This is a genomic window from Streptomyces sp. NPDC002446, from assembly GCF_053595675.1.
In genome coordinates this window covers 1-56757 of the sequence record NZ_JBSFYC010000048.1, presented here as the reverse complement: position 1 = coordinate 56757, position 56757 = coordinate 1, and the positions used below count along the sequence as shown (strand labels likewise).

Annotated in this window: 52 protein-coding genes, 1 pseudogene and 2 riboswitches (1 of these 55 only partly in view); of the genes and pseudogenes, 20 read left to right on the top strand and 33 right to left on the bottom strand. The window is 70.9% G+C overall.

Annotation, left to right across the window (positions count from 1 at the left end):
* A protein-coding gene (locus ACWD6P_RS24930; RefSeq protein WP_451446380.1) for an RICIN domain-containing protein crosses the window boundary here: on the top strand, positions 1 to 27 show its 3' end. Its footprint begins 1068 nt before the window's first position; 27 of the gene's 1095 nt are visible here — the last part of the coding sequence; its start codon lies off the left edge, out of view; the stop codon is at positions 25 to 27.
* 66 nt (positions 28 to 93) lie between these two features.
* Here the strand turns inward: ACWD6P_RS24930 and ACWD6P_RS24925 are convergent, their stop codons facing one another.
* The 5 genes from ACWD6P_RS24925 to ACWD6P_RS24905 all read right to left on the bottom strand — a co-directional run bounded on the left by ACWD6P_RS24925 (position 94) and on the right by ACWD6P_RS24905 (position 5217).
* On the bottom strand, positions 94 to 2184 hold the full coding sequence (locus ACWD6P_RS24925; RefSeq protein WP_451446379.1) for an ATP-binding protein: 2091 nt from the start codon (positions 2182 to 2184) through the stop codon (positions 94 to 96).
* An 11-nt stretch (positions 2185 to 2195) separates the two neighbouring features.
* A complete protein-coding gene (locus tag ACWD6P_RS24920; RefSeq protein ID WP_451446378.1) occupies positions 2196 to 2855 on the bottom strand; it encodes a DUF4255 domain-containing protein in 660 nt (219 codons plus the stop codon).
* Between the two features lie 49 nt (positions 2856 to 2904).
* Positions 2905 to 3603 carry a helix-turn-helix transcriptional regulator gene (locus ACWD6P_RS24915; RefSeq protein ID WP_451446377.1) on the bottom strand — a complete coding sequence of 233 codons (699 nt, stop codon included), beginning with the start codon at positions 3601 to 3603 and terminating at the stop codon, positions 2905 to 2907.
* A 286-nt stretch (positions 3604 to 3889) separates the two neighbouring features.
* Positions 3890 to 4507 carry a TOPRIM nucleotidyl transferase/hydrolase domain-containing protein gene (locus tag ACWD6P_RS24910; protein WP_451446376.1) on the bottom strand — a complete coding sequence of 206 codons (618 nt, stop codon included), beginning with the start codon at positions 4505 to 4507 and terminating at the stop codon, positions 3890 to 3892.
* A gap of 83 nt (positions 4508 to 4590) precedes the next feature.
* Positions 4591 to 5217: a hypothetical protein gene (locus tag ACWD6P_RS24905; RefSeq protein WP_451446375.1), complete on the bottom strand. Its 627-nt coding sequence runs from the start codon at positions 5215 to 5217 to the stop codon at positions 4591 to 4593.
* A 149-nt stretch (positions 5218 to 5366) separates the two neighbouring features.
* On the opposite strand from ACWD6P_RS24905, the gene ACWD6P_RS24900 reads away from it, so the two are divergent.
* The 3 genes from ACWD6P_RS24900 to ACWD6P_RS24890 all read left to right on the top strand — a co-directional run bounded on the left by ACWD6P_RS24900 (position 5367) and on the right by ACWD6P_RS24890 (position 8230).
* Positions 5367 to 6299 (top strand): alpha/beta hydrolase, encoded by a 933-nt coding sequence (locus ACWD6P_RS24900; protein ID WP_451446374.1) that lies wholly within the window; start codon positions 5367 to 5369, stop codon positions 6297 to 6299.
* 16 nt (positions 6300 to 6315) lie between these two features.
* The gene (locus tag ACWD6P_RS24895; RefSeq protein ID WP_451446373.1) at positions 6316 to 7053 is read left to right on the top strand and encodes a helix-turn-helix transcriptional regulator; all 738 of its coding nucleotides are present in this window, start codon (positions 6316 to 6318) and stop codon (positions 7051 to 7053) included.
* 190 nt (positions 7054 to 7243) lie between these two features.
* Positions 7244 to 8230, top strand: a complete 987-nt coding sequence (locus tag ACWD6P_RS24890; RefSeq protein ID WP_451446372.1) for a ferric reductase-like transmembrane domain-containing protein — start codon at positions 7244 to 7246, stop codon at positions 8228 to 8230.
* On the opposite strand, the gene ACWD6P_RS24885 is transcribed toward ACWD6P_RS24890, so the two are convergent.
* The 15 genes and pseudogenes from ACWD6P_RS24885 to ACWD6P_RS24815 all read right to left on the bottom strand — a co-directional run bounded on the left by ACWD6P_RS24885 (position 8215) and on the right by ACWD6P_RS24815 (position 24665).
* Positions 8215 to 9033, bottom strand: coding sequence for an ABC transporter ATP-binding protein (locus tag ACWD6P_RS24885; protein WP_451446371.1), 819 nt, complete (start codon positions 9031 to 9033; stop codon positions 8215 to 8217). The genes ACWD6P_RS24890 and ACWD6P_RS24885 overlap by 16 nt on opposite strands.
* Entirely contained in the window at positions 9030 to 10145 is a 1116-nt protein-coding gene (locus ACWD6P_RS24880) for a FecCD family ABC transporter permease (protein ID WP_451446370.1), read from the bottom strand. The genes ACWD6P_RS24885 and ACWD6P_RS24880 overlap by 4 nt, the downstream gene beginning before the upstream one ends.
* Positions 10142 to 11176, bottom strand: coding sequence for an ABC transporter substrate-binding protein (locus ACWD6P_RS24875; protein WP_451446369.1), 1035 nt, complete (start codon positions 11174 to 11176; stop codon positions 10142 to 10144). The genes ACWD6P_RS24880 and ACWD6P_RS24875 overlap by 4 nt, the downstream gene beginning before the upstream one ends.
* Before the next feature lie 29 nt (positions 11177 to 11205).
* A riboswitch (cobalamin riboswitch) is annotated at positions 11206 to 11373 on the bottom strand.
* 84 nt (positions 11374 to 11457) lie between these two features.
* Entirely contained in the window at positions 11458 to 12207 is a 750-nt protein-coding gene (locus tag ACWD6P_RS24870; protein WP_451446368.1) for a class I SAM-dependent methyltransferase, read from the bottom strand.
* Positions 12176 to 13441, bottom strand: a complete 1266-nt coding sequence (locus ACWD6P_RS24865) for an MFS transporter (protein ID WP_451446367.1) — start codon at positions 13439 to 13441, stop codon at positions 12176 to 12178. Before ACWD6P_RS24865 ends, ACWD6P_RS24870 begins: the two co-directional genes overlap by 32 nt.
* Positions 13434 to 14687 (bottom strand): ATP-grasp domain-containing protein, encoded by a 1254-nt coding sequence (locus tag ACWD6P_RS24860; RefSeq protein ID WP_451446366.1) that lies wholly within the window; start codon positions 14685 to 14687, stop codon positions 13434 to 13436. Before ACWD6P_RS24860 ends, ACWD6P_RS24865 begins: the two co-directional genes overlap by 8 nt.
* Positions 14684 to 15706, bottom strand: coding sequence for a cysteine synthase family protein (locus ACWD6P_RS24855; RefSeq protein WP_451446365.1), 1023 nt, complete (start codon positions 15704 to 15706; stop codon positions 14684 to 14686). The genes ACWD6P_RS24860 and ACWD6P_RS24855 overlap by 4 nt, the downstream gene beginning before the upstream one ends.
* A complete protein-coding gene (locus tag ACWD6P_RS24850) occupies positions 15703 to 16587 on the bottom strand; it encodes a GHMP family kinase ATP-binding protein (RefSeq protein ID WP_451446364.1) in 885 nt (294 codons plus the stop codon). The genes ACWD6P_RS24855 and ACWD6P_RS24850 overlap by 4 nt, the downstream gene beginning before the upstream one ends.
* Before the next feature lie 198 nt (positions 16588 to 16785).
* A riboswitch (cobalamin riboswitch) is annotated at positions 16786 to 17008 on the bottom strand.
* A gap of 101 nt (positions 17009 to 17109) precedes the next feature.
* Positions 17110 to 17745: pseudogene (locus tag ACWD6P_RS24845) on the bottom strand (sigma-70 family RNA polymerase sigma factor); the annotation flags it as partial.
* A 142-nt stretch (positions 17746 to 17887) separates the two neighbouring features.
* A complete protein-coding gene (locus ACWD6P_RS24840; protein WP_451446363.1) occupies positions 17888 to 18508 on the bottom strand; it encodes a hypothetical protein in 621 nt (206 codons plus the stop codon).
* Between the two features lie 203 nt (positions 18509 to 18711).
* Complete coding sequence (locus tag ACWD6P_RS24835; RefSeq protein WP_451446362.1) at positions 18712 to 19572, bottom strand: 3-hydroxybutyryl-CoA dehydrogenase; 861 nt, start codon at positions 19570 to 19572, stop codon at positions 18712 to 18714.
* Complete coding sequence (aceB, locus tag ACWD6P_RS24830) at positions 19569 to 21170, bottom strand: malate synthase A (RefSeq protein WP_451446361.1); 1602 nt, start codon at positions 21168 to 21170, stop codon at positions 19569 to 19571. Before aceB ends, ACWD6P_RS24835 begins: the two co-directional genes overlap by 4 nt.
* Before the next feature lie 87 nt (positions 21171 to 21257).
* A complete protein-coding gene (gene aceA / locus ACWD6P_RS24825) occupies positions 21258 to 22544 on the bottom strand; it encodes an isocitrate lyase (RefSeq protein WP_451446360.1) in 1287 nt (428 codons plus the stop codon).
* A gap of 402 nt (positions 22545 to 22946) precedes the next feature.
* Positions 22947 to 23621: an LPXTG cell wall anchor domain-containing protein gene (locus ACWD6P_RS24820; protein ID WP_451446359.1), complete on the bottom strand. Its 675-nt coding sequence runs from the start codon at positions 23619 to 23621 to the stop codon at positions 22947 to 22949.
* A gap of 270 nt (positions 23622 to 23891) precedes the next feature.
* Positions 23892 to 24665, bottom strand: a complete 774-nt coding sequence (locus ACWD6P_RS24815; RefSeq protein ID WP_451446358.1) for a TioE family transcriptional regulator — start codon at positions 24663 to 24665, stop codon at positions 23892 to 23894.
* Between the two features lie 58 nt (positions 24666 to 24723).
* Here ACWD6P_RS24815 and ACWD6P_RS24810 point away from each other — a divergent pair, with 58 nt between their 5' ends.
* Positions 24724 to 25956 carry an erythromycin esterase family protein gene (locus ACWD6P_RS24810; RefSeq protein ID WP_451446357.1) on the top strand — a complete coding sequence of 411 codons (1233 nt, stop codon included), beginning with the start codon at positions 24724 to 24726 and terminating at the stop codon, positions 25954 to 25956.
* On the opposite strand, the gene ACWD6P_RS24805 is transcribed toward ACWD6P_RS24810, so the two are convergent.
* Both ACWD6P_RS24805 and ACWD6P_RS24800 read right to left on the bottom strand, forming a co-directional pair.
* Positions 25950 to 26489: a hypothetical protein gene (locus tag ACWD6P_RS24805; RefSeq protein WP_451446356.1), complete on the bottom strand. Its 540-nt coding sequence runs from the start codon at positions 26487 to 26489 to the stop codon at positions 25950 to 25952. The genes ACWD6P_RS24810 and ACWD6P_RS24805 overlap by 7 nt on opposite strands.
* Before the next feature lie 193 nt (positions 26490 to 26682).
* Positions 26683 to 27051, bottom strand: coding sequence for a peptidoglycan-binding domain-containing protein (locus tag ACWD6P_RS24800; RefSeq protein ID WP_451446355.1), 369 nt, complete (start codon positions 27049 to 27051; stop codon positions 26683 to 26685).
* A 237-nt stretch (positions 27052 to 27288) separates the two neighbouring features.
* Between ACWD6P_RS24800 and ACWD6P_RS24795 the strand changes: the two genes are divergently transcribed.
* A complete protein-coding gene (locus ACWD6P_RS24795; RefSeq protein ID WP_451446354.1) occupies positions 27289 to 31047 on the top strand; it encodes an nSTAND1 domain-containing NTPase in 3759 nt (1252 codons plus the stop codon).
* 151 nt (positions 31048 to 31198) lie between these two features.
* Here ACWD6P_RS24795 and ACWD6P_RS24790 read toward each other — a convergent pair whose 3' ends face one another.
* The 3 genes from ACWD6P_RS24790 to ACWD6P_RS24780 form a co-directional block, all read right to left on the bottom strand.
* Positions 31199 to 32374 (bottom strand): macrolide family glycosyltransferase, encoded by a 1176-nt coding sequence (locus ACWD6P_RS24790; protein WP_451446353.1) that lies wholly within the window; start codon positions 32372 to 32374, stop codon positions 31199 to 31201.
* 355 nt (positions 32375 to 32729) lie between these two features.
* Positions 32730 to 33380, bottom strand: coding sequence for a CatB-related O-acetyltransferase (locus tag ACWD6P_RS24785; protein WP_451446383.1), 651 nt, complete (start codon positions 33378 to 33380; stop codon positions 32730 to 32732).
* A gap of 225 nt (positions 33381 to 33605) precedes the next feature.
* On the bottom strand, positions 33606 to 34427 hold the full coding sequence (locus ACWD6P_RS24780) for a Rieske 2Fe-2S domain-containing protein (protein WP_451446382.1): 822 nt from the start codon (positions 34425 to 34427) through the stop codon (positions 33606 to 33608).
* Positions 34428 to 34918: 491 nt separating this feature from the next.
* On the opposite strand from ACWD6P_RS24780, the gene ACWD6P_RS24775 reads away from it, so the two are divergent.
* The gene (locus ACWD6P_RS24775; protein WP_451446381.1) at positions 34919 to 35467 is read left to right on the top strand and encodes a type 1 glutamine amidotransferase domain-containing protein; all 549 of its coding nucleotides are present in this window, start codon (positions 34919 to 34921) and stop codon (positions 35465 to 35467) included.
* An 80-nt stretch (positions 35468 to 35547) separates the two neighbouring features.
* Here the strand turns inward: ACWD6P_RS24775 and ACWD6P_RS24770 are convergent, their stop codons facing one another.
* Complete coding sequence (locus tag ACWD6P_RS24770; protein ID WP_451446352.1) at positions 35548 to 35775, bottom strand: DUF6458 family protein; 228 nt, start codon at positions 35773 to 35775, stop codon at positions 35548 to 35550.
* A 258-nt stretch (positions 35776 to 36033) separates the two neighbouring features.
* Here ACWD6P_RS24770 and ACWD6P_RS24765 point away from each other — a divergent pair, with 258 nt between their 5' ends.
* Complete coding sequence (locus tag ACWD6P_RS24765) at positions 36034 to 36378, top strand: plasmid stabilization protein (RefSeq protein WP_451446351.1); 345 nt, start codon at positions 36034 to 36036, stop codon at positions 36376 to 36378.
* A 193-nt stretch (positions 36379 to 36571) separates the two neighbouring features.
* A complete protein-coding gene (ku, locus tag ACWD6P_RS24760; protein ID WP_451446350.1) occupies positions 36572 to 37375 on the top strand; it encodes a non-homologous end joining protein Ku in 804 nt (267 codons plus the stop codon).
* 351 nt (positions 37376 to 37726) lie between these two features.
* Here the strand turns inward: ku and ACWD6P_RS24755 are convergent, their stop codons facing one another.
* Positions 37727 to 38170, bottom strand: a complete 444-nt coding sequence (locus ACWD6P_RS24755; RefSeq protein WP_451446349.1) for a hypothetical protein — start codon at positions 38168 to 38170, stop codon at positions 37727 to 37729.
* Between the two features lie 202 nt (positions 38171 to 38372).
* Here ACWD6P_RS24755 and ACWD6P_RS24750 point away from each other — a divergent pair, with 202 nt between their 5' ends.
* From ACWD6P_RS24750 to ACWD6P_RS24735, 4 genes are all read left to right on the top strand, one after another.
* Positions 38373 to 39470, top strand: a complete 1098-nt coding sequence (locus ACWD6P_RS24750; RefSeq protein WP_451446348.1) for an amidinotransferase — start codon at positions 38373 to 38375, stop codon at positions 39468 to 39470.
* A 63-nt stretch (positions 39471 to 39533) separates the two neighbouring features.
* Complete coding sequence (ligD, locus tag ACWD6P_RS24745; protein WP_451446347.1) at positions 39534 to 40460, top strand: non-homologous end-joining DNA ligase; 927 nt, start codon at positions 39534 to 39536, stop codon at positions 40458 to 40460.
* A gap of 273 nt (positions 40461 to 40733) precedes the next feature.
* Positions 40734 to 41750: an ATP-binding cassette domain-containing protein gene (locus ACWD6P_RS24740; RefSeq protein WP_451446346.1), complete on the top strand. Its 1017-nt coding sequence runs from the start codon at positions 40734 to 40736 to the stop codon at positions 41748 to 41750.
* Positions 41747 to 42565: an ABC transporter permease gene (locus ACWD6P_RS24735; protein ID WP_451446345.1), complete on the top strand. Its 819-nt coding sequence runs from the start codon at positions 41747 to 41749 to the stop codon at positions 42563 to 42565. Before ACWD6P_RS24740 ends, ACWD6P_RS24735 begins: the two co-directional genes overlap by 4 nt.
* Positions 42566 to 42622: 57 nt before the next feature.
* Here the strand turns inward: ACWD6P_RS24735 and ACWD6P_RS24730 are convergent, their stop codons facing one another.
* Positions 42623 to 43270: an endonuclease gene (locus ACWD6P_RS24730; RefSeq protein ID WP_451446344.1), complete on the bottom strand. Its 648-nt coding sequence runs from the start codon at positions 43268 to 43270 to the stop codon at positions 42623 to 42625.
* Positions 43271 to 43574: 304 nt separating this feature from the next.
* On the opposite strand from ACWD6P_RS24730, the gene ACWD6P_RS24725 reads away from it, so the two are divergent.
* On the top strand, positions 43575 to 44183 hold the full coding sequence (locus ACWD6P_RS24725; RefSeq protein WP_451446343.1) for a GDSL-type esterase/lipase family protein: 609 nt from the start codon (positions 43575 to 43577) through the stop codon (positions 44181 to 44183).
* Between the two features lie 140 nt (positions 44184 to 44323).
* Entirely contained in the window at positions 44324 to 44650 is a 327-nt protein-coding gene (locus ACWD6P_RS24720) for a plasmid stabilization protein (RefSeq protein ID WP_451446342.1), read from the top strand.
* Positions 44651 to 44792: 142 nt separating this feature from the next.
* Here the strand turns inward: ACWD6P_RS24720 and ACWD6P_RS24715 are convergent, their stop codons facing one another.
* From ACWD6P_RS24715 to ACWD6P_RS24705, 3 genes are all read right to left on the bottom strand, one after another.
* Positions 44793 to 45569: a GNAT family N-acetyltransferase gene (locus ACWD6P_RS24715; RefSeq protein WP_451446341.1), complete on the bottom strand. Its 777-nt coding sequence runs from the start codon at positions 45567 to 45569 to the stop codon at positions 44793 to 44795.
* A 338-nt stretch (positions 45570 to 45907) separates the two neighbouring features.
* Positions 45908 to 46729 (bottom strand): class I SAM-dependent methyltransferase, encoded by an 822-nt coding sequence (locus ACWD6P_RS24710; RefSeq protein WP_451446340.1) that lies wholly within the window; start codon positions 46727 to 46729, stop codon positions 45908 to 45910.
* Positions 46730 to 46813: 84 nt separating this feature from the next.
* Positions 46814 to 48277 (bottom strand): DUF4334 domain-containing protein, encoded by a 1464-nt coding sequence (locus tag ACWD6P_RS24705; protein ID WP_451446339.1) that lies wholly within the window; start codon positions 48275 to 48277, stop codon positions 46814 to 46816.
* 166 nt (positions 48278 to 48443) lie between these two features.
* Between ACWD6P_RS24705 and ACWD6P_RS24700 the strand changes: the two genes are divergently transcribed.
* The 5 genes from ACWD6P_RS24700 (at position 48444) to ACWD6P_RS24680 (ending at position 55335) form a co-directional block, all read left to right on the top strand.
* On the top strand, positions 48444 to 50063 hold the full coding sequence (locus ACWD6P_RS24700; protein WP_451446338.1) for a prenyltransferase/squalene oxidase repeat-containing protein: 1620 nt from the start codon (positions 48444 to 48446) through the stop codon (positions 50061 to 50063).
* Position 50064: 1 nt separating this feature from the next.
* On the top strand, positions 50065 to 51438 hold the full coding sequence (locus ACWD6P_RS24695; RefSeq protein ID WP_451446337.1) for a cytochrome P450: 1374 nt from the start codon (positions 50065 to 50067) through the stop codon (positions 51436 to 51438).
* A gap of 39 nt (positions 51439 to 51477) precedes the next feature.
* Entirely contained in the window at positions 51478 to 52275 is a 798-nt protein-coding gene (locus tag ACWD6P_RS24690) for an SDR family NAD(P)-dependent oxidoreductase (protein WP_451446336.1), read from the top strand.
* Positions 52276 to 52627: 352 nt separating this feature from the next.
* A complete protein-coding gene (locus ACWD6P_RS24685) occupies positions 52628 to 54490 on the top strand; it encodes an ABC transporter ATP-binding protein (protein WP_451446335.1) in 1863 nt (620 codons plus the stop codon).
* On the top strand, positions 54487 to 55335 hold the full coding sequence (locus ACWD6P_RS24680) for a serine/threonine-protein kinase (protein ID WP_451446334.1): 849 nt from the start codon (positions 54487 to 54489) through the stop codon (positions 55333 to 55335). Before ACWD6P_RS24685 ends, ACWD6P_RS24680 begins: the two co-directional genes overlap by 4 nt.
* Before the next feature lie 36 nt (positions 55336 to 55371).
* Here ACWD6P_RS24680 and ACWD6P_RS24675 read toward each other — a convergent pair whose 3' ends face one another.
* Positions 55372 to 56118 (bottom strand): hypothetical protein, encoded by a 747-nt coding sequence (locus tag ACWD6P_RS24675; protein ID WP_451446333.1) that lies wholly within the window; start codon positions 56116 to 56118, stop codon positions 55372 to 55374.
* Entirely contained in the window at positions 56111 to 56650 is a 540-nt protein-coding gene (locus tag ACWD6P_RS24670) for an RNA polymerase sigma factor (protein WP_451446332.1), read from the bottom strand. The genes ACWD6P_RS24675 and ACWD6P_RS24670 overlap by 8 nt, the downstream gene beginning before the upstream one ends.
* Between the last annotated feature and the right edge of the window lie 107 nt (positions 56651 to 56757).

Below are 56757 nucleotides of genomic sequence, written 5' to 3'. Positions count from 1 at the left end.
GACTGGAAGATCGCCGAAGGCCCGTGACGCCGCACGGGGCCGGACGGTACCTCGCCCGGCCCCGGCCGCATCCGTAGGCTCGGCCCCGGAGTCTCAGTCCCACAGCGGCGAGGCGTCCGGCACCAGCCGCCCCATCTTGCGGTACTCGCGGCGCGCCCCGGCCCGTACGTCCGCCGCCGTCACCGGCCCGCCGCGCGCCGCCGCGAGATAGCCCGCGGTCACCGCGGCCGACCGGATCGCTCCGCCGGACAGCTCGAACTCCTTGGCGCAGACGTCGAGTCCGAGGTCCTGCGCGCACGGGGTGGCCGCCAGGCAGGAACGCCACAAGGCGGTCCGCTGCTCGGCGTCGGGGAACGGGAAGTCGACCACCAGATCCAGCCGCCGGGTGAACGCATCATCGATGTTGGCCCGCAGATTGGTGGTCAGCACGGCGATCCCGTCGAACGCCTCCAGCCGCTGCAGCAGATACGCGCTCTCCAGGTTCGCGTACCGGTCGTGCGAGCTCTTGACCTCCGAGCGTCTGCCGAAGACGGCGTCGGCCTCGTCGAAGAGCAGCACGGCATCCGTACGGTCGGCCTCGGAGAAGATCCGCTCCAGGTTCTTCTCCGTCTCCCCGATGTACTTGTCCACCACCGCCGACAGCTCCACCACATAGAGATCCAGCCCCAGTTCGCCGGCCACGACCTCGGCGGAGAGCGTCTTCCCGGTGCCGGACTCCCCGGCGAACAGGGCCACCACGCCCCTGCCGCGCCCACCGCCGGTGCGCAGCCGCCACTGGCCCAGCACCTGCTCCCGATGCCGCGCCCGCTGCACCAGTTCGTGCAGCAGAGCCAGCGGTTCGGGCGGCAGCACCAGCCCGTCGAAGCCGACGGCGGGCCGTACGCGCCGGGCGTGCCGGTCCAGCAGCGGTGCGGACTGCTGCCGTGCGCTGTGCTGGATGTGGACGGCGGTCACCGGCGTCCCGTCGAAGGCGGCGAGGGTCGTGGCCGCGCGGGCCGCCCGTCGGATCTGGGCGGCGCCCAGCCGGTACGGCGCAACGGCCGCGGCGAGGTCGAAGCCACCGTCCACGGAGCCGAGTTCGGCGCGCCAGAGCTCACCCGCCGCCACCTCGACGTCCGGCGCGTCCAGCGCGAACAGCCCCGAATCCGGGGCCCAGCCCGGGTCGTAGGGCTCGCTTCCGAAGAAGACCACCGGCACGTCCCCGCCCGCCAGCGCCCTGACCAGGGCGCCGGGCCGCTCCGGCAGCGGCCCCACGACGACCGCGGCCCGCCGCAGCCGGGCCTCCCGCAGTAGCGCACCCGCGAGGCCCGCACCATCACCGCGGTGACCATCGGGCCGGTACCGCAGCACGGGCAGACCAGCGCGCCGCAGTCCGTCGGTCACCGGTTCGGCGGCGGTACCGGGCCGGCGCTCCCGCAGATGCACGGCGAGCGGCCGCTCACCCGCAAGCACGGCGAGCCGCTCGCCCAACGCCTCGCCTTCGGCGCGAGCCCCGCCTCCCGTACGGGCGGCGGCGCGCTGCTCCACCGAGCACCACTCCACCTCACCGCCGCTGAGTTCAGGATCAAGACCGTCGTCCCCCAGCAGATGGGCCACGACCCGTTCCGGCACCCGCAGCGCGCGTCCCGGCAGTGGCCGGTCCTCGTCCTCGATGACGAGCAGCCCACCGGAGCGCAGCGGCGCGGCGGGATGGAAGCGGGCACGGGCCGCCGGCTCGTACGGGCCGGTGCCCGCGAGGTCCAGCGCCAGCGCGACCGTGGCTCGGCGGCGCCCGACATCGTCGTTGAGATAGCCGTACAGCGGCTCGAAGCCCCGGTCCACATCGGGCGCGAGCGCGGCCAGCAGGATGTCCATGTCCAACGCCGACAGCCCGAACCGCCCGGCGAGTACGACCACCCGATCCGAGGACCCCCACGGACCCGACGCCTCGCCCGCATACGCCTGGCCCGCCGCCTCACCCGCACACCTTTCGTGCGCGTACGCCTCGCCCGTGCTCTCCGCAGGCGACCGCGTGGCGAGCCGTCTGGCCGTCTCCGGGGTCACATACAGCCCGCGCAACGGGTCCGAAGCCGTCGGATCGTCGGCGCTGCGCCGCTCGACCAGCCCGGCCACCCGCTCGCGCAGCCCCGCCAGCCGGCCCCGCAGCGCTCCGCCGGCGCTCTCGCTCACGGTGGTGCCACTCACCGCCGTGCCACTCACTGTTCCCCCTCGCTGTCCCTTGCGGACGGCGAGGCACCCGGAACGGACCGGAGCATCCGGGGCCGGGAGTCGCCGGGGACGCCGTCGAGTCCGCGGACGACCGTGACCGCGCCCTCCGTGACCGGTGGCGCCACCTCGTACGAGGGCGAGACCGGGAAGGGCACGGTGATCACCACGTCCAGCGACGGCTTGAGTTCGCCGCCGAGCGCGGACCAGAGGTCGGCGATCGAACGGGACTCGGGCGGCGGCACCGCAACCGTGAGCGGGATGCCCACCTCCAGCGCGCGGAGCGCGTTCGGCAACGCGGCCGTCGGCAGGACCTCGTGCGAGAGCAGGCACCCCAGCGCGGCGGACAGCAGCCGGTGCTCGTCCTCGGGCCGTGTGGTCCACGCCGTGACCAGGTACGACAGCCGGAACCAGCGCGGCGGCTGCCGCCTGCGCACGACCACGCCCTCGGCGTCCCGCTCCGGGACCGCCCCGCGCTCGCGGCGGGCGACCTCCTCGCGTATGTCGTACAGATACGCATTGAGCGTGGGTGCGTTGCGCCGCGCCGCCCAGTCGCGGGTGGGCGCCTCGAACGCGACGTCCCCGGCGCCGTCCGGCAGCACCCCACCGCGCAGCACAAACCGCATCGCCTCATCGACTTCGTGAATCACGCCCGTTCCCCCGCCCGGTGACCTGCCTGCGCCCGAACTTCCTCTGCCATCAGATGTATCCCTCCCGCAGCGCGTAAGCGACGGCGTGCGCGCGGTTGTGCAACTGCTGCCGCGTCATCAGGGCATGCAGGATGTTCTTGACGGTGCGTTCGGAGTAGGCGAGCTTCTCGGAGATCTGCCGGGTGTCCAGCCCCTCCGCGACCAGCCGCAGCACATCGACCTCGCGCGGCGCCATACCGAGCGTCGGTACGTACCCCACGGACGCGGAGGCCGTCACCGACCGCCGCAGCCGCCCCACCTGCGAGAGCAGCCGGCTGATCAGGTCCGGCGGTAGGTCTCCCTCGTCGCGCGCCGCGCTCTGCACCGCCCGTAACAGCCGCTGCGGGGTGGCCTCATGGCGCCAGAGTATGGCTCGTACGCCGCACTCCACGATCGTCATCAGCTCCGGCTCGCGCAGATCCCGGGCGATCAGCACCACGCGCTGCTCTCCACCCCGTACGAGCCGTCGCAGCGCGGCCGCGGCGACATCGTCGAACCGGTCGATGGGCATGATCGCCACGGCCCCGACCGCCTCCCCACCTCCGTGCTTCTCTCTCCCCCGCTCCGTCTGCTCCGTCCGCCTGGCCGCCGTGCCGCCCTGGTACGGGACGATCTCGACGCTGGGCTGGTGCTGTAAGTGACTGACGACTCCAGCCCGACTGAGCGGGTCGGAGGCGTGCACCGACACCGTGACACGTGTATCCAGCACTTATCTACCTCGTCTCGCCCCCGTTTACCGACTGCCGCAGAGTGCGCGAAGGCAATCAACAAACGCTTACCGGGTCATCAACGTCAGAAGTGAACGTTGTTGATCAGGGTGGACGGGTTGCCGTCCTGGACCCGGACGCCCGCGCCCATTTCTGATCGTCGTAGCCCGTAGCCCGTAGCCCGTAGCCCGTAGCCCGTAGCCCGTAGCCCGTAGCCCGTAGCCCGTAGCCCGTAGCCCGTAGCCCGTAGCCCGTGGCGCGGGCGCGCCCTGTCTTGCGTCCGAGCCGTCAGAGGCTGGTGAGCAGACCGTCGAGTGGGGCGGGCACTCGGCCGGGGGCGAGGGCCTCGACGAGGACGCGGCCGTAGCGGATCTTGCGCCCCTTTTTCGTGCCGAGGAAGCGTCGCAACTGCTGCTGTGAGGTGCGGTCCCGCTGCGCGGGCTGCCGCAGAAAGGTCTGCAGGGCGCGCAGATCGCCCTCCGCCCGGACGAGCTCCGCCACCCGTGTCACGCCCAGCGCGCGGATGAGCTCGTCTTCCAGATCCGCCGCACAGACGAAGAACCCCTGCTGGGGGGCGTCGGCCCCCGCCAAGGCGCGGGCGTAGTAGGGACGCTCCGCCTCGTCGCACAGTCCCGTGAGGCGGAGGCCCAGGCCGGGCGGCCCGAGGAGGCGGGCGAAGCGCCCGACGTTCATCGCGCCGCCCATCGGCAGGACGCAGACCCCTTCGGCCTCCAGGTCCCGGTTGCGACGCGCGGCCAGCGCGCTGACCGCTGCGGCGTCGCTCCGCCCTTCGAGCAGGACGACCGCTCGTACGGGCAGCCGCGCGGCCAGCTCGCGCGCGGGGTCGCCTGGACCACCGGCCGCCCACGCGGCGACCGCCTCCCGGAACGACCCCATATCAGCCATGGGACAAGTCTCCGCCCTGTCCGGCCACGAGGGTAGGGAATTTCCGCCCGCTGCCCTCCCGCTGGAGCGCGACCGATGTCGCGTCAGTGGGCGAAGGGTGGTTCGAAGCAGCCGGTTTCCATGTACGGGCCGTTGACCTGGACTTGGTAGTTGGTCTTCTGCACGAATGCGGTGACGCAGGCGTCCTTGCGCACATGGAGCCCGATCTGGGCGCCCTCGGGCGTGACGTAGTGGTCGCCTTGGAAGCGGCGGTCCATGCCGCGCACTTCGAGCTTCCCGCCGAGCTGCTCACCCTTGGGCCCGGTCCGCAGTTCCTCGTAGCCGAGCGCGACCATCGCGGAGCGGACGCTCTTCGGGTCCCACTTCCCCTGCTTCCAGAGGCGTTTGAGTACCGGTTCGATCCGGTCGGCTTCCCGCTGGGCGTCCTTCTGGCTGGCGGGGGACATCTCGCGGGGCTGGCGGCCGGCGTTGTTCTCGTTGTAGTGCGGGGCACCGTCGTGGGCCCCGGGTTCGACGTAGGGGGACGCGCCGGGTCCGGAAGGGCTGGGGCTGGTGCTGGTGCTGGGAGCGGAACTGCGCGTGGTGCCGGGAGATGCACCTGGTGTGCTCGCTGCGACACGCTGCTCACCGCAGGCCGTCAGGGGTATGGCGGCGCTCAGGAGGAGTGCGGCGGCGAGGTGTCTTCGACGTCGAAGCGTGGAGATGGTCATGTCGATCACTCTGCCATGACAGGAGCCCTCCGGGGGCTGCTGCGCCGTCGACCGGATCGTTGGTGGTCGCGGGCATGGGGGGATCATGACCCAGATCACAAAGAAAGGGTGACAGGGTGTTGTCGCGGGCAGCTGCGACCGTCGGCGGCATGACGATCACAGATGAGGACTGCCTCCCCGAGACCCTGGCGTTCAACGAGCAGTTTGCGGCTGCCGCCGCGAGCCGTCCCGCTCGCGGGCAGGCGCCGAGCGCGGCCACGCTGGCGCTCCTGCGGCGCAACCGGCTCGGTGGCGACACGCCACCGGTGAGACTGCCGCACGGCCAAGACCGCGCCGTCGAGGGCGGAGTGAAGGTACGGGTCTTCGTGCCGGACCACGTCGACGGCGTGTACCTGCACATCCACGGAGGCGGCTGGGCGTTCGGTTCCGCGGACGGGCAGGACGAGCGGCTCTGGCGGCTCGCCGAGCAGGCACGGCTGGCCGTGGTGAGCGTGGACTACCGCCTGGCGCCGGAGCACCCGTTCCCCGCCGGGCCCGACGACTGCGAAGCGGCCGCCCGATGGCTGGTGAAGCACGCCGCGGCCGAATTCGGTACCGAACGGCTGCTGATCGGCGGTGAATCGGCCGGTGCCCACCTCAGCGTCGTCACGCTGCTGCGCCTTCGCGACCGGCACGGCATCACCGGCGCGTTCCGGGCCGCCCACCTGCTCTTCGGCCCCTACGACCTGTCGATGACACCGAGCCAGCGGAGGTTCGGCCCCCGGCGGCTGCTGAGCAACACCGACTCGCTGCGGGGCAGCTATGAGCTGTTCACGCCAGGGATGTCAGAGGAGCAGCGCCGGGGCCCGGAGGTCTCGCCGCTGTTCGCGGACCTGGCCGGGCTGCCGCCCGCCCGGATCGTCGTGGGCACCGAGGATCCGCTGCTGGACGACTCGCTGTTCCTGGCCGCACGGTGGCGGGCGGCCGGTGCGCCTGCGCAACTCGGCGTCGTCGCCGGTGCGATGCACGGCTTCACCCTGTTCCCCCTGACCGTCACCGAGCGGGAACTACGGCGAGAGCGGGACTTCCTGGCCTCCGCGTGACGGTAGCGTCGGCGACATGAACCGCACTGCCCGGCTGTACGCGCTGGTGGAAGAGCTGCGCGCGGCGGCGCCGCGGCCGCTGACGGTCGCGGCGCTCGCCACGCGCTTCGAGGTCAGCACACGCACCGTACAGCGCGATCTTCAGACACTGATGCAGAGCGGTGTCCCGGTGCGTGCCCTGCCCGGGCGAGGCGGCGGCTGGTCGATCGACCCGGAGATGACCCTGCCCCCGATCCACCTCACCGCCGAGGAAGCCTCGGCGCTGACCGCCGCGCTCGCCGCGGCCGACGCCGCCACCCCCTACGCCGGCGCGGCCCGCACGGCGGCTCAGAAACTCGTGGCCGCGATGGCCGGCCCCGCCTCGACGGCGGCCCGGGAACTCGCCGCACGGATCGTCACCCTGCCGACGCACGGCGACCCCGCGATCCGCACCGCGGTGGAGCAGGCCCTCGCCCACAACACGGTGCTGCGGCTGTCCTACACCGACGCGGCAGGACACGAGAGCAACCGCGTCGTGGAACCGGCCGGACTGCTCACCGCCGACGGCCGCTGGTACCTCATCGCCTGGTGCCGTACGCGCCGCGCCGGCCGGGGCTTCCGGCTGGACCGGATCGCGGCAGCGGCTCCAACGGGTGAGCAGGCACAGCCCCATGACCTGACCGAACTCCTCCTCGGCTCGGCCGCCGCCGGCGCGGTACAACCCACCGCACTGGCCCCGCTCACCTCCTCACCGCGCAGGGGGCCCGACGAGTGACCGCTCCCAGCACGCCGATCCGCTCCGGCACCACAGGGTGGGCAGTTGCTCTGCCATCGGCTCTGCCATCGGCCTCATGGCTGACCCTTCTGGCCTTCTGGCCGGATCAGCCCTCGGCAAGTCTCTTTGGCCCGGCCATGCTGGTGCGACACGCTTCCACATGTAGTGACCACTGCCCGAAAGGCCAGGAATGCAGCCGGAAGTGACGGGCAGCCGCGGCGGCACGGTTCCCCCGCCCGCCAGGGATCAGCGGACCGCCGGCCGCGTTCCCCTGCGTGCCGATCTGAGGGCTGCGCTTCCTGATGCCGGGGCTGCGGTGGTCGTCACCGTGGCCGTGTTCGTGTTCCTCTACGCACGGATGCGTTCCGGTGCGTCGGCGACGGTCGCGGTCATGCCCTTCATGGACGATCCCGGTACGTACTGGATGTATCTGCTCAGTCAGGCGTTCGGCTGGTCGGGCCTGCTGTGGGCGTGGGGGACGGTCATGCTCGGGCTGCTGCTGTCAGGCCCCCGGCCGGGCCGGTTGCCGGTCTCCCGAAGCGGGCTGGAGCGCTGGCACCGCACCACGAGTCTGACCACGATGGCGCTGATGCTCGCGCACGCGGTGATGTTCGCGGCTGAATTGGTGCGCTACGAGGCCGGGTTGGCCTGGGCGGCGCGGCTGTGGGCGGCGTTCGCGGACACCTTCGTCCCCGGCTGGTACGACTCCGGGACGGGAAAGCTCGCCATCCCGATCGGTCAGGGCGCCCTGTATCTCGCCGTCCCGCTGGGCCTGCTGTTCTACGTCCGGCACCGCATCAGCCCCGCCACCTGGCGCCGGCTGCACCGGTTCGTCATCGTCGTGTACGTGCTCAGTGTGTGGCACACGCTGCTGTACGGCACCAACGTCTGGTACGACGAGTGGCCGCGCACCGTGCTGTGGCTGCTGCAGGTGCCGGTCGCCGTGCTGTTCCTGCTGCGACTTCTCCGGCCTGCCAGGCGGGCCGAGCGGTTGGGCGCGCCCGGCCGGCGGGAGGGGACCTCCTCGCTGGGCTGGACGGCTCGGGCCGCTGGCAGGGTGGCTGCCGGTGCCGTTGTCGTGGGGATCGTCGCCGTGGTGGTGTCCGGCCATGACGGCGGGCGGTCCCGCCCGGTCGAGCCGGTCCCGACGGCGCCGCACGATCACGAACCGGAGTGATCGGAGCCGGCCATGGCGGGCCGCGCCGGCTCCCCGGGCAGGAAGGTCACCTGCGGAGCTCCCGTGCGCGGGTGCACGGTGACCTCGGCTGCCACGCCGTACACCTCGGCCAGCAGCTCGGGGGTCAGCACCGTGGCGGGCGGTCCCGAGGCGGTCACCTCTCCGTCGCGCAGGACGTAGAGACGGTCGCAGTAGTACGCGGCGAGGTTCAGGTCGTGCAGGGCCACCAGGACCGTGGCGGGCAACTCCCGCAGGATGCCGAGCACTTCCAACTGGTGCCGGATGTCCAGGTGGTTGGTCGGTTCGTCGAGTACGAGCAGGGACGGTTGCTGGGCCAGGGCGCGGGCGATCAGCACGCGCTGGCGTTCGCCTCCGGAGAGGCGGTCGAAGGGGCGGTCCGCCAGGCCGTGTGCGTCCACCGACACCAGGGCCGATTCGACGAGCCGGGTGTCCTCGGCGGTGTCGCCGTCGAGCAGCCGCTTGTGCGGGGTACGGCCCATGGCGACGACCTCGTGCACGGTCAGGTCGAAGTCCGCACCCGATTCCTGGACCACGGCGGCCAGGGTGCGGGCCAGCCGTCGCACCGGAAGTTCCCAGGCGTCGGCGCCGTCCACGCGTACACACCCGGCGTCGGGGCGCAGCACACGGTAGACGGCGCGCAGGAGACTGGACTTGCCGCTGCCGTTGGGGCCGACCAGACCGACCACCTCACCGGGCCGCGCGGTCAGGGAAACGTCCCGCACCAGGTGGCGTGCGCCGGCGGTGAGCGTGACGCTCTCGACGGCGAGTTCGGTCGCGGTCATCCCACTCCTCGGTCGGTGTTCCGCCGGGCGTCCCGGCGCATCAGCCACAGGAAGAACGGCCCGCCGCACAGGGCCGTCAGTACGCCGACGGGGATCTCCATCGGCGCGGCGACCGTCCGTGCCGCGACGTCGGCCCAGATCAGGAACGCCGCCCCGGCCAGCGCGGCCGTCGGCAGCACGCGGCGGTGGTCGCCGCCCACGCACAGACGCACGACGTGCGGCAGCATCAGCCCGACGAAGCCGATCGGCCCGGCCGCCGCCACCAGAACCCCGGTGACGAGGGAGAGCAGAACGAACATCCGGGCCCGGAACCGGGCCACGTCCAGTCCCATCGTCGTGGCCGCCTCCTCACCCGCCAGCAGCAGGTTCAGCGACCTGGACTGGACGAGCAGGACGGCGATGCCCAGCAGCAGGGCCGCGCCCGGCAGCCACAGCGTGCCCCACTGCGCGCCGCCCAGACCCCCCAGGGTCCAGGCGAGGACCGCTCGCGCCTCGTTGCCCCGGTCGCCGGTCAGCAGCAACAGGTCCATCACCGCGGTGAGTACGGCCGCGACCGCCACTCCCGAAAGCACCAGCCGCACGGACGTGATCCGCCCGCCCGCGCGGGCGGTCGCGTACACGAGGAAGAGCGTCAGCAGAGCCCCGGCGAACGCGGCGGCCGACAGCGACACCGGCCCGAACAGGCTCACCCCGAACACGATCACCGTCACGGCACCCAGGGACGCACCCGACGAGACCCCCAGCAGATACGGCTCCGCCAGCGGGTTGCGCACCAGCGCCTGCATGGCGGTACCCACCACGGCGAGGCCCGCACCCGTCACCGCCCCCAGCAGCACGCGCGGTGCCCGTACCTCCAGCACGATCGTCTCGCGTGCGCGCGACCAGACCGGCTCCGACCAGTCGGCGCCCAGCGCATGCGTCACGATGGCCCACACCTCGCCGGGCGGCACCTGCACCGATCCGATGGCCAACCCCGCCGTGACGGACACCAGCAGGAGAACGCCGAGGGCACCGACTGCGACGGCGAAGGACCAACGGCGTGGCCGGCCTTGATGCCGACTGCCGGGTATGGCTGGGGTGGTGGGGGGAGCGGACTGTGCCGGGGCCGTCACCGGAACCTCTCCGGATGCAGCCCCCGGGCCAGGTCCCCGACCGCGTACGGCGCTCGGACACCGACCAGTGTGGCGGTCAGCGGCAGCACGACGAACCGCTTGTTCTTCACGGCGGGGACGTCGGCGAGGGCGGGCTGGGAGAGCAGGAACTTCTTCTTCTGCTCGACACTTCCGGCTCCCGCGTAGTCGTAGATCGCGATCACCTCGGGCTTGCGGGCGACGACCTGCTCCCAGGAGGCGTCACCGAAGACGTCGTTCAGGTCGGCGAAGACGTTCCGTCCGCCGGCGAGCCTGATGATGTCCGTTCCGAGGCTCTTGCCGCCGGGGGTGTACGCCGCCTTGTCACCGCTGTCGTACACGAACACGGGCACGGCAGCTGCGCCCTTGATCGCCTTCCGCGTCTTGGCGATGCGCCCCTGAAGGTCGGCGACCAGCTTGTCGGCCCGCTCCGGCACGCCGAAGATCGTGCCGATGGTGCGGATCTCGTCGTAGGCGTCCTTCATGGACACCTGCTTCTTGCCGCAGTACTCGCGGTTGAGGTAGGTGTCGATGCCGGCGTCGGTGAACACCTTGCGGGAGCGGCCCTCGTTCTCGGCGAACGCGCTGCCGTAGCCGCCGTAGACGAAGTCCGGCTCGTTCTCCAGGACCGTCTCGAACGACGGTTCCTTCTTCGCCAGCTCCGGAAGGGCGTCGAAGTCCTTCTTGAGCCGGGGCAGGACGGCCGAGTCGGGGAACGAGGTGGCGACCATCCGGTCCTTGAGTCCGAGAGAGAGCATCAGCTCGGCGGGGTGCTGATGGATGGTGATCGCCCGTGCGGGCGGCTTCTCGTAGGTCGTGCGGGTACCGCAGTTGTCGATGGTGACGGGGAACCCCTTCGCCGACGAGGCAGCGGGCTTCCCGTCGCCGGGTGCGTCCGCGGTCGTGCCGCAGCCGGCCAGCAGGGCGACGGCCGCAGCGGCGGCGCGCAGGGCGCGGCGGCGCAGGGCGGGCGGGGAGGAAGAGAACGAAGGACGGGGCATGACGTCGTGCACGTAGGCCTCCTGGGGAGTCCGCGCTCCTCGGAACGGGCCCGCGACAGGCCAGTTTCCTGACTCCCGGATCGACGTTCCCCCTCGCCTTCCCGCGCTGCGCGCAGTGGCCTTCTCGAAGGGTTCCACTCCCCGGTCACAGTGGCGGGACCGTGCCGGAATCGCACCGGCTTCCTGTCGCCCGTCGCGGTGATGACCGGGTGATATTACGATTCGTTGAGCTAGGGGCAAAAGGGCGTACGGCGGACTGCCGCGCGCCCCCGCGCCTTCTCCTCCGCCGGGCGTCAGCCGTGTCGGACGGCCCGGAGGATCAACCGCTCGGCGTCCTGGTCGTACGGCCGGCCGTCGAAGCCGCCGAAGACCTCCACCTCCTCGAAGCCCGCCTCCCGCAGCATCGCCCGCAGTTCCACGGCGCTGTAGACGAACCACACCAGGCTCGTCCGCAGCACCCGGTCCCCCCGGACCAGCACCCAGTCGCTGCGCAGCCGGGCCCAGTCGTCCAGCGCCGTGTCCGTCTGCACCAGCAGGTCCTCGCCGCGCTGGACGACCTTGGGCGGCACGACCTTGCGGGCCAGCTGTTCCTTGCCGGCCAGGTCGAGCACGAGCGTTCCGCCGGGCGCCAGGCAGGTGTGCATGGTGCGCAGTGCGCGCGCGTTGTCGGCAGGGTCCTCGAAGTAGCCGAAGGAGGTGAACATGTTGAGGACGACGTCGAAGGCCCCGGGCTTCGCGTACTCCCGCATGTCGGCCTGCACATATCTGACCGCCCGGCCCGCCTCGGCGGACAGCTTCCGCGCACGGTCCAGCAGGATCGGGCTGCGGTCGACACCGGTCACCTCGTAGCCCCGGCGGGCGAGCGGCACGGTGAACACCCCCGGCCCGCAGCACAGGTCCAGCACCCGCGCCCCCTGCGGGAAGGCCAGCAGGGGGGAGGTGTCGAGCAACTCCTCCGCTTGGGAGAAGCGCTGCTCGGAGAAGAGGAAGTCGTAGAACTCGGTCCAGAAGTCATCGTCCTGGAATCCGCCCGTGCGCGTCATCGCGGCTCGTTGTTCCTTCCGTGTCGTCGGGGTGGGCGGCAGGCACTGCGGTCCTGCCGCGCAGGGTGAGGAGGAGCGGTGGCAGCAGCAGGCACTGGGCGGCGGCCACGAGCCAGAACCAGCCCGTGTCGCCGGTGCGCTCACCGAGTCCGTACAGCTGCCCGCCCAGCACGCCGCTGGCGCAGGCGCCCAGACCCGCGGCGAGCCGCTGCTGTCCGAAGACCACCGCGTCGGAGCGCGGGCTGCGGCGCAGCGCCTCCAGGTCGTTCTTGAGGAACAGCACGATGTCGCCCAGCGTGATCAGCACTCCGCCCACCAGGAGGGCCGTCCTGGTGCCGGCCGCCAGGACCGCCGTACCGGCGGCCAGCCCCGCGAAGCCCGCCGCCAGGGCGAGCGGGTAGCTCATCCGCCGGATCGCGCCGGAAGCCAGCGGCTGGACGACGATGACCAGGACGAAGCACGTCAGGAGCACAAGGCTGTAGAACTCGCTGGAGGCCCGCTCCACGGCGTACACCGCCAGGTAGTGCTGGAAGTAGAAGTAGAGGTAGAACGCCAGGCCGTTGGCGGCGAAGGGCAGGACGGCGACTCCGGTCAGCAGCCCCTGCCCGGAGGCATGCGCGTCACCGGATCGTTCCCGGCCGGTCGCGGGCAGCCGGGCATGGCCCAGTGTGACCGCGGCGAACAGCGCCGTGACGGCGAGGAACAGCGGCCCTGGCGATGACAGCACGAACGGCCCGGCGATCAGCGGGCCCACCGCCATGCCCGCGTTCAGCGCCGCATTGCCCGCCGACAGGAACGCGGGCCGGCGCTCCTCGTCCACGCCGTGCACCAAGTACGCCTTGTTGGCCGGCAGGTACAGCGCTGCGCCGCAGCAGGTGAGGATCAGCGCCGCGACGGCCATCGGCGGCCACCGCAGGGCCAGCAGGAACCCCACGAACCCGGCCGTGCGCACGGCCAGCGCCCACACCATGGTGCGTCGCAGCCCGACACGTTCGGCCAGCGCGCCGCCGAAGACACCGCCCGAGAACTGCACCAGGGACGCCAACGCGAGGACGACCCCGACCGCACCGAGCCCCATCCCGAGCCGTTCGTGCAGGAACACCGACATGAACGGCAGCACCATGAAGCTGCCGAGCGGAATGAGGAAGGAGCTGACGAGCAGGAAGCGCAAGGGACCGCTCAGTGTGGACAGCGCGGTCCGCAGGGCGCGAGGGCCCGCGGGGCGCCTACCCATGGGAGGTCCGGTGGGCCACCGTCCGCCGGAAGGGTTCCGTGAGCACCCGTACGGCGTTGGCGGCCGCCACGGCGTGATGCGTGGCCAGCTCGGCCGTCTCGGCCTCCGCGTAGACGATGCCCGCATAGCCGCGGCTGTCGTCCAGGTGCTCGATGGCGTCGCCGGTCCGCTTGATCGGGTACCAGGCCGGGGAGCCGGGCATGTCCGGCAGCCGGTCGAGCCCGGTGACGCCGGTGAACACCCCCGGTTGCCGCGGATAACCCAGGACGAAGGCGACGGCCGGCCCACCGGGCAGCTCCGCGTCCATCAGCCCGGGACGGCGGCCCAGCGAGGCCTCCACCATCGCCTCGTACACATTGACGCCGAGCGCCCGGCACAGCCCCTCGCCGACCAGCGCACCCCCGATCCGCGGGTTGATCTCCACCACCTCCGGACCCGCCGTGGTCAGGGCGAACTCGATGTGGGCGAAACGGTCGGTGTACCCGATGGCCGCGAGCACGTCGCCGAGCCACCGCTCCAGCGCCACCTGGCGCTCCTGCGGGAAGGCGACGGGGAACGCGGTGACCTCCTCCCGGAAGCGCGGCTCCGGCGACATCAGCCGGCTGGAGACGCCCAGCAGCCGGGTCCGTCCCGCCCAGGTGAGGGTCTCGGCGCTGTACACGGGACCCGAGAAGTACGGCTCGGCGAACAGCCGGCCCTTCAACTGCCGCCCGGCGGCCGCACGCAGCGCCGCGTCCAGCTCCCGCTCGTCCCGGACCAGCCAGACGTTCTGGCTGCCCGTGCCCGCGCTGTCCTTGAGGATCGAGGGCAGGCCCACTTCCTTCACCAGCAGCGCGGCGGCGCCGCTGTCCCGCGCATCGGCCTCGGCCGCGCGGGCACGCGTCAGCCCGGCCCCGAACAGGCGGTCGCGGACGGCGGCCTTGTCGCGGGTCAGCCGCAGCACCGCCGGATCGAGGCCGGGCAGGCCGAAGCGGGCGGTCAGTTCCGCGCCGACCGGCATCCAGGTGTCGGTGGAGCTGATCAGACCCCGCAGATCCGGGGTCCGGCCGAGCAGCTCCGCCACCCGCTCCGTGTCGAAGGTCTCGGTCTCCACCACCTCGACGGCGTCCGGGGGGAGACGCGCCAACTCGTAGGCGTAGTAGGACGGGTCGCGGGTCAGCAGCCGCAGCCGTTCGCCCAGCAGGTAGGCGGCGCGCACGAGGCGGCCCAGCCCGAAGGTGAGTGATTCCAGACAGACCACCGTCATGCGGCCGCCTCCTTCGGGTGCGACGGCCAGGGCGCGCGGTCCCACGCCATCGTGGACCAGGGCATGGACATCTCCTCGGGGCTGCCGACCTCGACCGGTTTGAGCGCGGTGGGGTCCGCGGCCTCCCGGTGCCGGGCGTAGACACGTTCCACATAGCGGTGTCCGGTGTCGGCGCCGATCACGAGATGGAGCTGGTCGGGGTGGTGGCGCGCTTCGTAGGCGGCGGTCAGGTACGCGGCGCCGGTGGACAGTCCGGCGAAGACGGCGTGCTCGCGCAGCAGGGCGATCGTGCCGGACATGGCGTGGGCGAAGTCCATCCAGTGCACGGCGTCGTAGAGGTGATGGCGGACGTTGTCGAAGACGATGGAGGAGCCGATGCCGGCGATGATCGCCTCCGGGTCGTGGTGGTCCTGACTGCCGAAGGTGACGCTGCCGAACGGCTGCACCCCCACCAGCCGGACGGAGGGGGCGCGGCGGCGCAGGTGCTCCACGAGCCCGCCGGTTGAGGCCCCGGACCCGACTCCGCCGACGACGGTCAGCGGGCGGTCGGGCACCGTCGCGGCCACGAGGTCCGCGACGTCCCGGTAGCCCAGATAGTGCACGTCGTCGTGGTACTGGCGCATCCAGTGGACGCCGGGCCGCTCGGCGAGGATCTCCCGCACCCTGTGCACCCGTAACTCCTGGTCGAGTCGGAGGTTCTGCGAGGGTTCGACCTGCTCGACCGTGGCGCCGAAGATCTCCAGCTGGGCCAGCGTCGTGGCGTCCACCGTGGTGGAGGCCACGATGTGACACCGCAGGTCGTAACGGTGGCAGGCCAGCGCCAGGGCATAGGCGTAGATGCCGCTGGAACTGTCGATCAGGGTCTGTCCGGGACGGATCGTGCCCCGGTCCAGCAGATGCCGGACGGCGGCGAGCGCCGAGTAGATCTTCATCGACTCGAACCGGAGCAGGACCATGCCGTCCGTCAGCCGGACGAGGGCGGGTAGTTTCAGGGCGTCGGCGATGTGGGCGTGTATCACCCGTAGCCTCCTTGGGCGAAAGAGCACTGGTGGCCGAGCGAGTGGAAGAGGGCGGACAGTTCGTCCTTCACACACGGCGCAGGCCGGCGGGAGAAGAGGTAGCCGATGAGGGAGCCGGTGTGGGCGACGAAGACTCCGTCCGCCCCGAACTCCTCACGGTGAGCCAGTACGGCTTCGAAGGCGTGCTTGGGCAGCACCTCCTGGGACAGCACGGCGCTGAAGGTCGCCGCCCGGGCCACCGCCGCCGGGTCACCGGAGGCGAAGCCCTTGAGGAGGTCGGTCAGGCACCGCTCGTACTCCGCGGCATGCCGCCGGTAGTGGTGCAGCAGCAGCGGGGTGACCGCGGCGGTGTCCACCGTGCCCGGCTCCGTGACGAAGGCGGTGTGGAAGCCGATACCGGTGCCCAGGGCCCGTACGACACGGTGCCGGCCGCTGAGGTAGAGCGCGAACTCGTCGAGGAAGACACTGTCGGCGCGCTCTATCGCCGACAGAATGCCGGTGACGACGTCAGCGTCGTACGGCAGGGAGAAGACGCGGAACAGACAGCGCAGCGTCGCCACGACGTCCGCCGTCGAACTCGCCATGCCCACCCCGACCCGCAGGTCCGAGTGGGTGCTCCAGCGCCCCGGTGGCAGCGTCAGCCCGAAGTGCCGCAGGAAGAGGTGCGCGGCCGTCGTCGCCTTCCTACCGAGAGGCAGCGGATTCCGTGGCTCGGTGCCGTGCGTGAAGTACACCCAGGAGTGGCGGTCCACGGGAAAGGACACGAGGGCGATGTCCGGCTCGGCGCCGGACCACAGCGGCCCTTGGTAGAGCTCACCCAGAGTGCCTTGGCAGACGCCCGAAGCGGTCGGTGCCGGGGTCCTTCCGGCCGGCTTCAGCATCGGCCACCGTACGACGGCCCTGGCCGGGCGGACCGGCGGCCGCCCCAGACGCGGTGTGCCTCGGTCACGAACACGTCCTCCCTCGTCGCCCGGCCCCGAGGAACGGCCGGTGAGTGAGAGGGCGGCCGCGCCGTACGCGCCTTCGTCCGCCCGCACCGCCGACCCAGCCCTCGAGGTCACCGTGAACACCGCGTGCTTTCCCACGCGCGCGCAGTGGCAGGTCTTCGGACTCGTGGGCGCATCGGCCGGTCCTCCCGGCGACACCTAATGACCGTCGCTTCCCGGACCCCGGACGGGGCCAGTGCCGTTGACGGCGTTCGTTCCCACTCACCGCTGCGGGACAGTCCCGGATTTCCACCGGGTTCCCTCTTACGACGCACCACCGGACCCGGGGCGCGAACCGACTGCGCGCATCAGAGTAGAGGCGCCCGCCCCCACCGCAACAGAGTGGCCTCGGGCGTTGTCTTGTTGTTGCGGGTGACGCGGTGTGAGGTTTGGGGCTGTGCGGTGGCGATGACGAGGGGCGCTGAGGCTCTGGTCCGGAGCGGTGGGCGTCTCGGCGTCCCTCAGCAGTTCGATCAGCGTGGACCGGGCGCGGGCCACCCGCGAACGGACGGTTCCGATGGGGCAGTTGATGACTGCGGCCGCTTCGGCATAGGGCAGGCCCAGGAGTTGGGTGAGTACGAAGGCTTCGCGGCGTACAGCCGGAATCGCGGCCAGGAGTTCGGCGAGCGCTATGCCGTCCTCGAAGCCGGGCAGGTGGCGGGGTTGGATGCCTTCGGCGGCGGACTGCCAGTCCTCTCGGCCCGACACCTGCGGGCGCGCGGCAGCGCGACGGAGGCTGTCCGCAACGGTGCGTCGGGCAATCGAAAGCAGCCAAGTGCGCGCGGAGGAAAGGCCTTTGAAGTGCTGGAGGCTCCCGAGCGCGCGCAGAAAGGTCTCCTGGGTGAGGTCGTCGGCGGCCTGGGGGTCGGCGCTGAGGTGGGCCACATAGCGCCAGACGTCGCGGTGCAGGGCGCGTACGAAGCGATCGACGGCGTCGGGGGATCCGTCGCGGGCCGCGAGCGCCAGCTGGGTCACTGGTTCATCGGCATCGTGTGAGCGGCGTGAGCGCTGCCGGTGGACGGTCGTGGGGCGTGGGGGCAGGGCAGGGGGCATCGCGTGGTGTCCTTCTGGGATCCGACATCCGGATCCGGCGCCGCTCCGGGGCGGTGCCGGGGGAGGGGTACGGCCGCCCGAACACGGGCGACCGATGCCCGAAGCGCGCGGCAGAAGCCGGCGCGCGATCGGGGAACAGCCGTCAGACGGCAGCGATCCCCGATGGCGGACCCCGCAGGGTGAGCGCGTACACGAGCAGAAGCCGACGCGGGACGCGGACCTGGCGGGCACGGCGGACGCGGATGCGTGGCCGGTGCGGCGGAACGGCGAGGCGGGCCAGCAGACGCAGCGGCGCGACCAGCCGGCCGGCGACGGCCCGCAGGATGCGGAAGGCGGCCTGCTCTCCGTGGGCGAGCCAGAGGCCGCACAGCAGCGCGGCCAGGAGGTGGGCGGCCGGCATCCCGAACGGAGGCATGCCACCTGTGCCGTGGCTCGCGTGCGCGAGGGTGTGGATGACGTGGTGCGCCTGGTCCGGCGGGACGGGCATGGCCGTCTCCGCCGCACCGGGTGGTGCCTGGGCCAGCGAGAAGCCGTAATGCAGCGCCGCCTGTGCCGCGACGGCCGCCGAGGTGACGACGAGGACGCCGCGCTCCCGGGCGGCGAGGACCCAGGCGGCTGCGGCTGTCGCGGCGAATGCGGCGGCCATGGCCCACCAGGGGACGGCCGTTCCCGACATGAGGTGATGGCCGAGGGCCGCGAGCAGCACGCAGGCGGCCGCGAAGATCGCAGCCCGTACTGCACGGCACCCTCGGCCCGGAGTCATGACAGGCTCGTCAACTGTGCGTCCCTCTCGTGATCTGCGTCCTTCTCGTGGTCGTCAGACGTGGGTACGTAACGCGCCGGAGCCGGACTCAACCCCTCACATGTGACGCACGCCATAGTCGCCAAGGGGAATTCCGGGACGAGCGGCGGGAGGGCACGTGCGAGGCGCGCCCTCCGGGCCACTTGGCGGCATCGCCGCACTCGTCAGTACGAGTAGAACCCCGCCCCCGACTTCCGCCCCAGCCGCCCCGCCTCGACCATCCGCTGGAGTAGTGGGGGAGGGGCGTAGAGCGGCTCCTTGTACTCGTCGTAGAGGGAGTCGGCGATGGCGGTGACGGTGTCCAGGCCGATCAGGTCGGCGAGGCGGAGCGGGCCCATGGGGTGGGCGCAGCCGAGTCGCATGCCGGTGTCGATGTCGGAGGGGGTGGCGAAACCCGACTCCGCCATCCGGATCGCCGACAGCAGGTAGGGGACGAGCAGGGCGTTGACGACGAACCCGGCGCGGTCCTGGGAGCGGATCGCGGTCTTGCCGAGCGTGACGTGGGCGAACGCCGCCGCTTCGGCGGCCGCGTCGGCGGCGGTGTGCAGGGAGGTGACGATCTCGACCAGCGGCATGACGGGAACGGGGTTGAAGAAGTGCAGGCCCAGGACCCGGTCGGCGCGGCCGGTGGCCATGCCGAGGCGCATGATGGGCAGGGAGGACGTGTTGGTGGCGAGGATGGCCCCCTGGTCCTCGACGATCTTGTCGAGAGCGGTGAAGATGCCGGTCTTCGCGTCGGCGTTCTCGGTCGCGGCTTCGATGACGAGCTGACGGTCGGCGCAGTCGTCGAGGCCGCCGCTGTAGGCGAGTCTGCCGGCGGCTTCCTCGGCGGCCGTGCGGTCGGTCCTGCCCCGCTCGACGGCCCGTTCGAGGGAGCGGGTGATCCGCTCGCGGGCGGCGCGGGCGGCCGCTCCGTCCACCTCGCACACGAGCGTGTCGAGTCCGGCGCGGGCGCACACCTCCGCGATGCCGGCGCCCATCTGGCCGCCGCCGATGACGCCCACGCGCCGGATGGCCGTGCTCATGACCGCTCCGTTCCGCGCTGGACGAGGTGACGCGAGTAGGCGTCGGCGGTGAAGAAGGCAGGCAGCTCACGGCCGAGGGCGGTGCGTGCGAAGACGTCCCGGGCCTCGGCCGCGAGCGCCGCCGGATCCGCCTCGGCCAGGGCGTTCGTCTCGTCGTCGAGAAGCCGCAGCACCGTCTCCCGGTCGACGACACCGTGCCGCAGCCACTGCCAGATCTGTGCGCGGGCGACCTCGGCGGTGGCGGCGTCCTCCATCAGGCCGTACAGGGCGATGGCTCCGGTGCCGCGCAGCCAGGCCGCGACGTAGCGCAGCGCGATGGCGATGTTGGTGCGGATGCCCTCCTGGGCGGGCGGTGCGCTGATGCGGCGTATCGACAGCAGGTCGGCCGCGGTCACTTCCACATCGTCACGGGTGCGTTCGATCTGGTGCGGTCGGTCGCCGAGGACACCGTCGAAGACGTCGCGGCACACGGGGACCAGGCCCGGGTGGGCCACCCAGGAGCCGTCGAAGCCGTCCTCGGCCTCGCGCTCCTTGTCGAGGCGCACCTTCGCCAGGGCCGCCTCGTTCGCCTGTGTGTCCCGGCTCGGGACGTGGGCGGCCATACCGCCGATCGCGTGGGCGCCGCGCTTGTGGCAGGTACGCACGAGCAGTTCGGTGTAGGCGCGCATGAATGCGGCGGTCATCGTGAGCTGGGCGCGGTCCGGCAGCAGGAAGTCGGTCCGGTGGCCGAACGTCTTGATCAGGCTGAAGAGGTAGTCCCACCGTCCGGCGTTCAGCCCGGAGCTGTGCTCGCGCAGTTCGTAGAGGATCTCCTCCATCTCGAAGGCGGCGGTGATCGTCTCGATGAGCACGGTGGCGCGGACGGTGCCGCGCGGTATGCCGAGCAGCTCCTGGGCCAGCACGAAGACGTCGTTCCACAGGCGCGCCTCGTACCGGTTCTCCAGCTTGGGCAGGTAGAAGTACGGCCCGTACCCGGCGTCGATCTGCCGCTGCGCGCAGTGGAAGAAGTACAGCCCGAAGTCGACGAGGGAGGCGGGGGCGGGCCGGCCGTCGACCAGCAGGTGGTCCTCCGTGAGGTGCCAGCCGCGCGGCCGGACGACGATGGTCGCGAGCCGGTGTCGCTCGCCGAGCCGGTACTCCTTGCCGTCGGGCGTGGTGAAGTCGATCCTGCGGGCGACGGCGTCGCGCAGACTGCGCTGGCCCTGGACGATGTTGTCCCAGGTGGGCGAGGTCGCGTCCTCGAAATCGGCCATCCACACCTGCGCACCCGAGTTGAGGGCGTTGACGGTCATCCGGCGCTCCGGCGGACCGGTGATCTCCACACGGCGGTCGGTCAGTCCGGGCGCTGGCGGTGCGACCCGCCAGGACGCGTCCGCGCGGATGCCGGCGGTGGCGATGGCGAAGTCGAGCGGGGAGCCGGAGGTGAGCCGGGCGACTTGGCGTCGGCGCTCCGTGAGGAGTTCCAGGCGGCGATCGGCGAAGGCGGTGACGAGACGGCCGACGAAGTCCAGGGCCTCCGGCGTGAGGATCTCCTGGTCGCGTTCGCCTCGAACAGCCGCGACGACCTGGACGCGATGCGTCAGTGCGGTGGTGGACATGCGGGTCTCCTGACAGGGGAGGAGCGGTGGGGGCCGGGAGCGAAGCGGAGCCGGCCGGCCCCCACCTGTCTGCGGGGCGGTGGGGGCCTAGTGGAACTGCTCTTCCTCGGTGGAGCCGGTGAGCGCGGTGGTCGAGGAGGCCGGGTTGAGGGCGGTGGAGACCTGGTCGAAGTAGCCGGTGCCGACCTCGCGCTGGTGCTTGACGGCGGTGAAGCCGTGCTGCTGGGCGGCGAACTCCCGCTCCTGGAGGTCGACATACGCCGTCATGCCGGACTCGGCGTAGCCGCGCGCCAGGTCGAACATCGCGTGGTTGAGGGAGTGGAAACCGGCCAGCGTGATGAACTGGAAGCGGTAGCCCATCGCGGCCAGTTCGCGCTGGAACTTGGCGATCTGGTCGTCGTCCAGCGCGGCCTTCCAGTTGAAGGACGGCGAGCAGTTGTAGGCGAGCATCTGGTCCGGGTGCTCGGCGTGGATCGCCTCGGCGAACTCCCGGGCCTGAGCGAGATCGGGCGTGCCGGTCTCCACCCAGATCAGATCGGCGTACGGGGCGTAGGCCAGCCCGCGGGCGATGACCGGAGCCATGCCGTTCTCGACGCGGTAGAAGCCCTCGGCCGTCCGCTCACCGGTGCAGAAGCGCGCGTCGCGCTCGTCCACGTCACTGGTGAGGAGGCTGGCGGCCAGTGCGTCCGTACGCGCCACGATGACGGTGGGCACATCGGCGATATCGGCGGCGAGCCGGGCGGCGTTGAGGGTGCGGATGTGCTGCGCGGTGGGCACCAGCACCTTGCCGCCCAGGTGGCCGCACTTCTTCTCCGACGCCAGCTGGTCCTCGTAGTGGATGCCGGCCGCGCCGGCGGCGATCATCGCCTTGGTCAGCTCGAAGGCGTTGAGCGGGCCGCCGAAGCCGGCTTCGGCATCGGCGACGATCGGCGCCAGCCAGTCCACGGAGGTGTCCCCCTCCGCGGTGGCGATCTGATCGGCACGCAGCAGTGCGTTGTTGATCCGGCGCACCACCTGCGGAACCGAGTTGGCCGGGTAGAGGCTCTGGTCCGGGTACGTGTGACCGGCCTGATTGGCGTCGGCGGCCACCTGCCACCCCGAGAGGTAGATGGCCTGCAGACCGGCCTTGACCTGCTGGACGGCCTGACCGCCCGTCAGCGCGCCGAGAGCGTGGAGGTAGTCCTGGGTGTGCAGCTGCCGCCACAGCCGCTCGGCACCACGGCGGGCCAGGGTGTGCTCCTCACGGACGCTGCCGGACAGCCGCACCACGTCCTCGGCGCTGTACGTGCGCGCGATCCCCTTCCACCGCGGGTCCGTGGCCCACCGCTGCGCCAGCTGCTCAGCCGTCGCCGTCGTCGTACCTGCCTGCGCCATGACTCTGTCTCCTGGGGTCGCGTCGATGTCTGCGGAGATCTGCAAAGGTGTCGAAGCCCGATGAACGGCCCGCCAAGGGCTGGCCGGAGGGCCGGGGCCGGACGACGTCAGGGCATGAATCGTGCCCCGGCTCCGGTGCTTCTGCCTGCTGCTTCAGCGGGCCGCAGCACGACTCTCGCAGTGGCACCGAGTGTCATCAACCGTGGTCGGATGCCAAATTCTGCGTATCTTTCCCAGGGGTTTTGCAAAGGTTGCGAAGGCGGCGAGTGGGAGGCGGCGAGTGGAAGGCGACGAGTGGCTGTACGTCAGCAATCCGCGAAATCCCTGCGATCCGGGCACGACAATGCCCCCGCGCTCGCCGGGCGGATGCCGGAGAGCGCGGGGGCACGGGGCCCAGGGGCGTCAGTGCTGCTGTGCCTTGCGGCGGCGGATGACCAGGTAGCCGCCGGCCGCGACGAGCATGGCGGCGACCGTGGACAGCAGGCCGATGGGCGCGCCGTTGCCGGTCTCGGCGAGGTCGCCGCCGCCCGGGGCGGACGGTGACGGCGAGGCGGAAGAGCCGGCCTCGGCGGAAGCGGACGGCGTGGCGCTCGTGGTCGCCGGGGCGGAGGCCGTGGCCGGGGCGGACGGGGTGGCACTCGTCGAGGGCTTGCCGCCGCCCGGCTGGGTGTCGTCCTCGCAGTCGGTCCAGAAGACCTTGTGCTTGGCCCTGCCGTGCTCGCCGTCGAAGTTCCAGAAGAGCTTGTAGTGGCCGTCGGGCAGGGAAAGGTCCTGCGTACGGCCGTGCCCCTCGGTGTCGAGCGTCAGCGAACCGGACTTCACGGTCTCGCCCTTGACGGCAGCGGTCGGGGCCCAGGCCTCGATGCGCCAGTCGACTTCCTGGCCGCCGTCGAAGCCGAAGGCGTCGAGGTAGAAGGTGCACACGTGGGGCTCGTTCTTACGGAGCTCCTCACCGGTCTTGGCGTCGTGGATCTTCACGGTGCCGTTGTCGCCGGGGGTGGCGTAAGCGGAAGGGGCGATCAGCAGGGTCGCGGCCACGGCGGCCGTGAGCGTGCCTGCGGAAACAAGCGAGCGCATGGGCATTCCATCGGTGAAAGGGGAGGTTGCCGTGGGGGGCGGCTCAGCTTCCTGCGTCCTCATGAGTCCGTCAAGGCGCGTGATTGCGGTTATGTCACATAGGGCAAGTTTCGTCCCACTCGTTCTGCGTAACGATTGAGAACGGGGACCAGCGACGGCGGCTCCCCCGCGAACTGGCGGTGCTCCACACGCGGTTCGCGTGCGACCGGCGCCACCGCCCTCAACCACGTCCTCGACGACGCCCTCAACGACATCCTCGACCGACCGGAACTACGCTTCCCGGTCCTCCTCGGGGAGGGGGACCGCCCGGTCACCGCGCGCCCGGAGGTACGCCTCCAGTTCGGCGGCCCCGGTCAGCATCGCCCGACCGCGGGCGGACAACCGGCCGTGCCACTCGCCCAGTGCGGCCTCCAGCGGCTCCAGCCCGCCGGCCGTACGCACCTGGGCGATCAGCGGGGCGATCTGCTCCAGCAGGTAGCCGCCCCGTCTGAGCTGGTGGGTCAGCCGGGCATCCCGTACGTCGGCCTCGTCGTAGACGCGGTACCCGGTCAGCGGGTCGCGACCCGGGCGCACCAGCCCGGCGCGCTCCCATTTGCGCAGCGTCGCGGGCCGGATTCCGAGCTCCTCGGCCAGCGGCCCGATGAACGCGCCGTCGCGCCCGGACACCGCCGCGTCGGGTGGGGACGCCGTGGTGGGCGCCAGATCGCGCAGGGCGTTCTCCACGGCCTGGAGCGTCCGCCGGTCGTCGAGGAGCTGGGCGTGGCTCTCGTCGATCAGGCGGAGCGCCTCATCGACCGCGCCCTGGTTCACGGCCCGCATGATCGACGTCGCCGTCGGGTGGCTGTGGCCGGGCACCAGGGCGAGGAACGCGCCCAGAGCCCGCGCGTGCAGCGGAGTGTAGGTGCGGTAGCCGTGGGGTGTGCGAGCGGCCGCCGGAAGGATGCCGGCCTCCTCGTAGTTCCTGATGGCCTGCGTGGACAGACCGTGCCCGCGCGCCAGGTCAATCGGCCTGAGCCGTTCATCGCTTTGAAGGTTTCGTCCCATGATCCTGCCGATATCGCGGGAAAGTTTCCACCGAAGGTTCAACGATACCGTTGAAGGCATGGCTACGGACATCGAAGACACCGCACATCCCGTCGAAGCCGCCACTGTCATGAAGCTGCTCCCCGGCCGGCCGCGGCTGCTCGCCCTCGGCGAGCCCACCCACGGCGAGGACACGCTGCTCGACCTGCGGAACGAACTCTTCCGGCAGCTCGTCGAGCAGGAGGGCTATCGGACGATCACGATCGAGAGCGACTGCATGAGGGGCCTGGTCGTGGACGACTACGTCACCTCGGGCACGGGCACCCTCGACGAGGCCATGGAGCACGGATTCAGTCACGGGTGGGGCGCGTCCGCGGCGAACCGCGAACTCGTGCGCTGGATGCGCGCCTACAACGAAGGCCGCCCGGCGCCCGAGCGGCTCCGCTTCGCCGGTTTCGACGGCCCGCTGGAGATCACCGACGCCGCGAGCCCCCGGCAGGCCCTCACCGCACTCCACGACTACCTCGCGGCCCAGGTGGACGCGGACCAGCTCCCCTGCACCTCGGACACACTCGACCGCCTGCTCGGCGCGGACGACCGGTGGACCGACCCCGCCGCGATGAGGGACCCGGCCCAGTCCGTGGGGCAGTCGGCCGAGGCCAAGGAACTGCGGCTGCTCGCCGACGATCTGGTGGCGCTGCTGGACGCGCAGACGCCGCACCTGATCGCCGCGACCTCGCGAGACGACTGGGACCGGGCGCGCCTGTACGGGCGCACCGCCACCGGCCTGCTGCGCTACCACTTCTGGATGGCCGACACCTCACCGCGCCGCATGGCGCGGCTGTGCGCGCTGCGGGATTCGATGATGGCCGCCAACCTCCTCGCCCTCGCCGAACGGGGCCCGGCACTGGTCCACGCCCACAACGCCCATCTCCAACGGGAGCAGAGCACGATGCGCATGTGGGACCAGCCGCCGCTGGAGTGGTGGAGCGCCGGCGCGCTCGTGAGCGCCCGCCTGGGCGAGGAGTACGCCTTCCTGGCCACGGCCCTCGGCACGATCCGGCACCAGGGAGTGGACACCCCGCCCCCGGACACCGTCGAAGGACTCCTGTACGCGCTCCCGGAAGACCGCTACATCGTCGACGCCCCCCGGCTGGACACCGCCTTCGGCGACACGCGGCCCACACCCCGCGAATCCCCCTGGTTCGGCTACTCCGCGCTCGACCCGGCCCACCTGGCGGACAGCGACGGCATCGTGTTCGTCAAGGACGTCCCGCAGAGCCAGGGCCGGTCTGTCGGCCGTGCTCAGTAGACCTTGACCTGGAGTTCGAGGGCAGGGAGGCGCGGATCCCTGGTATGTAGAGCGTCGATCCGGACGGTTACTGCATAGGGCTCCTCGGCTCCGTCGTCCTCGTCCTCCCCGATGACGCACACGGTCTTCCCCGCGAGGTTCCGCACGTCGAGAGCGAAGTCGGTGTCCCAGTCCCTGTTGTGGGCGGCTGCCGCGCATGCGGTGCCCGTAGCGGGGATGGACTCCACCAGGCCCTTGGGGTCATCCAGGCCGAGCTTCGCGACGCCGCCGCAGGCACCCTCGTAGAACATCCGGCGCCCGTCGTGCAGGTGAAGGCCGGCGGGGGAGTCGCTCTCGGGGCCGACGGCCACCACCTTGAGGTCGTCGGTGACCACATAGTCAACGCGCTCCCCGAGGGTGGAGTTCCTGCAGACCGGCGCGGGCACCTTCACGGTCCTGACCCCGGAAACCGCCCGGGGGTAGGAGGCGGGGGCCGGCGGCCCGTGGTGCGTCTGCAGGGCTGAGCCGTCGCCGCCGCAGGCGGTGAGAGCCACGAGGCCCACTGCGAATAAGGGAAGGAGCTTGGGAAGGAGCTTGCGCATCGCGGTCGTACCTCCGTGGTGTGCGGGCTGGTCGCTGGGCACGCCATGGCCGGAAGCGCTGGTCGCCGGGCACGCCATGGCGGAAAGCGGGAGTCGGGGGTGCGGCCCGGGCCGGTGTGCGCGGACCGGGCCGCTGCCCGACGGATCAGCCCTGACGGAGCTTGGCCCAGGTGTTGCCGCCGACTCTGCCGTCCTGGGTCAGGCCGTAGCGCCCCTGGAAGGTCTTCACGGCGTCCTCGGTCTTCTTCCCGAAGTCACCGTCGACGCTCGCGGGACCGACGGAGATCTGGAACCAGTTGACGAGCAGGCACTGGATCTCCTTGACGTGGTTCCCCCGGTCGCCCCGGTCGGCGTACTTCGTCCCGTTGTGCCAGCCGCAGTAGTTGCCGGCCACGGTCGACGCCGCGCGCTCCTGCGCCGGTACGGCCGTAGCGGTCACGGCAACCCCGCCGAGGATTCCGGCGGCGAGGAAGCCGGACACGAGCGCCGTGGTGAGCTTCTTACGAGTAAGCACGGTTCTCCTTCTGAGGATCGGTCACGGGTGCCCGTCGGGGCATCCGGGGACGACTACACCGGCTCGCGGATTTTTCATCACCCCTGTTCCGAGCACTGAAAAATTCCGTGGGAGCGGCGGCCGGCGCCTCCGGTGGCGGCTGGTTGGCCGAGACGTCCCTGTTCGCGGCGGACGGCCGTCCGTAGGTTGAAGCCGTAGATCATCTGGGGGGAACGGGTGGGGCGCAGGGAAAAGCCGGTGGATCCGGCCGAGGGACCGGTCCAGCGCTTCGCGTTCGAGTTGCGCAAACTGCGGCAGGAGGCCGGCGGGCTGTCCTACCGGGTGATGGCGGAGCGCGCGCAGTACTCCATCACCGCTCTGTCGCAGGCGGCGGCGGGCGAGAAACTGCCGTCGCTCCCGCTCGTCCTGGCGTATGTGACGGCATGCGGGGGCGACACCGCCGCGTGGGAACGACGCTGGCACGAGGCCGTCCACGAGGACGTCGAGCGGCGCGCTCCGGGGCCGGACGAGGACGGGCCGGCGCCCTACCAGGGGCTGGCGCGCTTCGAACCGGCCGACCACGAGCGCTTCTTCGGCCGGAAGCGGCTCGTGGACGAGGTGAGCGACGTCCTGCGCGGGCACCGATGCGCCGCCCTCGTCGGCCCCTCCGGAAGCGGCAAGTCCTCCCTGTTGCGCGCCGGTGTGATCCCCCGCCTCCAGCGGGCGCAGGATCCCGTCCTGCGCGCGGCGGCACTGCGTGTCCTCACCCCCGGGGAGCACCCCCTGCGCACCCACCGCGAGGTGCTGGCGCCCGCCCCCGGAAACGGCGACACCTGGCTGGTCGTCGACCAGTTCGAGGAGGTCTTCACCCTCTGCCGGGACGCCGGGGAGCGCGCCGAGTTCATCGACCGGCTGCTGACCGCGGACGACCCGGAGAGCCGACTGCGCGTGGTCCTGGGGATCAGGGCGGACTTCTACGGCAGCTGCCTGGAGCACCCCGGGCTGGTACCGGTGCTGCGCCGGGCGAGCGTGCCGATCGGTCCCATGACACCTGAAGAGCTGCGGGACGTGGTCATCAAGCCCGCGGCCGCACGGGGCCTGATCGTGGAACGGGCGTTGACGACCCGGCTCGTCGAGGAGGTGGCCGAGGAACCCGGTGGCCTGCCGTTGCTGTCCCACGCGTTGCTGGAGACCTGGCGCCGACGGCGTGGCCGCACGCTGACGACGGGGGCCTACGAGGCCGCCGGAGGTCTGCACGGTGCGATCGCCCAGACCGCGGAGGATCTCTACGCCGAACTCTCGCCGGACCAGCGCGGCGTCGCCCGGAGAATCCTGCTGCGGCTCATCACTCCCGGTCAGGGAGCCCCGGACACCCGGTGCCCGGTGGACCGCTCCGTACTGGGGAGTCCGGGCACCGACGCGGGCGAGACCGGCGCGGTACTGGAACGGCTGGCGCGGGCCCGGCTGATCACGCTCGACGAGGAGACCGCCGACCTCGCGCATGAAGCGCTGATCACCGCCTGGCCCCGGCTACGCGGCTGGCTCGACGAAGACCGCGAGCGGCTGCTCCTGCACCACCGGCTCCGCCAGGACGCGCGAAGCTGGGAGGAGCTGGACAGGGATTCCGGCTCCCTCTACCGGGGCGTCCGGCTGGCGGAGGCCGAGGAGGCCTTCGGCTCCGGCGCGGCGGCGGACGAACTCACCGCGGCGGAGGCCGCGTTCCTGGCCGCCGGCCGCACCGCGCGTACCCGTGAGCGCAGGCGCCGTCGCGGCCTGGCGGCCTCCCTGGCCGTCCTTGTCGTACTGTCCCTGCTCGCGGGGGTGGTGGCCTGGCAGCAGAACCGTGCGGGCGAGCGGCGGCATGCGGAGGCCACATCCCGGCGGATCGCCTCGCTCGCACAGAACATGTCCGCCACCGACCCCGTCACCGCGCTGAAGCTTGGTGTCGCCGCCTGGCGGGTCAGCCCCACGACGGAGGCCAGGGCGGCGCTGCTGGGGGCGGCGACGCAGCGGGAGCAGGAGTCGTTCTCCGTCCCGGAGTCAGGGGACGACGAAGCGCGGCTGATCAGCGGTGACGGCCGCACGCTGGTCAGCATCAGCGACCCGGGACCGTCGCGGGTCTGGGACGTGGTCACCCATGAGCGCATCGGCTCCTTCTCGCTGGAGGGGGCCGAGTTCACAGACCTCTCGCCGGACGGACGGCGGATGCTGGTGGGCACGGACGGTCAGCTGGAGCTGCGGCAGGTCACGAACGGACGGCCCATCGGGCCACCCATCCACATGAAGGGCGACACCGGGCACTTCACGAACGGGGCCACGGGGAGCTTCACTCCCAGCGGACGCCTCCTCACTCTCCACGACACGAGCGTCCGCCTCTGGGACATACAGCGGCGGCGCACCGTATTCCAGCGGCCCGACGCCGGCCAACGGCAATCGGCCGTCAGTACCGACGACCGACTGCTGGCCCTCTGCCCCGAGGCAGGGGCGCTGGAGATATGGGACATCAGGGCACACCGGAGGCTTCCGGCCCTCCCCGCGGCAGCACAGCGAGCAGCATGCCGCGCGGAGGAATCCCTCAAGGACGAGCTGCTCTTCGACCCGACCGGCCGCCACCTCGTGGTCGCCGACGACACGGGAGCCAGGAGATGGGACCTGGCCTCCCGGCGTGAACTTCCTGCGATCCACTGGTCCGGACTCCAGGCGTTCTCGTTCAGCCCCGACGGCGGATTCCTGGTCGCCGCCGTAGCCCAGGAGATCCTGCTGTGGCGCCTCTCCGACCCCGGCCGCCCCGTCTTCCGCTACCGGATGTCGGCTCCGAACGTCGGCGCCGTACATGCCGATCCGCGCTCCGGCACGATCCGCTACCTGGCCGGGTTCGACACGGGGGCGGTCTACACCCTGTGGGCGGGCCGCGCGTTCGCACACGACTGGCGTCAACAGGGCAGTGCGGCGGCGGTGTTCAGCCCGGACGGCAGCACCGTTGCCCTCATGAGGAGAAGCGGCCGGACCGCCCGCTTCACCCTGCGGTCGACGCACGACGTCGCAGCGGCCGTCGACGTCGACCTGCCGCCGTACAACTGCCGCTTCGCGCGCGATAGTGAGGACCCGCCTCGTGAGTGCGTGCCCTTGATGGCCTTCAGCCCTGACAGCCGGCGATTCGCCTACGGCGCAGCCGTTCAGGAGAACTATGCCGTGGCGGTGGGCCCCAGCTCGATCACCCTGTGGGACCTACGGCGACGCACCCGCATGACCTCGTTCCACCTCACCACCGAAGACGACGCCGCGCCGGTCGACTCGATCGCCTTCACCGCCGACAGCCGGTCCCTGCTCGCCTACCGTGAGAGCTCGGAGGCGCTGGACACCTGGGACCCGTTGAACGGCAAGCGCCTTCGGCAGCAGGGAGCCTCGGAGGACCCCTATGCCAGCCACAGCCGGACGTCCTTCGTGCACGGCGGGATGGCGGTACGCCCCGACGGACGATTCCTGGCCACGACCCACAGCACCCACTTCCCCCTCCCCGACGGGCGCCCGGCGCTGCGCAGCCTGACGCTGGAAGTCCCCACCGCCATCACCTACAGCCGGGACGGTGAACACCTCGCCGTCGGAGAGGCCACCGGACGGGTCACCGTCTGGAACCGCGACGCCACCCGCCGCCTCGCCGTGCTCCCATCGGACTCCGCCGGACCCGACGCCGCGTCCGTCACCGCCCTGGCCTACTCACCCGACGGCACCACCCTGGCAACGGCCGACGCGTCCGGCACCGTACGGCTCTGGGAAGCAGCCTCCAGCCGTCCCCTGGGCGGCCCCCTGCCCACCCCTGGCGACCCGATTCGCGCCCTCGCCTTCAACGCGGACGGCACCACCCTGCTCATGGCCGGCCGGAACGTCCCCCTCCAGACGTACCCCGTCGACCCGGAGCGTGTCACGGCAGAGGTGTGCCACCGCGCCCAGGGCGGTCTGAGCCGCACCGAGTGGGCCACGTACATTCCGGAGCTCGAGTATCGGTCGCAGTGCTGATGCGTGGGACCCGGTTCGTTCCGTTCCCAGGCAGAAATGGGGCAGTTGATGTCACGCCGTAAGTGGCGGGGGAGCGAGCCTGACCACAGGCAGGGGTGGTGGTGAACGGTGGAGTGCCGCTTCGCCACCCCTGCTCTGCGGTGGTGGGGTATCAGCTCAGCATGTGCTCGATGAGGTCGGCCGCCTGTGTGGTGCCGCCCTCGGCTCGGGCGTCGGCCCGGAGGAGCGCCGAGCGGCGGGTGATCTCCGCGTCGGCGACGAGTTCGCTCAGCGCGGTCCGCAGGGTCTCGGCCGTGGCGTCGGGGGTGTCGATGCGGCGGGCCACGCCCAGCTCTACGAGACGGTCGGCGTTGAGGAACTGTTCGGCGCCTTGCGGAACCGCGATCATCGGAACGCCGGCCAGCAGCCCTTCGCCGCAGCCGCCCATGCCGGCATGGGTGACGAAGGCGTCGGCCTGTTCCAGGATCGCCGGCTGGGGCACCCAGGAATGCACTTCGACGTTGGGCGGAATGGCGCCCAGCTCCCGCGGGTCGGTGTACTTCCCGATCTGGAGCACGACGTGCCAGCCGGGCAGGTCGCCGAAGGCCGCCAGGCAGTTGCGGTAGAACTCCGGCCGGCAGGTGTACGCCGAGCCGAGGGAGATGAGAAGGACGTTCTCGGCGTCGGCGGGACGTGTCCAGCCGTTCTCGTCCCCGCGCGGGCCGCGACAGGCGCCGACAAACGTCACGGTGTCGGTGTCGACCTGGTCGACGTGCGGCTGCATCGCCCGGGGGATCAGGGCCAGGGCCCGTGAGGGGCGGCCGGAGAAGGCGTCCACGTCGGTGGTGGACGCCCCGCAGTTGACGAGCCACTGAGCGAACTTCGCCCGGTAGGCGTCCGCACCCGGCAGCTGCCACAGGTGTGCTGCCGCGTCCTGGCCATAGCTCTCCCAGGCCACGAAGGTCGGGGACAGCTGCAGCAGGGGGCGGCCCTGCGTCTCGGCGAGGGCGCGCGCGGCGTAGGCACCGATGTCGTACAGGTAGAGGTCCGCGCGGTCGTGGTCGTAGGCGGCGCGCAGCTGCGGGAGGGCCTGCACGGCGTCGTCGAGGAAGAGGTCCATCGCGGCGATGGGGTCGTCGGGCCAGTCGTTGTCGGCGACCGGCAGCACGGAGGTGCAGGGGACCAGTTCGGCGCCGGTGGTCGCGATCAGGTCGCTGACCGCCGGGTCGTTGGCGTAGGTCACCCGATGACCGCGGGCCACCAGCTCGCGGATGATGGCCAGGCTGGGCAGGACATGGCTGACGGCGGGGATGCCGACCATTGCAATATGGGCACGGCGACGGGACATGGAAGATCACTCATTTCAGATCTATGGCGAAAGGGCGCAGCAAGGCACAGCAGGGCCCACAGCAAGGCGCAGCGCAGCAAGACGCGGCAACCCACGGCAAATCGCAGTGAGTTACAGCAAAACCGTGCGCCTGCCGCTGCGAGAGGAAAGTCCTGCCTGCGGGGCGTCACCCGGATGTGCGAGACGGAGGCGGGGGCGAGGCCCCGGCCGCGTCAGCCGTAGATCTGATAGAGGTACATGCCCTGGACTCTAGCCCGCCGCCGGGCCGCGGTGCACGGCAATTACGACGACCTCCGTGCGGAGGGTGTCCGGCGGCGGCGCCGAGCCGGGCGCACGGGACGACCCGAAGCCCGTGTCACGCGCGCTGGTTGTCCGGGGCGGCCGCCTCCAGGTCGGCGATGCTGCCCGACATGATCGTCCGCACATGCTCGGTGATGTGCTCCGGGGGCCAGTCCCACCAGGCCACCGCCAGCAGGCGGGCGACGTCCTCGTCGCTGTAGCGGGTGCGGATGAGCCGGGCCGGATTGCCGCCGACGATGCCGTAGTCCGGCACGTCCGAGGTCACCACGGCGCCCGAGCTGATGATCGCGCCGTGTCCGATCCGTACGCCGGGCATCACCGTCGCGCCGTAGCCGAACCAGACGTCGTTGCCGACGACGGTGTCCCCGCGGTTCGGCAGGCCGGTGAGCAGGTCGAGGTGCTCGGCCCACGAGCCGCCCATGGTGGGGAACGGGAAGGTCGAGGGGCCGTCCATCCGGTGGTTGGCGCCGTTCATGATGAACCGCACCCCCGTGCCCAGGGCGCAGAACCTGCCGATGACCAGCTTCTCCGGCCCGTAGTGGTAGAGCACATTGCGCGTTTCGAACGCCGTGGGGTCGTCGGGGTCGTCGTAGTAGGAGTACTCCCCGACTTCGATCAGCGGGGACTTCACCAGCGGCCTGAGCAGTACCACCCGGGGCTGCTCGGGCATCGGATGGAGAAGTGTCGGGTCGGCAGGTACGGGCATGGTGAGCGGCTCCTTGAGGTTCGGTGTCCGTGTACGTGTCCGTTCCATGATCACAGTGTTGAGACGAACCGGAACACCGATGTACCACCTGCGAGAACGCACACCGAACGCCGTGCGTTCAGGGGAAGTTAGGGGAAGTTAGGGGCAGGGTTGGGCGCAGTTAGGGCAGTTACTGCTGGCGAGGGCTGCGGAGGTCTTTCGGAACCGAGACCTGCCGAGCCGGTCTCAGCCGGCCCCCGGCAGCCGGACCTGGACGGTTCCCGTCTCGTCCATGCGCACCTGGAAGACGGGCTGCGGAGCCGTCGCCGGGCCACGGACGTTCGCGCCGTCCGCGAGTCTGAAGACGCTGCCGTGCCAGGGGCACTCCACGCAACCGTCGGTGATCTTCCCGCCCGACAGGGGACCGGACTGATGACTGCACCGATCGGCGAGCACATGGATCTCTCCGTCCGCCTGGCGGACGACGAGCAACGGCACCTCGCCCAGCTGCCGACGCACCGCCTCACCCACCGGGAAGTCCGGCACGCTTCCCACGGCCTGCCACTCGTCCTCCAGCAGGTGTGGCACGGGCTCCGCCTTGTTGGGGCCCGCGGCCTGCCGGAAGGCGAGGTGACCGCCGAGCATCCCGCCGACACCGGCCGCGCACAGACCTGCCATGCCGAGGGCCTTGCCCAGCAACGTACGGCCGCGCCCGCGCTGCACCCACGACCCCGAATACAGGCCGATGGCCACAGCGATCGACGCCGCGTGCACCAGCCCGGTGCGCATCTGGTCCTCGTGCTGCTCGGCCCAGTCCACCCAGCCGGCCAGCGCGGCGGGAGCCGCAGCGAGGACGCCCACTCCGATCAGCAGGCGGGCACTGCGGCGAGTACCGGGCACGACGTCCAGCACCGCGGAGGACAGCCATGCGCCGATCGGCACCTGCACCAGCACCGGGTGGAGCGGATGCCCGATGGGCAGCCCATGGAGCACATCACGCGCGCGCCCCAGGGGCAGCCCTCGCACCACGCGCTGCACAGGGGTGATCAGGACATCCAGCTTCTGCATACGGCCGAGCGCATCGACGGAGGCCAGGAACGTATCCCCGGCACGGGCGACGGCACCCTTCAGCTGGTGCGCACTCGGAACGAACGGAGCACTTCCGTCCGGTCGGGCCGTCACTCGCATGGTCGTCCTCCTGTCGCCGCCTCCCCACCCATGGACCTTCGTCCTCCCGGCGTCCTTCGCCAGGATCGCGTGTTCACGCGTGTTCACTCGCCACGCCGAGCGGGGCTGTACGCCCGCCACGACGAGCAAGACCGTCGCACGCCCCGTCAAAGCCTGCCACCTGGTCGCTGTTCGCGCGCGATCTGCGGGAGGCATCCGACGTAATCGCGGGGGAACGCGTATGAGCGGCCAGGAACGTCGGGAATCCGTCTTGTTGCGTGACCGTGACCGTGACCGTGACCGTGACCGTGACTGTGACCGTGACTGTGGCCGTGACTGCGACCGTGAGCGTGACCGTCCGTGACACACACAGGAGAAAGGAACGACGCCTTATGCAGATCGCGTTCTTGGTCGCACCCGCAGGTGTGGAGCAGGTCGAACTGACCGATGCCTGGCAGGCGGTGCTGGACTCGGGAGACGTTCCCCACCTGGTGTCCACCCGGTCCGGTCGGATCCAGGCGTTCCACCATCTGGACAAGGCCGACACCTTCCCGGTGGACACGACGGTGGACACGGCGCGCGTTGCGGACTACGGCGGCCTGGTCCTGCCCGGCGGTGTCGCCAACCCCGATGCCCTGCGCATGGACCGCAAAGCGGTGGCGTTCGTTAAGGGCTTCTTCGACCGGGGCAGGCCGGTGGCGGCCATCTGCCATGCGCCGTGGACGCTCGTCGAGGCCGATGTCGTACGGGGACGCACCCTGACGTCCTATCCCAGTCTGCAGACCGATATCCGCAATGCCGGCGGCAACTGGGTGGACGAGCAGGTCAAGGTCTGTACGGCGGGCAACAACACATTGATCACCAGCCGCAGGCCAGGCGACCTGAAGGCATTCTGCGCCACGTTCATCGCGGAATTCGCCCGGGCCGGAAAGCCGGCATGACCGGTCCGCTCGCCCGCGGGAACGTGCGGACGACCGGCCGCGATGCATTCGGGCACGCAACGAGCTCTGGCGCTCAGGCGCTACCTGTAGTAGCGGTTGTCTTCGACGTCGACGACCGGGGCGCCTGGCGCAGGCGGCTGGGTGCGACGCCGCTTGAGGATGCTCACGTAGGCGGCGATACCGATGATGCCGACGATCATCAGGATGACGCCCACGAGGTCGACGTTGACTCCGGCCATGTGCCAGTCCACCGCGAAGGTGAGGATCGCCCCCACCGCGAGCAGACCGATGCACCCGCCGATTCCCATGGTGTCAGCCTCCGTAAGTGATGTGGCAGTAAGTCCTGTTGAGGATTCGCGTACCCGAGGGCGGGCACCCTATGTCGTCGGTCTCCAGGGCACATGGTTGAACGGGCAACTGAGCCGCGTGCGGCTCGCGGCAGCCCCGGGCGGCGCTGTTCGCCTGGCAGCCGGTGCGCTTCTGGCGTGGACTGGTACGGAAGCCGATCCGGCTGCAACGGCTGCAGACCGGATGAGCCGGTAGCAGCCGCACCAAAGGACGTCGTCATGCCTGCAGGAGCCAGTAGGAAGCGCGAGCGGCAGTACGAGCACATCAAGGAGAACGCGCTGGAACACGGCGTCTCCGAGAGGCGTGCCGAAGAGATCGCCGCGAGGGCCGTCAACAACGCGAGGGCCGTCGACCAGCAGCGCGCCCGCGAGGGCGGGGCCAAGGCCGCCGGCAGGCCTTCCACGCAGGAGACGAAGTCCGCGCCCCATCGAGGCGGGGAACGGTCCCGTCGCGGCCCGCAGGAGCCGACCAGGGACCAGCTCTACGAGGAAGCCAAGAGGAAGAACATCGAGGGCCGCTCCACCATGAACAAGGACGAGCTGCGTAGGGCGGTCGGCCGCTGACGATGGCCGGCCCGCGCACCGGGACGTGCGCACAGTGTGGAAGGGACCATGAACAGCGCACGTCGGGCGCAGCACGCCCGGCGCGGCGGCACTGGGATGCGATCACCCCCTGACGGACGTGCCATGGAAGGGGCGGCGGGAGCCGTGGGAGGCACGGCCCCGGCTGGCGCGTCCGGTGTGGGAGGTAGGACTCATGGCCCGTCCGGTGTGGCGTGGTTCGCTGACGTTCGGGCTGGTCACCCTGCCTATCAAGATGTATACGGCGACCGACAGCCACACGATCCACTTCCACCAGATCCAGCGCGGCACCGCCGACCGGATCCGCAATCAGCGGGTCAATGAACGCACCGGCGAGGAGGTCGCGGCCGAGGACATCGTCAAGGGCTACGACGTGGGCGAGGAGTACGTCCTGGTCGAGCCGGAGGAGCTGGACGACATCGCCCCGGTCCGGTCCAGGGCGCTGGAGATCAGTGGCTTCGTCGAGCTGGCCGACGTCGAGCCGATCTTCTTCGACCGGACCTACTATCTGGGCCCGCAGGGCAAGGAGTACGCCAAGGTGTACGCGCTGCTGCGCAAGGCCCTCGACCGGTCGGGCAAGGCCGGCATCGCCACTTTCGTCATGCGCAACCGCGCGTACCTGGTCGCGGTCAAGGCCGAAGACGACATCCTCACGCTGCACACCCTGCACTGGGCGGACGAGGTCCGGGACCCGCACGAGGAAGTGGCCGATCTGCCGGGCAAGCCGAAGATCACCGACCGTGAGCTGATGGACGCTCTCCATGCCAGCCTTGAGAGAACGAAAGGAAGGCCCAAGAGCCACGGCAAGAGCAAGAGTGTGAGCAAGAACAACGGCAGGGGTCACGGCACGGGCCGGGCCAAGCGCGCCGAGCTGGATCGGTGCAGCAAGGCGGAGCTTTATCAACTCGCCACCGAGGCAGATGTCCGGGGCCGCTCGTCGATGAGCCGCGCCGACCTCATCAAGGCGCTCTCCGCATGATGAAGACGCTCTCCGCCTGATGTACGAACGGGAACGAGGAGGCTGAGATGCCTACCGAGATGCCTGGATCCGAAACTCCGGAGGAACGTCAGAAGCCGAACAATCCGCCTCCCATTGCCGGGCCACCGACTCCGCCGACTCCGCCTGACCGTGTCCGAGAACCGCAATCGGCGGATCGTGAGCGGGGAGGCGGGAGGGATAGCCCGACGAGGTTCACCGAGATGGCGAAGCGGAAGGCGAGGCAAGCGATAGAGAAGATCAAGATGCAGGGCGAAAGGCGTGCTCACGGCCCGCGGGACTGACTGACCTCCGGCGGAGCTGGCGGTACGCGGTACGCAAACAGGCCCCGGGTCAGCCTGCGTCGTCGGCGCCGCTGCTGCTGGCGTCATCTCCGGGACCGTCGTGATCCTCCGGCTGTGTCTGCTGAAGCAGGAAGCGTTCGCTCTCCCACGACAGAGTGCGTTCGATCTGGATGAAGTTCAGGCCGGTCGCCTGGACGATTCCTTCTTCGTCGAGGCCTTCGGGATGCGCGCGCAGGGCACGGGCGATCTTTCCGGCCCAGAGCTCTTCTTTCACATACGGCCGTTGCCGGTACCGCTGCTGGAGTTCACTGAGGTGTTCGGGGCCACAGGCCGCCAGAAGCCGCTGGCCGTCCTGCTCCGGATCGTACGGATGAGTTACGGAAGAGTCCTGCACCAGGGAGAAGATCTGCGTGCTGGGAGGGATGGGCAGGCCGCACAGATCGCACAGTCCGGGATCGGGTTCACAGGCGGCCGATTCGTCGCTGTCGTGCACGCGGACTTTCTAACCCGACCTGCCCCGGATCGTGGTCTTCGGCTCGCCTTGTCCCGTGAAACAACATGCTGATGGTCCCGCCGGACTTCGCATCCGGCTCAATTCCGGACGCCGCGGCGTTAGCTGCCGGGCGCAGTCGGGAACCCGTTGCTCTGCACGCCGATGACCGGCTGGTACCAGCAACCGGAAGGGCAGGCAGACCATGGAGGCATCGGAACCCCTGGTTTCGCCGGTCAATTCCCACAATGAGTGGGACCCGCTGGAGGAGATCATCGTCGGGCGTCTCGATGGCGCGACGATTCCCTCCAACCATCCGACCGTGAGGTGCAATATCCCGCCATGGGCGGCGCGGTTGCAGGGGATTGCCGCCGGCTTCAAGTATCCGCGCGTGCTGATCGAGCCGGCGCAGCGGGAGCTCGATCAGTTCATCACCGTCCTGGAATCCCTCGGCATCACGGTCAGACGTCCGGAGGCGGTCGACCACGGGAAACGCTTCGGCACTCCCGACTGGTCGTCGCGCGGTTTCTGCAATACCTGCCCGCGTGACAGCATGCTCGTGATCGGCGACGAGATCATCGAGACCCCGATGGCATGGCCGTGCCGATACTTCGAGACGCACTCCTATCGCCCGATCCTCAAGGACTACTTCCGGCGCGGCGCGCGCTGGACGGCGGCACCGAAGCCGCAGCTCACTGACGCACTGTTCGAGGCGGATTTCCGCGTCCCCGAGGCCGACGAGCCCATGCGCTACCTCCTCACCGAGTTCGAGCCGGTGTTCGATGCGGCGGATTTTGTGCGCGCGGGACGCGATCTGTTCGTCACGCGGAGCAATGTCACCAATCGCATGGGAATCGACTGGTTGCGCCGCCACCTCGGACCCGGCTATCGCATCCACGAGATCGAGAGCCGCTGCCGCAGGCCCATGCACATCGATACGACGTTCGTCCTGCTAGCGCCCGGAAAGGCGCTGGTCAATCCCGAATACATCGACGTCGACCGCCTGCCTGACGTCCTGAGCTCATGGGACATCCTGATCGCCCCAGAGCCCGATCCGATCGACGAGCGCCTGCTCAAGGTCGCCTCGATGTGCGGCAAGTGGCTCAGCATGAACATTCTCATGATCGACGAAAGACGGGTGATCGCGGAGCGGCATCACACCAACATGCTGCGCGCGCTCGAAAAATGGGGCTTCGAGCCGATCCCGTGCGACCTGCTGCATTACGCGCCGTTCGGTGGCTCATTCCACTGCGCGACACTCGATATCCGGCGTCGCGGAACGCTTGAGTCGTATTTCCCTTGATGGGCCGCCTAACGATCGAAGGCGAGACGGTGCGTAGGAAACTGAGACCAGGAGAAAGAAACCGTGAGTGCGAAGGACAGCATCCGTGTCGGGAGCCGGACCATCGCGATCTCCCGGCCGGACAAGGAACTCTTCCCGGACGACGGGATCACCAAGGCCGAACTGATCGATTTCTACCGCACCGTCTCCCGCCCCATGCTGACCCATCTGAGGGGCCGGCCGCTGGCCATGGAGCGCCACCCCGACGGGTACGGCGGGAAGTCGTTCTTCCACAAGGACGTCCCCGACTACTTCCCGGACTGGATCCACCGGGAGGAGATCGCCAAGGAGGACGGGACCGTCACCATGGCCGTGTGCGATGACGCCGCCACGCTCGCCTACCTCGCCAACCAGGCCTGCATCACCCCGCACCCGTGGCTCAGCCGCGTCGACCGGCTCGACTGCCCGGACCGGCTGGTGTTCGACCTCGACCCACCGGGTGAGGACTTCGAGCTCGTGCGGTGGACCGCCCGGAAGCTGGGCGACCTCCTCACCACGGAACTGGGGCTGCGGCCCGCGGTGATGACGACGGGCTCGCGTGGTCTGCACATCGTCCTGCTGTTGGACCGGCGCACCGACTTCGACACCACGCGTGCCTTCGCCCGGCAGGTGGCCGATCTGCTGGCCGGCCGGCACCCCGACCGGCTGACGACCGAGGCGCGCAAGAACAAGCGCCGCGGCAGGCTCTACTTGGACACCTTGCGCAACGCCTACGCCCAGACCTCGGTGGCCCCCTACGCCGTCCGGGCCCGGCCCCACGCCCCGGTGGCCACCCCGCTCGACTGGGGCGAACTCGACGATCCGCGGATCGGCCCGCGGCACTGGACCCTGCGCACCCTCGCCGACCGGCTGTCGACGCATGGCGACCCCTGGACGGGGCTCAGCCACTGCAGGCGCTCCCTGGGACCGGCCCGACGCCGCCTCGACGCCCTCGCCCAGGAAGACGCCTAGGGCCCAGGAAGACACCTAGACGCCTAGACGCCTCCTGAGAACTGCGAAACGGCGGTGAGACGGCGGTGAGACGGCGGTGAGACGGCGGTGATCCTGGACCTTCGGGGCACAGGATTCCCGGTGTGCGGGGGCTCGTTGGCGACTGCCTACACGTCTGTTAACGTCTGCTGCGACATCTCACCGTAGGGTTCCGCCCTCGCCATTCAGCCTCCTTGTGTCCGGTGACACCAGGAAGGTGGGAGTCACACCAGGATCTGACAAGGGTGTGTGGCGATGGGTGTGGTTGTTCGACGTGCAGAAGCGGCTCTGGAAGCCGTCGATCTGGTCAAGACCTATTCAGCAGGCAGGAACAAACCCCCGGTCACAGCGTTGCAGGGGCTGAGCTTCTGCGCGGCGAAGGGGACCGTCTTCGGACTGCTCGGTCCGAACGGGGCGGGCAAGTCGACCACGGTGAAGATCCTCTCCACGCTGTCGGTCGCCGACTCGGGATCCGCACGGGTCGCGGGCATCGACGTTGCGGCGAGGCCGGACCGGGTGCGCCGGGCGATCGGATACGTGGCCCAGAAGCCCGGCACGGACCCGATGGCGACCGCGACCGAGAACCTCCTGCTCGCGGGCCGCATCCACGGGATGTCCCGTCGTGACGCCAGGGCGCGGACGCGGGAGCTCATCGGCAGGTTCGGTCTGACCGACGCCGCCAACCGGCCGGTCAACACGTACTCCGGTGGCATGGCGCGCAAATTGGACGTCGCGCTCGGGCTGATGCACCGCCCGCAGGTGCTGTTTCTCGACGAGCCGACCACGGGTCTGGACCCCCAGGCCCGGAGCGAGATGTGGCACGAGATCGCCAGGATGGCCGGGGACGAGCAGATGACGGTGCTGCTCACCACCCACTACCTGGACGAGGCCGACCACCTCGCCGACCGGCTCGCGATCGTCGACCACGGCACCGTCGTCGCCGAAGGCACACCGGAGGAACTCAAGAGCGACCTGCGCGGCGACGCGGTGCAGGTCGAGCTCGCCCGGTCCGACGGCAGAGCACCCGAGGTGCTGCAACGCGTCCCAGAGCTACGCGAGATCACCATGGACGGATGCACGGTCCGCGGCCGCACCGACGACGGCGCGCGTGCCTTGCCGCCCGTCCTGGCCGCACTCGAAGAAGCCGGCATCGCCGTGACGTCCGCGACGCTTGCCCGCCCTTCGCTCGACGACGTCTACCTCCGGCACACCGGCCACAGCCTTGAGGCGGCCGGCGACGAGGACCCGAAGGCCCTGGAGGCGGCGAAGTGACCACAGCACCCATGGAGCGCGTCGGCACGCCTCCGCTGACCGTGATCACCCACTCCGCGTTCCTCACCGGCCGCCTGCTGCGCACGCTGTGGCGGATGCCCACCTTCCTCGTCATCGGGCTCGTGCAGCCGGTGATCTGGCTGCTGTTGTTCGGGCAGCTCTTCCGCGCGGTCGTGAACCTGCCCGGGTTCGCGCACGGCAGCGGCGGTTTCCTGCAGTTCCTCACGCCGGGCGTGGTGATGATGACCGCGCTGTTCGCGAGCGCCTGGGCCGGGACGACCTATCTGCAGGACATCGACCGCGGCGTGATGGACCGGCTGCTCACCTCGCCTGCCAGCCGAGGCGCCATGATGTGCGCGACCATGGCCTACCAGGCGATCCAGACAGTCATCCAAAGCGTGATCATCGTCGTCATCGCGCTGATCGCCGGAGCCCGCTTCCCCGGCGGCGTCCCAGGCATCGGTGACACGGTCCTCGCCGCGGTGCTGCTGACACTGATCTTCTCGGCGCTGTCCAACGCCGTCGCACTGCTGACCCGGCAGCAAGCCACACTGATCGCCATTTCCCAGTTCACCACGCTGCCGCTGATGTTCCTGAGCTCTGCCGTGATGGACCTGCACCTCGCTCCGAGCTGGGTCGGGCGCGTCGCCGGATACAACCCCGTGGAATGGGCGGTCGTCGCGGCGCGGCAGGCGACACTCGCCCACCCCGACTGGGGCGCGGTCTGGATCCATCTGGGACTGCTCGCGGTGGCCGTCCTCGTGATGGGCCTCCTGGCCACACGGGCATTCCGGGCCTACCGCAAGTTGACGTAAGAGAGGCGGACGAGGCGGACGGGCGGCCTGGATGTGCCGCACTCGGGGTGCGCTCCTTCAGGCCGTCGCCGTGGAGCGCACCTCTTCGGCCACCCGTTTGTCGAGGGCGGTGCGGACGAGTCCCGCGGCCAGCTGAGGCAGCTCGGCCTCGTCCACGAGGGATGCGAGTCTCTTGGGGGAGGTCGGCAGCCCGATCCGTTCTGCCCCGTCCAGCGCCTTGCGGTCCAGGTGAGGGGAGAACTCCGGCCACACGCCCTGGACCTCCCGGAGGAAGATGTCCACCCCGGTGGGGCCGATGCCGGGGATCTCGCGTAGCAGGCTCTTCGGGTCCGTACCCTCGCGACCCTCGCGCAGTCGACGCAGATCGCCCTCGTAGCGCTCCAGCAGCAGTTCGGCTCCGTCACCGAGTTGGGTGGCGGTCCGCTCGTCGTAGCGGCGGTAGCCACCCTCGCCGAGGGCGTCTACGCGCTGCTGCCAGGTGGCCTCCGACATCCGTCGGGCATCGCGCATCCCGGCGGCGAACAGCGCACGGGCCGCCGCCACCGCGGTGTCCGCCCGGATACGCGCGGACAGCAGCAACGACAGGACGACGAGCTGGTACAGCGGCGCGGGGGTGTTCCGCAGCCTGATGCCCGCCTGGGCCGCGTAGGTCTGACCGTGCCGGTCGAGCAGTGCCCGCACCACGGCCTCGTCCTTCTTGCTCATGACGCACTCACTCGCACACTCACCTTCCTCAGGGGGCTCGCGGCGCGAGACGAGCCACGCCGGCGAAGCTATCCGCACGCCGGAGCGCACTCGCCGCAACCAGCCCGCCGAGACCACTTTCATCATCCCCGCGGAGCAACTGGGCCCGCGGAGCAACTGGGCCCGCGGAGCAACTGGGCCCGCGGAGCAACTGGGCCCCGCAGAGTAACCGGGCCCCGCGGAGGACCCAGGCCCGGCAGAACAGCCCCGGCAGAGCAGCACCGGGATCTGCCAGCACCAGGCGGCCCGCCCATAGGGTGGCCAGGTGACCGGGGACATGCGCATCTGCTTCATCGGCGACTCGTTCGTCCAGGGAATCGGCGACCCAGAACACCGAGGGTGGGTCGGCCGGGTGCTCGCGGCCACCGCCGGCGACCTCACCGCCTTCAACCTCGGCATCAGGCGCAACACTTCCGAGGACGTCCTGCGTCGCTGCTGGCAGGAGGTCCTGCCCCGAACCCTGCCTGGTGCCGACAACCGGCTCGTCGTCTCCTTCGGCAGCAACGACGCCATCCGGGAGAACGGCGCGGTCCGCGTCGACCCGGCCCGCTGCCTGGACAACCTGGCCTCGATCCTGGAGGAGGCCCGGCGCCGGGCGATCGCCTCACTGGTCGTAGGCCCCCCGCCGGTCATCGACGCAGGCGAGCAGCACCTGCGACGGACCACAGAACTCGCCGACGAGATGACCGCCCTCTGCCGATCACGGCACATCCCTTTCATCGGTACGACCCTGGCCCTGGCCGACGACCCCGTCTGGATCCGGGAAGCCCTGGCCGGCGACGGCGCCCACCCGGGCGGTGGCGGCTACCAGAGGCTGGCCGACCTCGTCCTCACCGGCCGGTGGCACGAATGGATCACCGAGCCGCGCCCATGACGGGCATGCCCGCGGCTGACGACGTCCGAGCAGCTCTCCTGCCTCGCGCGCGGCTGCCGTAGGGAGTGGAATGGAGGCGTGGCCGGCGGCCGATCACCGCGCGTCGGCCCGATGACAACCGCACCGCACGAGGAGTCGGCATGCCTGCAGGTTCGAGCAAGAAGCGCGAGCGCCAGTACGAGCACATCAAGGAGAGCGCCGAACAGCGGGGCGAGTCCACGAAGCGGGCGAAGGAGATCGCCGCCCGGACCGTGAACAAGGAACGCGCCCGCTCCGGCGAGTCGAAGACCGCCAGCAAGGTCTCCATCCGCGATTCGAAGTCCGCCTCGCAACGCGGCGGCGAACGTTCCCACAGTGGATCCCAGGGCCCCACCAAGGACCAGCTCTATGAGGAGGCCAAGAAGAAGAACATCGAGGGGCGCTCCAACATGAGCAAGCAGCAGCTCCGGAATGCCCTCGGGCGCTGAGCTGAGTACAACGCAGCCCGTGATCATCGGGCATATACGCAGCACGACAACTAGGTTTCAAGTTCAACTACGGGGGCGGGGTAGGCCACTCGTCGCTGCCGCTGCCGCTGCCGATGCCGCCGTTGCCGCTGTCGTGTGACGTTCAGGCGGTGAGAGCGGCAACGGGGCGGGCCGGTTGGCCGGTGAAGTAGTGAACGTACTCGTGCTCCAGGCGGAAACCGGCGGTCCAGGCGAGGAGCCGGCTGGGGCGGTTGTCGCGGGAGCAGGTCCAGGTCGGGGCGTGGCCCCGGCCGGCGATGTCCTGGCACAGGGCGGTGACGCAGGACAGGCCCAGGCGCTGGCGGCGGTGTTCGGGGACGGTCACGCAGGCGATGTCCTCGTATGCGCTGCCCCGGAAGTACGTACAGGCCACGGCGAGGACGCGGTCCTTCCGGAAGGCCGCCCAGCCGTGCCCGGAGGCGGCGAGGCCGGCCGGGCCGCCCCAACTGGCGTGGATCCACGCCATGTCTGTATCCAGCGCGGCCAGCGCGGGGGCGTCCTCGGCCTTCAGTCGACGCACCGTCACACCTCGGGGCGGGCGTGCAGGTGAGACCGGGACGCGGTGGACGTACGTCATGCGCTCCCACGGCACGAGCAGGTCGAAGGCGTTGCCCAGCAGGGGCAGGAAGCGGGCGGGGGCCTGGACGTAGTGCGTGGCGAAGGCGGCGAGTGAGAGCGGGGCCAGGGCGGTTGGTTCGCCGCGGAGCAGCAGGTGATCGGCGCAGGCCACCGCCAGGGTGCGGGGGGCGAGGGCGCGGTCGGCCCACCAGTGGCCGGCGCCCGAGACCAGCGCGTGTTCGGCAAGCGCCGCCGCCCCGGGAGGGCCGTCCGCGAACCAGCGGGAGGGGGAGGGGAGTTGGTCGGGGCTGAGTTCGATCACGGGTTGTTCCTTGTGACGGTGACAGACAGGGTGCTTCTGGCGGGCGGGCCCCGCCGGTCTGCGTGTTGCGTGTGACGGTGCGGTGGAGACGGACGGGTACGCCGGGTGGGCCTCGCAGGGGGGATGGCGGCTACGTACCGATACATCGGGACGTAGCCGATACACAGGAAAAGGGCGCCGGATGTAGTCAAATGCCGTGCCCCCAACGGCTTCAAGAGATCCGTGTGCCTCTTTACACACCCCTGATGACGCGATGTCGATGCTCCTCCGCTGCCGCTGCCGCTGCCGCTGCCGCTGCCGCTGCCGCTGCCGCTTCTGCTACTGCTGCTCGCGGTCGGTCACGTGTGTCGGACGCCGACGGAGTGCGGTGGCTTCCAGCCCCAGGTGGTCAGCATGCCGGGGGAGAGCGCGGCGGAATCCGGGGAGGACAGGGCGTGCCGGGCCCGTTCGAGCTGGGGTTCGTCGACCTGGCCCGTCGCGAGGATGGCGTCCCGGGTGCGTTCCCAGGTGTCGGCCCAGAAGCGGCTGATCGGGCTGCCGGGGAGCAGTGGCGGGACGTGGATTTCGGCGGCCACCGAGGACAGGCCGTCCTCCAGGAGGAAGTGCGGGTAGTCCGGTACCCAGGAGATGTCTGTGCCGATGGTCTGCCGTAGCGCCTGCCACATCGCGCGCATGACGGCGGTGTACGGGGTGGCCGGTGCGGAGGCGGTGGTCAGATCGACGGCGTCGCTGAGCACCAGCACACCACCGGGGACGAGCAGCGCACCGAGCCTGGCGATCATGCGGCGCCAGGAGCGCAGATGCATCAACACGAAACGGGCGTGGACGAGGTGGAAGCGGCCGGGGTCGAAGTCCGGTGCGGTGATGTCGGCGGTCTGGGCGACCAGCCCCGGCGGGCCGTCGGCGGGGAGGAACCGGGTATCACGGTCCACGGCGAGGACGGAGCTGACACCCGCGGACTCCAGCAGCCACCGTGCCACCGTGCCGGTCCCGGCCCCGACGTCCAGGCAGTGCCAGCCGGGGCCGACGCCGAGTGCCGCCAGCCGTGCGGTGCTCACCTCGTCATAGGCGAGCGCGCCCAGATCGATGCGGTCGGCCTCGCCGGTCTCCTCCGGGCGGAAGGCGTCCTCGCCGTAGCGCCCGGCATCGCCATGCCGCACCACTCCAGTATGGGCGCGAGGGTCGGGGCGCGCCTGGCGTGGCGACAGGGGCGTCGGCTCGCCGCCTGACCCATCGGACAGGCCCTACGACATCGGCGTGGACACGCGGGTGAGGTGGAAGTAGAAGTCCGCGGGGGCGCCCTTCTTGTCCATCACGCCCAGCAGGACGTCGTCGGTGAGCCGGCGGAAGTGGTCGATGACGGGCAGCTGGTCATAGACCATCGCCGTGGACTGCCGGCCGCGGTGGACGACCTCGCGCAATGTGGCGAGGCCCATCTCCTCGTACGAGAAGACCGTCCCGCCCTCGTCACGGCACAGCAGCGGCTCCACGTGATCGGCATCGACGAACCGCTTGCCGTACCACCGCATCGAGGCCAGCAGTGCGGCGTTCTCGCTGGTGTGCTCGAACCCGCCACCCTGCCAGGTGCCGATGAGGAGCGCGGAGTTGACCGGTTCCAGCCGGTCGAAGAGCTTCGCCAGCTGCTTGTTGTCGTATTCCCCTCCGGACGCGATGACCTCCAGAACGCTCTGGATTTCCTGGCTTTCCTGGCTTTCCTGGACTTCCTGGATTTCCTGCGCTTGCCGGGTGTGCGCGGTGCTGCCCGGTCCGCCCGGCAGGGGAGGGGTGGCCGGTCCGCCGGGCCGTACGGGGTCGAATCGGTGGTACATCCGCGCGTGCCAGAGAACCACCCGCTCCAGTGCCACCGCGGAACCGTACCCGGCCGCGGTGAGCGGAGCCAGGGCACGCCGGCACTGCGCGAGTGCCGCCTCGGCGCGCCCGTACGCCTCCTGCTCGCTCAGGCCGATGGCGAGCGCGTCGGCCTTCCCCTCGGCCTGTTCCCGCTGGTGGCCGCGTAGATCGTTGAGCAGGCGGATCGCGATCGCAGCCTGGCGCAGCGCGGCCAGCAGCAGGGGAAGGCGCTGGGGCAGATCCGGCTCGTCGATGAGCGCCCACAGGGCGGTGACCTGCTGTTCGACGCCGATGGTCCAGGCGCCGTGGCGCAGATAGTCCGCGAGGTGGGGCGTACCGCCGCCGGCGGCCGCTGTTCGGGCCGCCTCGTGTTCGCGCCGCATGCCGATGAGCGTCTGGTGCATGCTTTCCCGCCAGACGGCGAGGAGTTCGGTCCGGCCGTCGCGCTGCAGGGCGTCGGCGATCTGCGACAGAGCGCGCGCCATCGGGTCGTCGCTGCTGCTCTCGTGCCCCGCGAGTACCCGGTGCCAGGCCCGTACGCGGGCGGGGGTCCCGTCCGGGCAGGCGGGGTCCGGTGCATCCGGGGTGTCCCACGCCTCCGGCGCGTCGAGGATGTTGTCGATCGCCATCAGCCAGACCATGAGCCGGGAGATCTGGTAGCAGCTCTCCGAGGGCAGCCAGGGGGTGATGAACGCCGTCTGGAGGCACATCAGGGGAACGAGCGCGGTGTCGACGGGCAGCCCGAGCTCTTTGAGCCAGATCTCCAGCCGCGGCATGTTCTGCAATGCGGCGGAGCATGTGTCCGCTACGAAGACGATCTCCGAGGGAGGGTGGCCGGTCGGTAACGAAGTGTCCACGCCGTCAGGCTACGTGTGCGTCAAGGGTGATCCACGCCGATCGGCCACGCATCGCACGCGCACTCCGAACCAGCGGAACCACCCACGTCGAACCAGCAAAACCACCCACGTCGAACCAGCGGAACCACCCACGTCGAACCAGCGGACCAGGAGAAACCGAGGCCAGATGTCAACAGGACGTGCGTTACCCGCCGTACCGGACGCGCACTTATCGAGCGCGCTCGCACGACGTGTGCAGCGTGCGCTCGCCCTCGCCACCCGGCATGCCCTCTCCACCCAGCGCGACAACGGCTCATGGCTCGCCACCCCCGCCCCTCGTGTCACCGAGACCGCACTGTGCACCCTGGCCCTGGCACGCTCACCGCACCCCGGCGCCGGCCGAGCCGCCGAGCGGGGCCGGGCGTGGCTCACCAACGGCGCCGCCCCGCAGGACCACCATCCGGTGGCCCGTGCCATGGAGACCGCGCTGCTGTCCCTGGCCCTGGACAGCGGCGGCCCCATCGACCTGAGCCACCCCTCCTTCGCGGACCGGGCGCTGTCGGCCCGCGCCCGGCTCCTCCAGGCCATCGCCCTGCACACCGGCCGGCCGACCCGTGGCGGGACCGGCCCCGACGCCCTGCGCGCCGAGCTGGCCACCGCCGTCGCGGCCCCGGGGCGGCTCAAGCGCTGGACCCGGGTGGAACTGTGGTCCGCGCACGCCCTGGTGGAATCCCACTTCGGCGACCAGATATCCGCCCGGCAGGCCGCCCGGACGATCGCCGACCAGCAATCCCCGTCGGGCGACTTCTTCGGCAATCCGGTCACCACCGCTCTCGCGGCGCTCGCGCTCCAGGCCGCCGCCCCCGGCGCACCCGCCACCCGCCGCTGCGCGGAGTACCTCCTCACCGGCCAACTCCCCGACGGCACCTGGCGCTTCGCCACCAGCGACGTCTGGGACACCGCACTGACCGTGCGCGCCTTCCACGGCGCGCCGGCCTTCGACGGCCACGGGCTGCCGGCCGCCGTCGCGTTCCTGGTCGCGGCGCAGAATCCGGACGGCGGCTGGCCGTACCGCTTGGGCGTCGAGTCCGACAACGACACCACCGCGGCCGCCCTGATCGCGCTGGGCGGCGTGAACGGCGCAAGCGGCGCGCCCGGCAGAGCGATCCGGGCCGGGCTGCATCACCTGGCCCGGCAGCAGACGGCCGACGGGCTCTGGCGGACCTGGCAGTCCGCCGGGGACCCGCCGGTGGACGACGTGATCGCCCATGTCGTCACCGCACTGGACCGCCACTCCGGCCGCCATGGTGTGCAGCTGACCGCGGCGCGTGGCTGGCTCGGCGAACGCCTCGGCGAGCAGGGGCGCTGGCACGCCGGGTGGTACCGGGGCCTGCCGTACGCCACCGCCGAGGTCCTGCCCGCCCTCGGCGCGGCGGCCCTGCACACGGGCGGCCATCCCGCCGCCCGGACGCTGGCCGAAACCCGTAACCCCGACGGTGGCTGGCCCGTCGAGCCGGGCGGCCCGAGCACCCCGGCCGCCACCGGCCTGGCGCTCGCGGCCCTGGAACGAGGCGGCCTCCTCGGCGAGGAGTACGAGGACCACTGGGCGCAGGGGCTCGGCTACCTCGTCGCTGCCCAGCGCGCCGACGGCACCTGGCCCGGGGTACCGCTCATGTACGGTCCGCGACCGCTGCTCACGCACTTCCCCACCCACACCCATGCGTTCACCGTCGACGGCCTCTTCGCCGGGCAGCGCCGCCTGGACGACGCTGCGGGCGGCGGCGCCCCGGCCCGTAAGGAAGAGTGAGATGCGGCCCGATGCCCCCCGCGAGGCACCCACGGAAGCCTCCGCCGAAGCCCCCGTCGCCCCCGGCCGGGTACCGCTGGCCGGGCATGCCCCGCGGCTCCAGCGTGACGCGCTGCGCTTCGTCAGCGGGCTGCGGCACCACGGACCGGTGACCCGGATCTACATCGGACCGCGGCCGGTCCATGTCATCAACTGCAGTTCTGTCGTACGGGAGTTGCTGATCGTTCAGGCCCGCGCCTTCGACAAGGGTGCGATGTTCGACGCCCTGCGCGTACCGCTGGGCGACGGGCTGATCACCGCTGCCGGCGACCGCCATCTGCGCCACCGCAGGCTGATGCAACCTGCCTTCCACCACGACCGGATCGCCGGCTACGCCCGCATCATGTCCGAACGGTCCCTGGCACGGGCCGCCGCCTGGGAGCCCGGTACCACTCGCGACCTGGTGCCGGAGATCCACCGCCTGACCCTCGACACCCTGCTCAGCACCCTCTTCGCGGATCCCCGGGACCCTGACCTGAACAGGGCCGTCAAGGACTGGCTGTCCGTCAAGTACCACTCGATGCGGCTCGCCCTGTCCCCGCTGCACGCCTGGGCGGAACGCCTCCCGCTGCTGCCGGGATGGCGGCCGCCGCACGACGGCCCGCTGCGGCGGCTGGTGGCCGTCCAGCACCGGATCATCGGGACATACCGCGCCGACGGCCGGGACCGCGGCGATCTGCTCTCGATGCTGCTGCTCACCGGCGGCCCGGACGGCGCGCTGACCGACACCGAAGTGACCGACGAGCTGATCACCCTCTTCCTGGCCGGCACCGGCACCGTCAGCGCCTCGTTGGCGTGGGCGCTGTACGAGGTCTCCCGCCGCCCCGACGTCCAGCGCCGGATCCACGACGAACTCGACACCGTCCTCGCCGGACGTCCCCCCGGCTTCCAGGACCTTCCCAAGCTGGTCTACACCCGACAGGTGCTGACCGAGACGCTGCGTCTGCACCCGCCGTCGTGGCTGCTGATGCGCCGCGCGGTACGGCCGGTCACCCTCGGCGGCATCCGGCTCTCCCCGGGCGCCGAGGTGTTCTTCAGCCCGTACGCGCTGCACCGCGATCCGCAGCTGTACGAGGACCCGGAGCGCTTCGACCCCGAGCGCTGGCCGCGCGAGGCCGCCGCGAAGGCGCCACGACACACCTATCTGCCGTTCGGGGCGGGCAGCCGGCTGTGCATCGGCGAGGACTTCGCCTGGACCGAACTGACGCTGGCACTGGCCGCGTTCACCGCCCACCGACGCCTGACACCGGCCGCCTCCGCCCCCGTACGGCCCCTGGTGGGGACCGTCCTGCGCCCCGACCGGCTGCCGCTCACGGCGCATGCCCGCCCGTCCTGAACCTCTTCCCCCGCCCCGTCCCCACGCCAGGAGCCGCAGATGCCGAACACACCGGCGCACACACAGCCGTCTGACGACCCGGTCCCGCACCCCGGCCGGCTGCGGGACCGGGTCGCGCTGGTGACCGGCGGCGCCTCCGGGATCGGCGCGGCGTGTGCCGGGCGGCTGGCCTCGGAGGGCGCTGTGGTGGTGGTCGCGGACCTCGACGAGGACGGTGCGGCCCGGGTGGCCGGGCAGATCACCGCAGCCGGCGGTGCCGCCCTGCCCCGCCGGATCGACATCACCGACCCGGACAGCGTCAGCCGGGTCGTCGCGGAAGCCGCGGCCTTGCGCGACGGCCTGCGGATCGCGGTCAACAGCGCCGGAATCAACGGCCCCCTCAGCCCACTGGCCGAACTCCCGCCCGCCGACTTCGACACCGTGATGAAGGTGAACCTCTACGGCGTCTTCCACGCGATGCGCTGCCAGCTCCCCGCGATGGCCGCCACGGGCGGCGTCATCGTCAACCTCGCCTCCATAGCCGCGCATTCGGGCTTCCGCGGTCACGCCGCCTACGCCGCCGCCAAACAGGGGGTCCTCGCCCTGACCCGGACCGCGGCCCGCGAGTACTCCGACCACGGCATCCGGGTCCTGTCGGTCTCACCGGGCATCGTCGACACCCCCTTGGTCACCTCGCTGCCGCCCGGAGCCACCGACCGGCTCCTCGGCTCCGTCCCCCTGCGGCGCACCGCGCAGCCGGCCGAGGTCGCCGCGCTCATCGCGTTCCTGGTGTCCGACGACGCCTCGTACGTGACGGGCAGCGACCATGTGGTCGACGGCGGTTACCTGGCCAAGTAGCCGCGACCGGCACCCGGCCGCGCCCCGGCGACGGGCCGCACGGGCACCTCGGCAGAAACTTTCCGCAAGCGCCATCCAGCGGAGCCTCCCAGACGTATCTCCCCATGGGGGGTGGGTCCAGGAGGGAAGCTCATGGCGATTCTGAGTCATCTCATTCCCGCAAAACACGATCACCACAAGGAGGACACGACCTCAAGCCGCGACGACACGAGGGGCAAGCGCCGCCGGCGTCGTCGCCGCCGTCGCCGTACCAGCAGCCATGGTCGTTGGTAGCCGCACAGGACGGTCGAGCGGGCCGGAGCCCGGCGCTCCGGTCCGCCGGGCCGGCGAACTTCTCTGAGGGATGCATGCCATGGCGCGGGTCCCGAGGCACGGTCTACGGCGTCTGCTGTCGGTGGGGGAGGACCCCGACGCCGTCGTCCCCGCCGCGCCACCCGTGTCCCTGCGCGAGGTCTTCCGGCGTTTCTGGCCCTATACGCGCGGCGGTCGGCGTTGGCTGGTGCCGCTCCTCTGCTTCAGCTTGGTGGGGCCGGTGCTCGACGGTGCCGAGATCTGGCTCTTCAAGGTCGTGGTGGACGACGTACTCGTCCCGCGTGATCTGAGCCCCTTCCTCTGGATCGCGCCGGCCTACCTGCTGCTCGTCATCGGCTCCGGCGTTCTGGGGTTCGCCGACGACGTGCTGTCCACCTGGGTCAGCGAGCGATTCCTGCTGGCCCTGCGGGCGGAGGTGTTCCGGCACGTCCAGGGACTCTCGCTCGGCTTCTTCGAACGACGGCGGCTGGGAGATGTGCTGTCGCGCGTCACGGGCGATGTGGACGCGGTCGAGGCGTTCCTCCTCTCGGGCGTCGCGAACGCCCTGTACTACGTGATCGAAGTGGCCGTGTTCCTCGGTCTCCTCTTCTACCTGCGATGGGACCTGACCCTCCTCGCGCTCGTCATCGTCCCGCTGTTCTGGAGCGCGGCCCGCCACTTCTCCCGGCTGATCAAGGCCGCGTCACGGGAGCGCAGACGCCGCAGCGGCTCGATCAGCGCGATCGCCGAGGAGTCACTCGGCAACGCCGCCCTGGTGCAGGCGTACAACCGGCAGGGCTGGGAGCAGCGCCGGTTCGAGCGGGAGAGCGTGGGCAAGTTCCGGGCGGCGATGACATCGGCCCGGATCCGCGCCGTCTACGCGCCGATCGTCGAGGTCATCGAGGTGAGCGGCGTGCTGGCCGTCATGGCGCTGGGTACGTGGAAGCTGGCACAGGGGCAGCTCACACTGGGCGGCTTGCTGGTCTTCGTCGCGCTGATCAGCAAGCTCTACGGTCCCCTCCGCGAGCTGTCCCACCTCAGCAACACGTTCTACTCGGCCGCGGCCTCCGCCGAGCGGATCATCGAACTGCTCGACCAGCGCCCCCAGGTCGTCGAGACCGCCGCCGCCAGGCGGATCGGGCGTGCCCGCGGCGATGTGGAGTTCGACGGCGTCTCCTTCCGTTACCCGGGCACGTCCCGGTGGGCGCTGTCCGGGGTGTCGTTCCATGTGGCCCCCGGCGGGACGCTGGCGCTGGTCGGGGCGAGCGGCGCCGGCAAGTCCACCGTCGCAAAGCTGCAGCTGCGCTTCTACGACCCGGACCGGGGCGTGATCCGCCTCGACGGGGCCGATCTGACGGATGTGCGGCTGCGCGACGTGCGGGAGAGCGTCGCGGTGGTGCTGCAGGAGACGCTGGTCTTCCACGGCACCGTGCGGGAGAACATCGCTTACGGCCGCCCGGAGGCGACGGAGGCGGAGATCGTCGCCGCGGCCCGCGCTGCCGATGCGGACGAGTTCGTCCGGCTGCTTCCGGAGGGCTACGACACCGTGGTGGGCCAGCGCGGTCGCACGCTGTCCGGCGGGCAGTGCCAGCGCCTCGCCATCGCCCGCGCGATGGTCAGGGACGCGCCGGTCCTCCTGCTCGACGAACCGACCACCGGACTGGACGCCCCGTCCGGTAGGCGGATCATGGACCCGCTGCGCCGGCTCATGGCCGGCCGGACCACCCTGGTCATCTCGCACAATCTGCTCACCGTCCGCGACGCCACCTGCATCGTGGTGCTCGACCACGGCCGCGTCGTCGAGCGCGGCACACACGACGAGCTGCTCGCACGCGGCGGGACCTACGCCCGGCTGCACCGCCTGAACGCGCTGACCGACCTCCGGCCCGCCGACTCCGCACCCCAAGGGAAGGTGCTGTCATGAGCCGCGCCACCGCGCCACCCGCTCCGCCCCTGGCGCCCGGAACACAACCCGCGCCGGGCTACGAGGTGCTGGCGCATCTGGCACGCACGGGCTGGCTCGACCTGTACGACGCCTGGAGCGAGGAACGGGACTGCCGGTGCGTGCTCAAGGCCGTCCGCCCGGACCGCCGCCATGACGAACGGCTGGCCGACCGGCTGCTGCGCGAGGGCCGCTGGCTTCGGTCCTTCACCCACCCCCACCTGGTCCGTGCGTACGCGACCTTCGAGTCGCCCGAACCGCTCGTCGTCCTGGAAACGCTGACCGGCGAGACCCTGGCCCACCTCATCCACCGGTTGCGACGCCGGCCGGCCGCCGTGGATGTGGCCCTCCTCGGCGTGCACCTGTGCTCCGCGATCCACTACCTCCACCGCCAGGGCCTGCTGCACCTCGACCTCAAGCCGTCGAACGTCGTGGTCGACTGCGGCCACGCCAAGGTGCTCGACCTCAGCGTCGCCCGGCCGCCCGGCAGCGCTCCCGCGGGCATCGGCACGTTCTGCTATCTCGCTCCCGAGCAGGCGCGCGGGGGTCCGCTGACGGCCGCAGCCGACGTGTGGGGCATCGGTGTCACGTTGTACGAGGTCGCCGCCGGTGACCTGCCGTTCGCGACGGACCGGGACGACGGCTATCCCCAGCTGAAGGCCACCGCTCCGCCGATCGGTTCGCGCCGGCGCCTGCCGCAGGAGCTCGCCGCGGCCATCGACGGCTGTCTGCGGCCCGATCCGGCCGCCCGGCCCGCGATCCGGGAACTGGCCGCCGCCCTCGACGCGGTCCTGCCATGGCAGAAGCGCCATGTGGCGCCCGCGTGACCTCTGACGACGTGACTCTGACGAGCAGCGGCCGGGCTACCGCGCCGTGGCGAAGCGCGCGGTGGCGAGGACGGTGCCGTCGGTGGCGACCAGGCGAGCGCCCGAGAGCGTGGACGGATCCACGGCAAGGGGGGCTCCCCAGTAGCCGTAGCCGTCGTGCAGTGCGAAGGTGCCGACGCGCACGGTCGTGCCGTTCGTGCGCTCCAGCAGGCAGGTGACCTTCCCGCTGTACGGGATCCCGGCGTCGTCGAGGTCGACGGACAGGTACATCCAGGCAGGTGATCCGGTATGGGCGAAGATCTCACCGACCGGCTGCCGATCGGGACCGGCCGCCGTCAGACCTCCGTGCAGCAGTCCCGCACCCATCACGACGGGCCGTGCCGGGGCGGCCGCGTTCTCCAGGGCCGTACCGACGGCCCAGCCGCCGAACCCGCAGGCCAGCGCGAGGGCGGCAACGGCGGAGGCGACCCGCAGTCGTACCCGCCCGCGGAATCCCCGCCGCGCGCGACCGATCCCGCGCGGGTGCCGGCGAGCACCCTGCGCCGCTGCGGAGCGGGCCAGCGACCGCGCCACCCGGGTCTCGAATCCCACCGGCGGCTCGCGGCCCGGCAGCAGGCCGACCAGGCCGTCACCGACGAGGGTCAGCTGCCCCACGTACTCCCGGCAGTCCGCGCAGCGGTCCAGATGCGCGACGGCCTCGGCCCGCTCCCGGCCCGGGAGCACGCCCAGTGCCAGCTCGGCGCCGAACTCCCGCAGCTTCTGACAGGTCACGTCCTCAGACATGGTCGCCTCGATTCGGAGACGTGAGCGCGGTCCGCAGTTTCCCCATCGCCGTCCTGATCCGCGTCTTGGCCGTGCCCAGCGGGATCTTCTCCCAGTCGGCGACCTGCCGCGCCGACATTCCGTAGATGCCCGCCATCACCACGGCACGGCCCTGCTCGCGCGGGAGTTGCGCCACGGCGGCCCGCAGCCTGGACGATGCCTCGTCCGCGAGTGCGAGCCGCTCCGGTGTCGCGGTCACCGCGCCGAGGAGCGCGTCGAGATCTTCGGGTGCCACCGGCTGCGGCTGACGCGAGCGCATGGCGTCGATGGCGAGGTTGTGAGCAATGGTCGTCAGCCAGGTCGCCACCGATCCCCGGCGGGAGTCATAGATCTGCGCGTGCCGCCAGGCGCGCTCGAACGTCTGCTGGGCGATGTCCTCGGCGAGCTGCGGATCGCCGAGGACGGCGATGGCGACACCGAAGACCGTGTGCTGGAAGCGCCGTACGAAGGTCACCGCGAGTTCTGGGTCGCCGGTGGCGAGTCCGGACAGCAAGGCCTCGTCCGGGCCTGGCTGGCGGCCTGCTCGCGGTGGACGGGCTGCACTTCGTCATGAGCCGTACCGCCCTGCTCGATCTGATCGTGATGTTCTGGGTGGTGGCC

Coding starts and splice junctions, on each gene's coding strand:
- ACWD6P_RS24910 (WP_451446376.1), bottom strand. CDS start 4,507: ATGGCTGATATGGGGTCGTTCCGGGAGGCGGTCGCCGCGTGGGCGGCC.
- ACWD6P_RS24905 (WP_451446375.1), bottom strand. CDS start 5,217: ATGACCATCTCCACGCTTCGACGTCGAAGACACCTCGCCGCCGCACTC.
- ACWD6P_RS24900 (WP_451446374.1), top strand. CDS start 5,367: ATGACGATCACAGATGAGGACTGCCTCCCCGAGACCCTGGCGTTCAAC.
- ACWD6P_RS24895 (WP_451446373.1), top strand. CDS start 6,316: ATGAACCGCACTGCCCGGCTGTACGCGCTGGTGGAAGAGCTGCGCGCG.
- ACWD6P_RS24890 (WP_451446372.1), top strand. CDS start 7,244: ATGCAGCCGGAAGTGACGGGCAGCCGCGGCGGCACGGTTCCCCCGCCC.
- ACWD6P_RS24885 (WP_451446371.1), bottom strand. CDS start 9,033: ATGACCGCGACCGAACTCGCCGTCGAGAGCGTCACGCTCACCGCCGGC.
- ACWD6P_RS24870 (WP_451446368.1), bottom strand. CDS start 12,207: ATGACGCGCACGGGCGGATTCCAGGACGATGACTTCTGGACCGAGTTC.
- ACWD6P_RS24865 (WP_451446367.1), bottom strand. CDS start 13,441: ATGGGTAGGCGCCCCGCGGGCCCTCGCGCCCTGCGGACCGCGCTGTCC.
- ACWD6P_RS24860 (WP_451446366.1), bottom strand. CDS start 14,687: ATGACGGTGGTCTGTCTGGAATCACTCACCTTCGGGCTGGGCCGCCTC.
- ACWD6P_RS24850 (WP_451446364.1), bottom strand. CDS start 16,587: ATGCTGAAGCCGGCCGGAAGGACCCCGGCACCGACCGCTTCGGGCGTC.
- ACWD6P_RS24840 (WP_451446363.1), bottom strand. CDS start 18,508: ATGACTCCGGGCCGAGGGTGCCGTGCAGTACGGGCTGCGATCTTCGCG.
- ACWD6P_RS24835 (WP_451446362.1), bottom strand. CDS start 19,572: ATGAGCACGGCCATCCGGCGCGTGGGCGTCATCGGCGGCGGCCAGATG.
- aceB (WP_451446361.1), bottom strand. CDS start 21,170: ATGTCCACCACCGCACTGACGCATCGCGTCCAGGTCGTCGCGGCTGTT.
- aceA (WP_451446360.1), bottom strand. CDS start 22,544: ATGGCGCAGGCAGGTACGACGACGGCGACGGCTGAGCAGCTGGCGCAG.
- ACWD6P_RS24820 (WP_451446359.1), bottom strand. CDS start 23,621: ATGCGCTCGCTTGTTTCCGCAGGCACGCTCACGGCCGCCGTGGCCGCG.
- ACWD6P_RS24815 (WP_451446358.1), bottom strand. CDS start 24,665: ATGGGACGAAACCTTCAAAGCGATGAACGGCTCAGGCCGATTGACCTG.
- ACWD6P_RS24810 (WP_451446357.1), top strand. CDS start 24,724: ATGGCTACGGACATCGAAGACACCGCACATCCCGTCGAAGCCGCCACT.
- ACWD6P_RS24790 (WP_451446353.1), bottom strand. CDS start 32,374: ATGTCCCGTCGCCGTGCCCATATTGCAATGGTCGGCATCCCCGCCGTC.
- ACWD6P_RS24785 (WP_451446383.1), bottom strand. CDS start 33,380: ATGCCCGTACCTGCCGACCCGACACTTCTCCATCCGATGCCCGAGCAG.
- ACWD6P_RS24780 (WP_451446382.1), bottom strand. CDS start 34,427: ATGCAGAAGCTGGATGTCCTGATCACCCCTGTGCAGCGCGTGGTGCGA.
- ACWD6P_RS24775 (WP_451446381.1), top strand. CDS start 34,919: ATGCAGATCGCGTTCTTGGTCGCACCCGCAGGTGTGGAGCAGGTCGAA.
- ACWD6P_RS24770 (WP_451446352.1), bottom strand. CDS start 35,775: ATGGGAATCGGCGGGTGCATCGGTCTGCTCGCGGTGGGGGCGATCCTC.
- ACWD6P_RS24765 (WP_451446351.1), top strand. CDS start 36,034: ATGCCTGCAGGAGCCAGTAGGAAGCGCGAGCGGCAGTACGAGCACATC.
- ku (WP_451446350.1), top strand. CDS start 36,572: ATGGCCCGTCCGGTGTGGCGTGGTTCGCTGACGTTCGGGCTGGTCACC.
- ACWD6P_RS24750 (WP_451446348.1), top strand. CDS start 38,373: ATGGAGGCATCGGAACCCCTGGTTTCGCCGGTCAATTCCCACAATGAG.
- ACWD6P_RS24740 (WP_451446346.1), top strand. CDS start 40,734: ATGGGTGTGGTTGTTCGACGTGCAGAAGCGGCTCTGGAAGCCGTCGAT.
- ACWD6P_RS24730 (WP_451446344.1), bottom strand. CDS start 43,270: ATGAGCAAGAAGGACGAGGCCGTGGTGCGGGCACTGCTCGACCGGCAC.
- ACWD6P_RS24720 (WP_451446342.1), top strand. CDS start 44,324: ATGCCTGCAGGTTCGAGCAAGAAGCGCGAGCGCCAGTACGAGCACATC.
- ACWD6P_RS24700 (WP_451446338.1), top strand. CDS start 48,444: ATGTCAACAGGACGTGCGTTACCCGCCGTACCGGACGCGCACTTATCG.
- ACWD6P_RS24695 (WP_451446337.1), top strand. CDS start 50,065: ATGCGGCCCGATGCCCCCCGCGAGGCACCCACGGAAGCCTCCGCCGAA.
- ACWD6P_RS24690 (WP_451446336.1), top strand. CDS start 51,478: ATGCCGAACACACCGGCGCACACACAGCCGTCTGACGACCCGGTCCCG.
- ACWD6P_RS24685 (WP_451446335.1), top strand. CDS start 52,628: ATGGCGCGGGTCCCGAGGCACGGTCTACGGCGTCTGCTGTCGGTGGGG.
- ACWD6P_RS24680 (WP_451446334.1), top strand. CDS start 54,487: ATGAGCCGCGCCACCGCGCCACCCGCTCCGCCCCTGGCGCCCGGAACA.
- ACWD6P_RS24675 (WP_451446333.1), bottom strand. CDS start 56,118: ATGTCTGAGGACGTGACCTGTCAGAAGCTGCGGGAGTTCGGCGCCGAG.